The organism is Aquimarina spongiae (assembly GCF_900141785.1).
In the GTDB taxonomy this organism is placed as follows: Bacteria; Bacteroidota; Bacteroidia; order Flavobacteriales; family Flavobacteriaceae; genus Aquimarina; species Aquimarina spongiae.
On record NZ_FQYP01000001.1, the window covers coordinates 576714 to 632943 of the forward strand.

Here is a 56230-nt window from a genome sequence, read left to right on the forward strand (position 1 = left end):
ACTTCATTAGAAGGTTTGGACAAATTTAAAGAAGACCAAAAGAAAGTGTATACCGTCAAAAAAGGAGATACACTCTACGCCATAGCCAATAGACACGGCTTACCACTTTCAGAAATTTGTAAAATGAATGCTATAAGGCGTAATTCTGTGCTTAAAATTGGACAGCAAATTATTTTGGTAAACAGCGAGGTGCAATAAGTTGCATGTTATGAAGGACTGGTATCCTTCAAGTGTTTGTCTATAATTTCTAACAACTGTCCTTTACTGTAAGGTTTCAGAATATAATCATTCAATCCAGCATGTAAGATCTGTCGATTCAACTGGGTAACATCAACGGCAGTAAGCGCAATGATTGGTGTTTTGGGATCGAATTCTCTAATTCGTTTTGTAGTGCCAATCCCATTAAGTTTTGGCATGTTGATATCCATTAGGATTACATCATAGGTATTATTTTTTGCCAGTTCGATAGCGTCAAAACCATTATCTATAGTGGTGCAATTAAAATTCTCTTTGGAAAGCATTTTGTCTGCAACCAGGAGATTAAGTTTATTATCATCTACCACCAAAGCTCTTACTTGTTCTGGTATAGTTGACGTTTCTTCGTCTTTAGAGGCCATACTTGAAGTAGCAGGCTGTTCAGCGGTCTTCTCAGTCTGATGTATAGGTAGGTTAACCACAAAAGCATATTCTGAACCTATCTTCGCGTTATTTTCTTTGATCACTTCACCGTTCAGTAAATTGGCCAATTTATTTACGATTCTTGAATTTAATCCAGTGCCTAGATAAGAGGTTTTGGCCTGATCGATGTTCATAAATTCCTTATAAATAGATTTTTGATCTTCTTTTGAAATTTCAAACCCGTTATGATGTACTTTAAACGATATGGTATAGGTGTTTTCCTGATTTTTAATCAGATCCACCGAAAAGTGAACACTACCGTTTTCTGTAAATCGTAGCGCATTACTTAAAAGATTCATAAGTATTTGAGTTAACACGGTAGGATCACCAACTACCTGATTCTGGATCTCAGGATCAAAATGATATTCTAACTTATTATCACTATTCTCTGTAGCATAACTAAATGAATGAATCAAGTTTTGTGTGATTTCCTTTACATCAAAAATAGTATTCTGAAGTTCAATTTCTTCTGCATCCATATAATTGATATGCAGTACGTTATTAATCAGCATTAGTAAATAGTTACTACTAAATTTTAAAGACTTTATTTTTTTATTGTCCTTTAGTTTGGGGTTTTCCTCTTCTATAAGATGGGTAAGCCCCATGATACCATATAATGGGACTCTTAACTCCTGACTTAGCAATGAAATGTAACTTTGTTGCGCCTCATACTGCTTTTGCGTTTGTTCTTGCAACTGCAGTAATTCTTTGTTTTTATTCCCAAGAGTTCTCTTTACTTTAATACATTGCACAAGTAAATAGGCGATGACAACAAGCAGAATTCCACCGATTACGTAGTAAGTCATTGTTATTTGTTTAGTATAACTAAAATAAGATATATAAGGTTTATCTTACAAATTTGAAATGGGTTTTTTATAAAAAGGCAAGAAAATTGTAAGTTTTGCAACGAATTAACAGACTTAAGGTTTATAATAAGTATATTTACTTTAAAAGGTTGTAATGCATTATGGATATGAAAATGAAATTCTTTTTTCTTTTGCTTCTTGGAATAGGCATTCATGTTAATGCCCAGATAGAGAAGACTTCAGGCTTACGTATTGATCAAGGAGATTTAAATACAGATAAATACCGTTTATCGACAGCCAAACCTAATGCAAATCCCAATAATAGATTCACGCTCTCCAAAAAGCCAGAAGACGGTTCTGATATCAGGCAAAAAAAACAAACCTTTAGCATGAATACCAATAATAACCTGCTAGCACCTCAGGCAGAGGATACTCCCAAATGGTTTGGAAAAGATAAAGATATCAAGGACGAGTATAAAAGTGATCAATATTTAGGAGATTTCAGAAACAATGGAAAATTTGTAAGTCTCGTATATAGAGATCATGAACAAGTAGATGGAGACATCGTTCGGATTTTTGTAAACGACGATGTTATTGCTCCACGAGTATTTTTAACTGCCAATTTCCGAGGAATTAAAATTAATTTAATCAAAGGGTTTAATAAAATAGACATACAAGCTTTAAATCAGGGAGAATCAGGACCTAATACAGCTCAGTTTCAGTTGTACGATGAATTGGGTAATTTAATCACCGGTAATGAATGGAATCTTACTACTGGTGTAAAAGCTTCATTGATTGTAGTGAAAGATCAATAAGAGATAAAATCAATAATATCAAAAGAAAAGAGCATAGTATTATGCTCTTTTTTTATGCCTTCTTTTCAACTTTTCATTATTTTTTTGATGGTATTTGTGATTTTTTAAAAGGATACTGTACTAATAGTATAAATAAGAGCTCAAAATGCAAAAAGAGAGTGAATTTACTCAGATTGTTAAAGAACATGAAGGAGTAATCTATAAGATTACTTCCATATATACCGATACTCATGAGGACAAGAAAGATTTATATCAGGAAATTGTGTATCAATTATGGAAAGCATATGATAGCTACAGAGGAGAGGCCAAAATTAGTACTTGGATGTATCGCGTAGCCTTAAATACAGCAATTACCAGATTCAAAAAAGAAAAAAAACGTGGTATTCAAATACCGATGGATTCCCTGGTCAAACGTAAAACAGAACCTTATGATGAAGTATTTGAAGAACGATTACAAGTAGTATACTCACACATAAAAAGACTTAATGAACTAGAAAAAGGATTAATGCTTTTGTTGTTGGAAGGTAAAAAATATGAAGAAATAGCATTAATTACAGGATTGTCCCTAACCAATGTAGGGACTAGAATTTCCCGAATCAAACAAAAACTGAAAACACAGATCATAAAATAAAGAAGTATGGAACTAGAAGAAATGCAGACTGTTTGGTCTAAACTTAGCGACCAGTTGGAAACGCAAAAAAAATTAACCAATAAAATGATCATTATGATGACTAAAGAAAAATATAGAAGTAAAATCAACAAAATTGCTATTCCGGAAATTTTGGGAACAGTAATTTGTTACGGAACGATTGTGTTGATATTAGCCAATTTCAGCAGACTGGATAATTGGTACAACATGTTATCTGGATTGATATCTATGACGATTCTTTTAATCTTGCCGGTTTTGTCTTTACGATCTATTCATAGAATGAAGCGCATAGATATCGCAAAAAATAGTTATCAACAAACTCTCTTGTCTTATACAAGGGCGAAGAAAAGATTTAAAACCGTGGCTAAATGGGGGTATTATTTGAGTTTTGTTCTAATGTTTGCCATTCTTCCCGTAAGTGCTAAAGTTTTGAATAACAAAGATCTGATAGCCGATTCCAAATCTGTATGGCCATTCGTAGTAGCAATTCCATTAGCAATCGTCTTTGTTATCTTTTTTGCAAAGTGGGTAATGAGATCTTATAACAGCAGTATTAATGCGGCAGAAAACTTGATCAAAGAAATAAGTGAAGTCGATGAATAGTTGTTACACTCTATCTTTTTTGCGTATCTTGTTTCTAGAAAACAAAGTCACGCTGCATGAATAAAGAAAATGCGATTAAAGAATACAATCTTGAAGTTGGAAAAGTGACTTTTTATGACAATTACTTAATCATTGAGGTGGCAGAAGGAGTCTCTTTTGATTATCAAAAAGCCAAAGAACTCTCTAGGCTAACTAATCTACATTTTGAGGGTCGTCCTTTTGGATATATATCGCACAGAATCAATTCGTATTCTATAGAAGCTACGGATTACACCAAAATAAAAGAAGTGTTCCCTAATCTAGAAGCATTTGCTGTAGTGGTTTTTAATCGAGTTCAAGAATCCAGTGTTCGAATAGAAAATATGTTCTTCGAAGATGGAATCATGACATTTGATGATCTTATTACCGCAGAAGCCTGGATTAGAGAACAACTCTCTTAAAAATGGAATCTGTTTTTACTGCTCGTTTTTGGTGTCCAGATAATTACCAAGATCGGTGATGGCATTATCCCAGAACTGTTCATAAAAATGTAACCATTGATTGATTTCTTTCAGCGGATTAGCATTTGCATAACAAAACCGTTCTCTTCCTTGGGTGTCGATATGTACCAACCCCGCTGTTTCTAGAGTTTTGAGATGTTTTGTAACTCCTTGTCGACTCATATCAAACTGACTAGAAATTTGTGTAATCGGTAATGCTGTAGCAGCCACTACCAAAGCATGAAAAATTTCTCGTCGAGTAGGGTCTGAAACCGCTTTCAATATCTTAGTGATCTTATCCTGCATGTACTTCTTGAATTAGATATTTTTCTAGTTCGCTAACACAGTTCGTCCAACCACCGTCAAAACTACTAAACATCTTTACTGCGGTATCTCCTGGATAATTTGATATTCCAGAGTGTTTGAGGTATAATTTGGTTCCGCTATCAGTAGTTTCTAATTGCCATTTTACCAGGGTTTCTACTTCGGTGTCTTGCACTACCCAAGTGTATACCAGGGTATAAGGATCAGCCTCTTTCACAACACCAGAGATTTGAGTACAATCTTCTCCAGAAGAGTAGAAGGTGTATTGATATCCTGCCTCAGCTTTAAAATCTGCTTTAATGAACCAAGTGGATATTTCCTCGGTCTTGGTAATAGCATTCCATACCTTATCTATGGTATGAGTAAAAGTGTGTTCTTTGATGATGAAATCTTTCATTATAATTTGATTTTAATTACAAACGCAACTATACGGTTGCAAATATAAATCAACTTGCATAAAATGCAACTTTTTGGTTGCTTTTTAACATAAAACATGTGATTTTAGAACTATAATGTTGATTAAAGTTTTGTCAAATCCGGAAAAATAGAATATTTTGTGCCTATGGAAGAGATTATAAATTATTTTGAAACTATTCCCTCGTCGCACCGAAGCCTAATATTGGTAGGAGGGATCGCCTTTTTTTGGTTGATAGAATATGCAGCACCATTGTTTAAATTTAATTACAAAAAGTTTAAACATGCCTGGCCCAATATTTTCTTTACGCTAACCACTATTTTGGTCAATTTTTTCTTGGCTTTTATTTTATTAAAGACCAGTGATTGGACTGTAAAAAATCAATTTGGCATATTGCAATGGTTACAATTGCCTTTGTGGGCAACTATTTTGCTGGGTGTAGCATTATTAGATTTGATAGGAGCGTGGTTGGCACATTATGTACAACACATGATCAAACCACTTTGGATGTTTCATTTGATACACCATACTGATAATCATGTAGATACTACCACCGCAAATAGACACCATCCGGGTGAAAGCCTGATCCGTTTTATATTTACCACTTTAGGAGTATTTATCGTTGGTGCACCAGTAGGGATTATTATGTTGTATCAATCCATATCGGTAGTGTTGTCTCAGTTTAATCATGCCAATATATCCTTACCCAAAAAATTGGATGATGTAATAAGTTGGATTATTGTATCACCTGATATGCATAAGGTACATCATCATTACGTACTGCCCTATACAGATACTAATTACGGTAACATTTTCTCAATTTGGGATAGAGTATTCGGTACTTTTGCCAAAATTCGTAATGAAGATTTGGTATACGGTGTAGATACGTATCCTGATGTAGATTCTAATGCTAAAATTGGGAAGTTATTGAAACTTCCTTTTGAAGGATACAGAGCACCTGTAGGGGCAAAGTTTGAAGCAGACAAAACAGAGTAATATTGAAGGTGTTAACTGTCGAGCATAAAAAAAGCTGAATGTTTTTATAGCATTCAGCTTTTTTAATAACTAACTAACTAAACTCAACTTACTTTTATACATATAATTTGATTCGTTTTTGCATCACATATTCGTATGCATACTCATTCGATGTCTGATCTAAAATAGTCTTGGGGTTTCTAACCGCAATACTTATTTTCTTTCTTATATTTCTTAATGTCTTCATGGCAGATTTTTTTGATTGTTGTTGAAATAATTACCTATACCTTCTTTTAGCATTCCAGATGTATCCTTTGGTTGCTGGTAATTTCTTACTGATTTGATTGTTATCTAAAGTTCTCATGATGTATATATTTTGATTGATTGATGAATAATTGTTTTTTGATGATGATTATCTATATCTTCTTTTTGTATTCCAGATATATCCTTTTGTTGTTGGTAATTTCTTACTAATTTGATTGTTGTCTAAAGTTCTCATGATGTATATATTTTGATTGATTGATGAATGATTGTTTTTTGATGATGATTATCTATATCTTCTTTTTGTATTCCAGATATATCCTTTTGTTGTTGGTAATTTCTTGCTGATTTGATTGTTGTCTAAAGTTCTCATGTTATGATGGTTTTTTGATTGATAAATATTTTTGATGATGATTATCTGTATCTTCTTTTCGTATTCCAGATATATCCTCTTGTTGCTGATAATTTCTTGCTAATTTGATTGTTGTCTAAAGTTCTCATGTTGTACTGTTTTATGATTGTTGTTTACCTATAAGACAACGAAACTTAGATTTTGTTACAGTACTATGCATAAAAAGGTACTATTTTAACATTAATTAACAATTTTTGGGTGAAATTCCCCGAAAATAGGGGAGTAAGAGGCTTTTAAAAGTTTGTAGTAAGTGTTGTCCTTTGTATATATTGGAACATAGTTAGCATGATAAACACAAACTTTTCATAAAGTATATACAAGCAAAACGATTAAATGTTACATTTTAGAAAGCAAAACTTTTGTTATAAAATAAGTATATGAAAAATTGGAGATATGGAATACTGCTTTTGTTCTTTATGACTTTAGGAAATTTCTGTTTTGCTCAATATAAAGAGTCTGATTGGGCAAAAAGAGATACTTGGATGAAGGTAAATGAATTGATGAAATTGGCTCAAGTAGATCAGGGAAGTGCTGTAGCAGATATAGGGTGTCATGAAGGATATTTATCCATTCGTCTTGCAAACGAAGTCGGAAATTTGGGTAAAGTATATGCCGTAGATGTTCGACAAGACCGATTAGATCGATTAGATGAACATCTTAAAGACAGAAAATTGACACACGTTCAAACGGTTTTGGGGGATTATAACAACCCAAAATTGCCATTGGGACAACTAGATAGCGTAATCATTATGGATACCTATCATGAAATGGAATCTTATATGACAATCCTAGAGCATGTAAAAAAAGCACTGAAACCAGGAGGACATATTCTTATTCTTGAGAAATTGAAGAAACATATGCGCGATAAGTCTAGAGACGAACAAACAGATGCGCATACCTTATCATCGCAATATGTAAAAGCTGAACTAGAAGAAGCCGGCTTCACGATTTCAGAAGAAATAGCCAATTTTGGGAACTGGAAAAATGAAAAGGATAAACAGATGTGGATTCTTGTCGCTACATTACCAGAGTAGTTAGATGGAGTTATTTATATTTCCATTTTATAACCTACACCATGAATGTTGGTGATTTTGATAGAAGTATCTCCATTCAATTTTTTCCTTAGTTTTGAAATAAACATATCCAAACTACGTCCAACAATGACCCCTTGATCTTCCCACACCAATTTGATCAGTAGTTCTCTTTTGATAATTTGATTAGGGGTATCTGCAAAAATCTTAAGCAGTTCCGCTTCTTTGGTAGTAAGTTTGGTAACCTCATTATTGTATTTGAGTAGTTGTTGATCATAGAAAAAAGAAGTGTTACCTAATTGAAGCTTTCTTTGAGTATCCTTCTTTTTATCTAAAATCGTATACTTTATCCCTAGTAGTATGGCAAATAGTAACCCTATACCAATTAGTATCCATAATACAGGTGTACTATTTGCATCTGCATTATTTGGAGAAACTAGTTGTGCTTTGGGAAAGATAACCCGAATTTCATAACAATTCTTGGGTATTTTACGACCTATACACGGAACTATATTCTGTTCCTGCACGCCACTGATCTGATAACTGTATACAACTTCAGAAGAACGGCATTCGATAACCTCGATGATGTGATCTTTCCAAACTGCTGAATTCGAGATTAACCGTTTTGACTTTTCGGTTAACACATCGGGATCTATAAAAAGATTTTCTTGAAAAGATAAGCGATATTCCTGATCATTGATTTTTGTAATTGGCAGTATTCTGGATACTGAGTCTTGATTTGACAAGAGTAACTCATTACCTAATTGTCGTAAACTAATTTTAATCTTCTCTGGGATATACTGATTTTCTTCTTGTGCATGATTGATCAATATTCCTGCTAAAAAAAACAGGATAAAGATTAATCTTTTGATAATTAGTTTTTTATGAAATGTATAGAGCGTCAATGAATATGTTTTTACAATTTGGTTACACTTTTTTACAATTGATTTGAAAAGTATACACCTTTCCAATTTTATATTGAAAAGGCGTTCAAAATTCTCAATCAAATTATAATAAAAAATGAAACTAAACACAGAAAACATGAAGAATTTAAAAATAGCATTGTATACGATAATTATCGCTGTATTGATATCTGCATGTAAGAAAAGCAGTACTATTAATTCATACATTACTACCACATCTGGTCTTCAATATATGATCCTTAAACAAGGTATAGGAGCTTCTGTATCTTCTGGACAAGAAATTTTGATTCACGAATCTACAAGATATCAGAATGACTCGTTAGTCTTTTCCTCAAGGGATAATGGAGAGCCCTTAAAAATTTTGGTAGGAGGTAATCAGGTAATAAAAGGTCTTGATGAAGGCGTAGTAGGCATGAAAGTAGGAGAGGTTCGTAAACTTATTGTACCTCCAGCTTTAAGCAAAAGGACTGATGAAGTTCGTTTCCCGCATCCAGATTCAACATTGGTGTATGAGGTGGAGTTGATCGATATTGTACAAAAACAATCCATACTTCCCGAAAAAGGCCAAGTTGTACCCGTTGATACCTTGGAAAGTAGTATTAAATGGACAGGCTTTTATGCATTAAAGCTGGATAAACATTTTGGAACGGTAAAACTCAAAAAAGGGAATTGGGTGATGCACGAAGGAATGATCACCGGGGGAGAGTTCCTAATGGATATGGAAACGATTACCAACACCGATGGGAAATACAATGAAATGCTTGTAGATCATTTAAAAAATGAAGATTTCTTTGAGACTTCGGTATACCCGTTATCAAAATTGAAAATCAATCGGATTGATTATTCGTTGCATCCAAAATTTAACATTGAAGCAGAGCTGACCATAAAAGGAATCACACAACCTATAGAATTTACCGGAGAATTTAATGTCATAAAAGGACAAACCGTATTCACTTCCAAAATATCGATTAATCGAACACGCTGGAATATCAAATACGGTTCCGGAAGTTTTTATGATAATCTAGGAGATGATGTGATATCAGACACCATAGAATTTGATGTGATCATCTATGCCATCCCTAGGGGATGTTAATATCTTGATTCACTTCATTTCCTTTTTTGATGGGACTTAGCTGATTCATCTCTGTTTCATCATATATTCTTGATTTAATCACAAAACGAACACCAAGGGGGATTTCCAGAGAGAAACTAGCACCTCGGCCGGGAGCAACATCTACAGTAAGTTGTGTGTGTTTCCAATATTCAAACTGATCACTAGACATGTAAAAATCACAGTCATGGATAGTTCCCAGCCAAATGTCGGTTTCATTGATCAATAATTCACCCTTTTCAAAACACATCGGGGAGGAGCCATCGCAGCAACCTCCGCTTTGATGAAACATCAACTCCCCGTATTGTTTTTTCAGGGTATCTACTATGGCTATAGCAGCATCACTAATAAGAACCCTTTTTATCATTTTTTAATAGTTTAGAAAAAGCCTAATGCTTTTTTATCATAAGAAATCAACATATTCTTGGTTTGACGGTAGTGACTGAGCATCATTTTATGGTTCTCTCGCCCGATTCCAGATTTCTTATATCCTCCAAAAGGAGCATGTGCTGGATAATTATGATAACAATTTACCCAAACTCTACCGGCTTTTACTGCTCTGGATATTTGATAAGCCTGATGCATATCCCGTGTCCAAACACCTGCTCCAAGTCCATACAAAGTATCGTTGGCTATTTCTATGGCTTCAGCCTCGTTTTTAAACGTAGTTACACAAGCTACCGGACCGAATATTTCTTCCTGGAAAACGCGCATTTTATTGTTTCCTTTAAGTAAGGTCGGTTGTACGTAGTATCCTTTTTCAAGTCCTTCAATATATGCTTCCTCACCTCCGGTTAGTACTTCACAACCTTCGTCTTTACCAATATTGATGTAGTTGAGTATTTTTTCGAATTGATCATTAGACGCCTGAGCTCCCATCATGGTCTGAGGATCTAGCGGATGACCAAGTTTGATAGCTTCGGTACGCTCGATAACGCGCTCAATAAACTGATCATAAATATTTTCTTGTATTAGTATTCTGGACGGACAAGTGCATACTTCTCCTTGATTCAATGCGAACATTACTGCTCCTTCGATAGCTTTGTCAAAGAAATCATCATCAGCGTCCATAATGCTCTCAAAGAAAATGTTTGGAGATTTCCCACCCAATTCTAGGGTAACCGGTGTGATGTTCTTAGATGCATATTGCATAATTAATTGCCCAGTAGTGGTTTCTCCTGTAAAAGCAACTTTATTGATTCTAGGACTAGAGGCAAGAGGCTTACCTGCTTCTGGACCAAAACCATTTACCACGTTTAATACACCAGCAGGTAGGATACCTTCTATGAGTTCCATCAATATCATAATACCTACAGGAGTTTGTTCGGCAGGTTTCAAAACGATACAGTTACCCGCTGCGAGTGCAGGAGCAATTTTCCAGGTAGCCATCAGGATTGGAAAATTCCACGGAATGATTTGTCCAACCACACCCAAAGGTTCAGGAATATTAATGGATACAGTTTGATCATCTAATTCGCTGGCAGAACCTTCTTCGGCACGAATTACACCGGCAAAATACCTGAAGTGATCAACTGCTAGTGGCATATCCGCAGCCAGGGTTTCACGTACGGCTTTTCCGTTGTCCCAAGTCTCTGCCCGAGCAAGGGTTTCTAGATTTTCTTCGATTACATCAGCAATCTTTAAGAGACAATTACTTCTAAAGGTTGCAGACGAATTATTCCAGTTGGGTGCCGCTTGCCATGCAGCATCAATGGCAAGTTCGATATCTTCTGAGGTGGATCTGGCAATTTTGGTAAAACTGGTACCGTCTACTGGAGACACATTATCAAAGTATTGTCCTTTTACCGGTGCGGACCATTTACCATTGATGTAGTTGTCGTATTGGTCTTTAAAATTAGGCTTTTCTATCCTGCTTTTGGGGGATGCCTGAGAAATACTCATAGTTTTGATTTTAGAGTTGAAGATGAAGTAAGAAATGTGATATGTGTGATGTTTTGCCAAAAAAAGTGATGCTTCCTGACAAGAAAAGGTCTATGCTTAAATATACATTTTTTTAAATGATTTATGGTTAAGAATGCTGTTAATATTATGTCTTAATTAGGTTATGTAATTGTTTAGTTGAAGTTGATATTAATGAGTATTGTGTTAAAATAATCTTAGAGTAGATGTATTTATTTGATATATCAAATATATTTGTATCAAATAAATATGTATGAGTATTGAAATTCCTACGCAAGTAGTTTTTTATAAAATTGAACGTGCTATAAAAGAGTACAGGAAGTACGCTCAAAAAAGAATATCAGAAACAGTAAGTGACATCACGGTAGATCAAGGTTTGATCTTACTATTTCTAAAACATTACCCAGAGCTATCGCAAAAAGAAATTGCTGCATTGGTATTTAAAGATAATGCCTCTATGACCCGTATGATAGACTTGATGGTGAAGAAACAATACTTAGTTAGATCGACCCATAGTGAAGATAGGAGGAGATATAACATCGAAATTACTACCAAAGGAAAAAAAATATTAGAAAAGTTGCCTCCTGTTATTATGAAGAATCGGACAACCGCCCTGGAAGGAATAACAGAAGAAGAAATTGATCAAGTTGAAAAAATATTAGATAAAATCATTACCAATTGTACAACAAATCAATAGTATTAACCTAAAAAAACAATATTATGCAAAGAATTCTTGCGCTTGCAAAACTAGCTTCACTTTTAATAGCGTTTTTATATCAATCAATCAATTACGGACAGACACCATATCACCAAACAGTAGAGAAAGTTCAAGAGCTACTGGAAGCGAACTATATTTTTTTGGATAAAGCAAAAGAAACCAATGCCCATCTTGATAAATTAATGAAGAATGGTAGTTTTGAGGGAAAGACACCTAGTGATTTTGCCAGCTTTCTTACCCAAGAAATGAGAAGTATAACCAAAGATAAACATCTCCGTTTTGTATGGAATAAAGAACCACGCAAATCACGTAAAAAGGAACCTTCTTTTAAAGATAATTTTAGTCGGTATAGAACTCCTATGTTAAGAGGTTTTAAATTGATGAAAGGAAATATTGGATATATAGATTTGGCCTATTTTGGGGGAGCTCCTTTTCATACTTCTAAAATAGATCAGGTAATGAATGAAATGCAAATTGCTGATGCCATAATTATAGATATGAGAAGAAATGGAGGAGGGAGCCCAGTAACTGTGAACTATTTGTCCAGCTATTTTTTTAATGAAAAATTATTACTGAATACGATATATTCTAGAGCCAACAATCATTCTGAAGAAATGTGGGTAGTGGATACAAAAGGACTAAAACGGCCGAATGTTCCTGTTTATATATTAACAAGTGCAGATACTTTTTCTGGGGCAGAAGACTTTTCTTATACCATGCAAAGTAGAAAAAGAGCCACCATTATTGGTGAAGTGACCGGTGGTGGAGCACACCCTACCAGATATCATGGTATTGATGGGACAGATTTTGGAATACGTATTCCTTTTGCCAGAACCGTAAATACGGTTACCAAAACCAATTGGGAAGGAACGGGAGTGACTCCTGATATCAAAATGAATGCAGATGAAGCATTAAATAAGGCTGAAGAACTTGCCAAACAGGAAGCCATAACGTATAGTAATGCACTTTTTAAACCTTTGGAGAATGCTATGAACTCTCTGAAAAAGGATAATAAAGAATTGATTAAACAATTGGAATATTTAATCACCTCAGGAATTCTGGATGAGTTCGAAATAAATGGGTTAGGATATTCATACTTGCTAAGAGGTCAAAAAGATACTGCTATTGCAATATTTAATGCAAACACCATATTATTTCCAGATTCAGCAAATGTTTATGATAGTTATGCAGAAGCATTAGCAACAAACAATCAAAACGATTTAGCATTAATTAATTATCAAAAGGCAGTAAAAACAGCGGCTAAAAACAATGATGACCAATTGGAGTTGTTTCAAAACAATCTAAAAGCATTTCAAGAAAAAGCGAATTAGACCAAGTACCTTTCCATTGAATTGCGAAGACCAGATTTAAAGTAAAATCTGGTCTTTATTTTTGTAAGGAATTTGCCATTTCATTAGTACATTTATGGGAAATATATTTTATGATACAAATTGATCTCGATCAGAAGGTGATTTTGGTCACTGGTGCATCAGACGGAATTGGTAAGGCTATTGCAGGGTTTTTGATGAAGATGGGAGCTACCGTTGCTGTGCATTATAATACCAATAGGAGTGCTGCAGAAGCTTTGGTAAGTAGCTATAACACTAATTCTAAGGTCTTTCAAGCAGATTTGGCAAATGAAAATGAGGTGATATCCCTTTTTGAGGCCGTAGAAAGCACATTTGGTAACATTGACGTAGTAATTCTGAATGCAGGAGTTTTTCAAGCACATTCTACCAATTTGGATACAGAAGAGTGGTGGAGTATTTGGAAAAAAACTATAGATATTAACTTACATGCTGTTGGATTATTGACCAAGCTTGGGATTGATCATTTTAAAAAGAACAGAGAGGGGAGATTTATATTTATTGGGAGTAGAGCAGTCTTTAGGGGAGAAACCGAAGAATTTTTGGGGTATGCAGCTTCAAAAGGAGGACTCGTTTCTTTAGCCAGGAGCGTGGCCCGATCTTTTGGAAAGGATAATATTAAATCTTTTGTATTGTCTCCTGGTTTTATAAAAACACGAATGGCAGAGGATTTTATAAAAATATACGGAGAAGAGAAAATATTAAATGAAATCTCATTGAATGAACTCACCACACCCGAAGATCTTACCGCCTTGGTTGGATTAATGTGCAGTGGTTTGATGGATCATGCTACAGGCGCCACCATCGATGTTAACGCAGGGAGTCACATACGATAATTCAACAAAAATTTCTTTACCACCAGGTTTTTCTGAAAATAGATTTTCGATTTTCCCATATACTACGATTTTGCATTTTGATAAATGAGGCACTGTAGTCTTCCAGTTTTAATAACTCTATGCCAAACTGCGAAAATCCAGGAATAAGTAGAGGATTAGCCTGAAAATGCCACCACTCTGAACTTAAGTATTTTTTATTACTGGGTCTTGTGTATCCTCTTCGTGGCGGGATTGGATAGAATCCATATTTCTTTGCTGTACTCGTAAAATCAACAAACCGATCCTTAATTTTAACTTTTTTATCCTTACCAGATCCCCAGCTATCCCAATAGGTAGCTTCAATTTCGATAAGATCCCCTCCGCTAGCACGACAATATACCTGCCAATAACTATCAGGATTTGCACCTTTGTTTTTTACCATTACAAAAGGGTCTGTCTTTGGAGAGAAAAAACCAGAGTTAACAGACAAATCAAAAGCAAGTCCTGGGTAATGCATCGATTTGGCAGACCTATGACTACTTACACCTGCGGTTAATGATCTTTTACCCCCACTACTTGTAATTTTACCGCCACGATCTACAATTTCTCGTCTTAATAGGTTGTATTGCCTTGCAGCGTCTTCTCGTAATATAAAATGATCAAAGCCTTCGATACCTCCAATTTTATCAGCATCGCATCGAACCCAATTTAATTTATCGGTATTGGTTACATAAGGATACTGAAGCTCCCAAAGCGTTTCTGGTCCGATGATACCATCGGTATAAATCCCAACCTTATCTTGAAAGTCAATAATATGGTTTTTTAAATTACGGTTTGTTACCGATTCGTCGTCTTCAATGATCTTATGAAATAGTAAATGTTCTTGTACTGCAATAAGAAAAATATCGTCGTAAGCCATAATATATGTGTTTCAAAAGTTGGTTATCAGCATCGCCCTATAAGACATGCAAAAATGTGAGGTAATTTGACTCTTCTAAGATAACTATTTTGATTGGATATTTTTTTGCAAAGGATATGATGTTTAAAGTTATTCTTGGTATTTGTTTTAAAGTCAAACCCTTAAATGATATTTTTTATTCTGAAGAATTCACAGTACCTTTAGTATTAACAATATTTTTACACAATTAAAACCAATTTTTAACTCACTTAATTCACTCTTAAAACCATGAAAAAAAGTGCAATTCTGTTGCTTATGGTAGTATTTACCGTAAGTAGCACACTATTCGGGCAACAAAATGAACAACAACTCGCTGAAACGTATTTAAACACTAAAGGAGAAGTTATTTTTGATTTTGTAATCTCCAACAAATCCGAACTTAATACGATTACCAAAGAACTAGCAATTGTTTATTACGATGATCTTACAAGAACAGTTAAAGTAATGGCTGATGCTGATCAGTTTGCTTCTTTTTTAGCTAAAAAAACCCCTTTCTCGATAAATCCAGAGGATAATGTGATTGGGTATAGAACTATGACTTCTGATCTCACAGTAAAGGCAGCAACATTTCCGCTAACAGCCTATCCAACGTATGCAGATTATGTGAGCATCATGAACGATTTTGCAACAAACAATCCCACCTTATGTAAAGTTGAAAATATAGGAGCTACAACTGAAGGTGATAAATCTTTGTTGTTTGTAAAATTATCGGATAATGTAGATAGTAATGAACAAGAACCCAGGGTCATGTATACCTCTTCAATGCATGGAGACGAAATAGCAGGATATCCAATGATGCTTAATTTAATTGATTTATTATTAACTGCATATAAAGATACTTCTCATCCTCGTCACGCAGAGATCAAAAACCTTTTGGATACAAGTGAAGTATGGATCAATCCTTTGGCGAATCCTGATGGAACATTTCGTAATAGTCCAACCAATACGTCTGTTGCTAATGCTACCAGAGGTAATGCGAATAATGTAGATCTGAATAGAAACTATCCTGATCCCGATGATGGTCCGAACCCCGATGGTAATGCTTACCAAACCGAAACTCTGGCCTTTATGAATTTAGCAGACGCTAAGCATTTTGTCTTGTCCGCTAATTTTCATGGAGGGATAGAGCTGGTAAATTATCCTTGGGATACTTTTGCAGGAGCGCATCCAGATGAGGATTATTTTGTGCATATTTCAGAAGAGTATAGAGATTTATGCCAGGCAAATAGCCCTGCAGGATATTTTGATGCGCTAAATAATGGAATTACCAATGGATATGATTGGTACGAGGTGCAAGGAGGTCGACAGGATTATCAAATTTATTTTAAAAAAGGTAGAGAGGTGACGGTCGAGTTATCCAATGCCAAGACCCCTCCAGCTAGTCAACTGGTGAACTTTTGGAATTATAATGAAGACGCACTTATTGCATACTTAAAACAAGTTACCTATGGAATTCGTGGAGTAGTCACCGATGCGATTACCAACCAACCTGTAGATGCTAAGGTGACGGTAATCGGAAAGGAAGGCTTCGAATCTTGGGTACCTACCGAATTACCCGAAGGAGATTATTATCGACCGATAAAAGCAGGGACTTATGATATTAAATACGAAGCAGATTGTTATGAGCCTCTTACCGTTACTGGGGTTGCTATAGCCGATTTTGCAACTGTAGTGCAAGATGTACAATTGAATCCTATTGCGGGGCAAGCTCCAGATGGCTTGCAAGCAACCAGTATCCAAACTTCTACAGCAACTTTAAACTGGAATTCTAGCACTGGTGCTACCTACGATGTAAGATATCGAGAAGTAGGAACCACAAACTGGACTACAGTAGCTACGGCTACAAATAGTTTGGCTTTAACTAATTTGAATGCAACTACAGCTTATGAGGCTCAGGTACGAAGTAATTGTTCTGGAGGAGTAAGTTCGCCTTATAGTACTTCTGTAACATTTACTACTACCGATGTTCCAACCTGCGCTGGGGTTAGTGTTTTTCCTTATACAGAAAGTTTTGAAACCGATTTAGGGGTGTGGACCAATGACACAGGAGATGATATTAATTGGACCAGAGATTCTGGGGGAACACCTTCTCAAACCACAGGACCGTCTTCTGCTCAGGATGGTAATTTTTATTTATATCTGGAAGCTTCTACTAATGTGTCTCCGCCAGGAAGCCCAAATAAAACAGCAATTTTGAATAGTCCCTGTATAGACTTATCCAGTTTATCTGGAGCCACTTTAGAATTTGGATATCATATGTATGGAGCTACTATGGGGAGCCTTGAAGTATTGATCAGTAATGATGATGGAGCAAATTACACTTCATTATGGTCCCAAAATGGAAATTTAGGAAATTCATGGAACCAGGCTTCATTAGATATTTCATCCTATACGGGATCTGTGGTAAAGGTTCAATTTAAAGGAGTAACAGGATCAAGTTGGCGTAGTGATATGGCTATCGATAATATTCGTGTTATATCTTCTACAGTGGATACCGAAGCACCAACTGCACCAACAAACCTAGTTTCTTCTAATATCACGTCTAACAGTGTTACCTTATCTTGGGAAGCAGCAACAGATAATATTGGTGTTACAGCTTATGATGTATATCAGGGAACAACATTAATCGCTACCGTGAATGGTCTGGTTCATATTGCTAGTGGATTGACCCCAAATACTGCTTATAGCTTTTCTGTTATTGCCAAAGATGGAGCAGGAAATAGTTCTCCTTCAAGTAATGTCATTAACGCGACCACGATCGATGGTGGAATTACATATTGTAACTCACAAGGGAATAATGTGAATTATGAGTATATAGATTTGGTAGCCTTAAATCAAATTAATAATCCTACTGGCGCAAATGGAGGATATGCAGATTTTACTTCTCAAATAGCAGATGTACCCTATGGTTCTAATTCGATTACTTTGAGTGTTGGTTTTGTGAATACTGCCTATACTGAGTTTTGGAGTGTTTGGATCGACTACAATAAAGATGGCACCTTTGATGCTGCAGAACAAGTAGTATCAGAATCTACTAATAGTAGCGCAAATCAAACCTATACGTTCTCAGTACCAACAACGGCATTATCGGGTAATACCAGAATGCGTGTGTCTATGAAATACAATTCGGCACAAGGACCGTGCGAAACCTTTACTTATGGAGAAGTAGAGGATTACACCGTAAACATTGGTGGTGTAGTGTCTAAAGGAAATGACATCGCGCAAATACCTTTGTCAAATAAGGTTAATCTTTACCCAAACCCAATCTATGGTAACACCCTACATATCGGAGGTTTAAAGCAGTTAAACGATGCGAATTATCAAATATTTAATTATGTGGGACAAAATGTACTACAAGGTCGAATGATGGAAGTGAAACAGATAGACGTATCCACATTGCCTAATGGAGTATACGTTATCGAAATCAGTAAGGAAAAAAATAAATGGACGAATCGATTTATTAAAATGTAACGAGCAATATAATCATTTAGAAAACGGGCTTTGATAATTCTTCAAAGCTCGTTTTTTATTGAACCTTAAAATTCAACGAATATTCGCTAACTACTGAAGAAGATAATTCTCCTACTTTTCGATCAAATAATCGATCCAAATTATTTCCTGCAAGATCCTCTAGTTTAGGATTAAAAAAAACAGTATAACTTTCTTTATTCCATTTTTTTAAAGGATTAAAAGATAATGTGGATTCTTTGTTTGAAAATTGCCAATTTCCTTCGATTAGGTTATTGTTGCTATCCACAATTTGCATGCTTTCTATGGTGCTCCCATAATCAAGAGATTCTTTACAATCAATGATTAATTGCAACTGCGTGTTGCGCTTTGGAGGAGTAATTTTCCAGCTATGGATATCAGGTTGTTGACGATCCGCTTTAGCAACTTGAAATTGTTTAGTAAAATGATCTTTCATTTGTACTCCAGCTTGATCTTTTATTCCGGAAATGACTAGTGTGTACGTTTTGCCCTCTTCAAAGACAGGACCCAATTCTTGATTAGGGATTAGATCTCGTTTTTGCCTTCCTGGTTCTATCCAAACGGTAAGAAGTTTACTATCTTCACTTATCAACGCATTGGTAAAATCTAGTACCGCTCTCGGTATGGTATCTCCAGATCTATTTAGAAAATGAATATGATCGTAGATGGCGGTTTCATTAATGGGTTTTGAAAACTGAACATACCACTTCAAAAGATTCGCGGGTACTTCATCGGCTGATGGATAAACACCTTTTACAGATATAAATTGATAGTCATCCGGGATTTTCAGATGAAAATATGTATAGGTTCTATTATATACAATCGTGTAATCTTGTTCCCAATTGAATGGCACAAAAGGAGTAAAGCGAATTCGACCCTTTTCTTGTATAGTTTTGCCTAAAATAGCTGTCCTAGTCTTCGTTATCTCTTCTTCTAGAAGATGACCGCGGTATATTTTGGGAACTTTATTGGAGTCATCAATTCCTTTTATAATCACATGATTTCTGCTAAAACTAAATTCCGGAGATGCTTGAGAAAACATCTCCGGAATAGAACAGATTATAAATAACAATAGAAGTAATGCTTTTTTAAAATGAGTTCTCATTGGCGTTTTTATTTTGATAACCACCAAGAACTCCCGTGTTTTAGAGCTAAGTTGCCCGAGGACTCTCTTTGTATCATAACAAATCCTTTATCATAGGCATCTAATTGTTGTACATTCACAAACGGCATATTTACATAATCTACACCTACTGCAGCTCCTTTTATGGTTACGGGCTCTGTCAAAGAAGCCTTAAAAGATTCTAAATCATCAAAATCTAATCGCATTAAAGGCCTATTCGAATTAGAGATCAATAGATAATGGGCATTGTCACTTTTTACTTCAACAATATCTAAAGGAGAGTTTCCGCTACCTAATTCGGCAATTGTTCTTCCTTTGGTATGTTCTCCTGGCTTAACATCGCTCATAGGGAAAACTACAAGCGGAGTACAAGTATAAGCTGCAACAATATGTGTAACCCCAGAGATATCAGCAGTCAAAAATGTTTTGATAGGAGCGTGGGTTTCATACTTTCCATGTGCTGCGTGATAAATTTCTAAAGAACCATAGTTCTGTTTTTTATTAAAAGGAAAATCAATAGAACGAAAAGTAGAAGCAAATTCCTTATTGCTTAGTCCGGATAACAATACTTTTCCGTTGGTGTACTTGATATCGGCTACTGCCCATCTGCGAAGTTGTCGTCCGCGACGATCTTTTGCTTCATTAGATACAGGATCTGTAATTTCAGATTTGGTAAAAGACACATTGTCCAAAGCAACCGTTTTTAATGCATTGTTTTCAACTCTTAGAAGTAGAGGATTTCCTGATCCATGCATTACGGAGATGTAAATGTTGTTGTTTTCTGGATTAACCACCATATCGGTGATTTGTATCTGATCTATAGCCGCACCCAGCATGTCTGCTATTTGCTGATCAAGCTTGTCTATTCTTACTTTAGAATTGTCTGTCTTTGCGTGTGCGCTAAGGTCTATAGCAACCACCTGAGCAGATTTACTATCTCCAATAAATAAAATTCCTTCAGGACCAAAAGTTATGGCGTTGATAGAAGTTACTTCCGGATTGCCCGCTGTAAAACCAACTTTTAAAGGAGAGGTTTCATTTGCAGAAATCGAAGTAATAGAAAGTAATAAGGAGATAATAATGACGAGTAATGTTTTCATGATATAGTAATTAGAGAGTGACGAATTTCTCTAAAAGTATATAAAATGAATTGTGGCTAGAGTTAAAGAAATACCAAAAAACGCTTTGCAGTAGTATTAAATATATCTTAAAACCACCAGGTTACTGTATGAATAGGAGTAGGGTACAGTAAAATATAGATCAAATTATAGAAGAAATACCGAAGAGATCTATTGCTCTTTAAAATCTATAATGTCTTTAATATCTACTTCCATATAATCAGCAATTCTTTTAAGACGAGCAAAATCTTTGGCTAGGTCTTTTCGCTTTACAACATAGTCTCCAGCTTGAGGACTTACACCTAGTGCCTTCGAAATTCCGTAAACAGTTTTTGAACCTTTACTTCTTTTAAGCAGTTTATTTAATTTTTTGTTAGCCATTATTATATATGATAAAAGGAATCAAATATACAAACAAATTTTTATTAAAAAAATATTTGATTATTCAAATAATGTTTGTATATTTGAAACATAGAAATTCAAATCATCACAACTATGAAACTTGTACTAACTATTGCGCTATTTTGCTTGACTTTTGGAAATATATTTGCATCAAATACTGAAAATGAGAAAGAGAAGACGGAACGTAAAAAGAATGAAGGAGAAGATAGCTACAGAAAGAAAAATGCACACTCTGTTAAGAAGTGGAAAATAAGTATTGAATATACTAATGGAGGAGTGATCTCAAAAACAATTTCTGTGGATGCAAACTCTGAATTAAGTGCTTTGGAAGCTGCATTTGAAGAGGCTGATAAGTATTTGAAAAAAGAAAGAAAAGTAAAAGACTACACCATCACACCAGTAACCGATTCCTATGTGCTATTAGCTGGAAACTAACAATATAATTAATACCCTGAACTTACCTATATTCTAAGGAAAATGACTCCCCGTTGTTTTCCTTTTTTTTATGCTAATTAATTTGCTGAAGCATTAATGAATTGATACTTTTAGATAACTAAGAAATGATGTATATAAGTTCACACATATTATTTATTAACCATGGATAGCGTAGAAAAAGGAGTAAAAGAGGTTATTGCTCAAAATAGCCGATATGCTTTTGATGAGATAGAATTAACGGATCCAATCGATAAGTTTATTTCCTCATTTATGGCAGATCGTTTAGCCCGAGAGTTAAAACGAAAGTTTTCTCAGGTAAAAACTACAGAACTCACCAATGATTTATTTACCGTTCTGAAAAGAATACAGGATATAGTAACCAGAATTAACGCATACTCTAATTAGTTATGAAAATCTTAAAATCGATTTTGTTATTGTTTGCACTTGGATGTATTGCGAGCACCTATGGACAAGAACGCTTGTTTTCTTTAGGGTATGGTAAAACTTTTGTATCCAATGATTCAACTACAGTGAGTTTGACTTTGGACTTAAATAGAATTCCTGGTCAAAGCGAAAGGGCAGGAGGGTATTATTTTGTGAACGAAGTATTGGGGGAAAAAGGTTGGGGATATTATATCAAACCCTCTATAGATGTAAATATCGGTAGTGGTATCTCTAGTGCTCCGAATAATGTTTCTTTGGGAATCCCGGTAGGTTTGGTATATGATTTCAAAAAAACTGCAATTGGTTTGTTTTCATTATATCTAGAGGGAGCGCCAGAAATGATAGCCGACAAGAGCTTTAAAAACAATTTGCATTATCTTTCTTTAAATGCGTATATCAAATATGAATTTCTAAATGATGCTATTTTGATCAATTTCCTGGCTGGAGTTACCAATGCAAATGGATTTAGAAATCAAATAGAAGTTGACAGCGAACAGTATGGCAGGATAACTTTACCCTTATTTTTGAGAGCTAATTTTTGGAATGCAGTTTCTCCAAAGGATCGGAAATACAAAAGGATCAGCTGGATCAGTACTTTTAAGTTTAATCATGTGTATGCTGATGACTTACTGGCTTCAGAGGATGATACGTATTTCTATTTTAGTAGTAAATTTGATGTGTATGTAACTCCCAATATAGGGTTTAATGTTACCTACTTTAATGGTCAGGAAGAACCATTATTTAGGCGTAACAACGCAATAAGTTTTGGGATTACACTGGCTCGATAATTATATTTTTTCATCTTCATTCATGAATTCACTCCACATAGTGTTTTCCAAAGCAATTATATTTTCGACTCTGGTGACTAATAGATGAAAAGGATCTTTCTCATCACGGTAATTTCCGGATGAAGTCATAAACATATATTTTTCACGGTTCAGTGCTTCAGCTGTAGATCGGTATTTGACCCACTTTTCCTGATACTTCATCAAAGCAGATACTCCCGCAATAATAGCCACCAACATTCCTAATACTCCAATCAGATAATTCAAATACAGATGATCCGGATGTGTTTCAGAAAAACCTGCCGCAAAAGGAATAAATGCAGAAAAAATGATAACCAATCCACGAGTTCCTAAATGCATTTTTTTATTAATCATGCTTTTTGCGCTATACCAATGCAATTGATTATCAACTCGTTGTTTAATATATTCTTCTTGGTTCATATCTAGGTTTTAAGAGGTTTGTTTTTAAGAAAAATTAAAATATAAATATAAGGTTATTATCGATGATTTGTTTTGTTTTATTTTAACAGAAATCTAGTTACTTTTAGCTACTCATATCGTCAGTCATTGTAATAACTTTTAAATATTTATGGATACTATATGGTGTCCAAATTATTAACCATACAAAATCATAATGAGCAATAGGCAAGGTGTTTTTATTAGTTACAGCAAAAAAGATGCAAAATGGCTCGACCTGCTGAGGGTACATCTTAGTTATCTGGAACGAGAGTATCAATTTACGATTTGGGAAGATTCCAAAATTGAAGTTGGCGCGGATTGGCGAGATGAAATATACAAAGCGCTTAGCAATACCAAAATAGCCATACTTATGGTAAGTGCGAATTTTATTGCTTCCGATTTTATAAATAATGAGGAGCTTCCTGCATTACTGACAGCAGCAGAGCAGGAGGGGGCTTATATATTTCCTATCATTATTAGTCATTGTATGTTTTCTGATATTGATGCCATATCAAAATTTCAGACCGTTAATCCTCCAACAGAACCTTTGGTTGCCATGGATGATGGCCAAAGAGATGCGCTTTTTGTAAAGGTAACTCAAGAAGTAAAAAGAGTATTATCGCTTCCTGCAAATGATTCTTCTTCTCCGATCGTTGATAACCTTCCTTCATTAGAAGAGTATCAAGCAGCACTAGTAAGAGCCAGTGTTATTTCTGTATTTAGAACACATACTGAAAAACTAGGATTAACTATTAAACAAGTATACGAACTCTCTAAAATAGAGCGAAGAAAAAATGTTGTACGTGTCATCCACGAATTGGAAGCCCTAGGTATCCTTACCAAAACTAAGGTAGAACAACTCTCGTATTATAAAATAACCGATTTTGGCACTACTTTTATAAAAGAATACTATACTATTTGAGTCTTGTTTACAATACTTGGTTGGCTCGCCTTAATTACTCCTGTTTTACGTCCTGAGCGAGACGGAACATAAAGCAAACCAACTCAAATACAAACTTACGTGGCCACCAATGGTCATTAAATTTCTCTTTACCAAATCTGTAAACTTCTCTGTTATAAGGGTATTAATAATCCTTTGCCAGACGGTACGGTAAATTGAAACAGTCAATGACTGATGTACTGCCAACGTCCCAGGATCATCACCTAGTTTAGTATGTAAGATTGGTTTGTACATGATTAAACATTTAAAAATTAATATTCCTTTTTTTTAGAGCAAATCTTGTGCCGAAAATCACAATTCATTTAGAGGTATAAATTGTTAATTTCTTAACTTTGAATAGTTTATCTAATGTCAACTTGTGAATCGTACTTTTTTGCTCACTATAGAGCATAAAAAACAATTGGTTTTATTAGACAATTTATAGCAATGAATTTTGATCGTACCCTTCTAAAAATGGGCACTTTGGACTAGGCCCTGAAGAAAGGATGGAACAAAATAGAATCAAGAAATAATGGATACATTTGTTCTAAATTTTATGTTGCAAATTTACGATTTTAACGGAAAAAATAAAAGAGTAGAAACCGCCAATCTTTTGTGGATTTACAGTATAAAAATTTGAAAATCAAATGGCTTACATTTTGGAAAAATGGTCTTATAAAAGAATTTGATTGGTTTTTTGATCGGTTATTGTAAGTTCCTTTATTGATCCCGCACCTAAAAAACGATATCGGATACCCACAAATTTACCTATAGCCTCATGATAGTTATTACTATATACTTCCTGGTCTTCAATATATACCGTTACTTTATTATTTTCAATTTTTATTTTCAGTTTTTTGAAATCCGACATATCTGTTCCTAACGCAGATAAATCATGTTCTTTACCTCTTATGTAAACATCGTTGAGCATAAGATTAATATCAGACACACAACCAGGTATCGAAAAGGGAATTATCATAGCGCCAGAACTTCCTAAGACTACAATTCGAAGGGTTTGACAGACAGCCCACTTTTCGTTGTAAATATTTTTTACTGTAGTTTCAATAGTCATATCATCTCCTGACATATTAAAATCTTTAACCAGGTGGAAGGTAGAGACGACAGGATCTTTATTTTCCCTTATTTCATTAATAAAAGTATCTGAAAATGATAAAGGATCATTCATCGTATCGTTAACATCTATATATTTAGGAATGGGTTCGTAATCTATCGTCCCCATCCATTCATCCGAAGCGATGAACAAATCATGTTCTTTAATAATTTTTCCATCGACTAGTAATTTCGCTCTAAAATACCCTGGATAATAATAAATCCCGGTGGCTTGTTTTTGTTTAGGTTTTATTTTTACAGTTTTGGTTCTATCCCAAAACTGTTGAATATAAATACTATCCGATGTGATTTCATCCAAATTCAAGTCAAATACAACAGAATTAGGAAGTCCTTTGGAAATAGGTCTGCTTTTGAAATCTATTTTTGATAGATCCAAAGGGGGGATAATATCATTTTTGGTACTTACCATGGAGAAGAAAGAAATGAATGCAAAGGTCATAATCCCCGCAGCTGCAACTATAATTCCCATATTTTGAAACACCTTATCTTTTATCAAGGAGGATTTCTTCTTTGGCTCTTTCTTGTTTTTAAAGGCTCTCCAGTTTTCATATCCTGCAAACTTGGATAAAGTATTAAGTGTACTTATACTAGGGGCATTTTGATATTTTACTTTACCCCAAACCCGTTTTAAGGTGGTTGTACTGAGGTTAACCTGAGTCTCTTTTTGAATATGCTCGCTCAATTCAATAAATACATCATTATGCCAAGAATCTGAAGACCCCCAATCAAGACGGTTCTCAATTTCTAGTAGACATTGCTGTACTAAATGATATTCTGGATACCTATTCATAGACACTAACAAAATTGATCAAAATTTATGACTTGAACAACATTGAACGGACTTGTACGAACTTGTTTTCGAGGTCTACATCAAATCTTCGAATTTTGAGATCAACAAACAACAAAAAATGATGATACGAGCAATTTCAATTTTGATTTTAAGTACTTTCCTTTCTTTCAACATATATGCACAGCAGAAATTTCCTTTGGATACTGTACAATGGGAAATTAATGCTCAATCTTATGTGCTAGAAAATTATAAAGGGAAAGATGCATTATATATGCAGCGAGGTATGGCTTCACTGAAGGATGTTACTTTTTTGAATGGTACAATAGAATTTGACGTGTTTCTTACCGAACGCCAAGGATTTCCGGGAGTTCGATTTCGAGCGGTGGATGCCAATAATATGGAGTCTTTTTATATACGAGCGCATCTCCCGGGTAAACCAGATGCTAATCAGGGAACTCCTGTAATAAATGGACTTTCTCCTTGGCAATTGTATTTTGGTCCGAGTTATTCTGTACCCTACGATTATAATTATGACGATTGGACTCATGTAAAATTGGTAGTTAATGGAAAAAGAGCACAAGTGTTTTTTGATTATTCAGAAAAACCCCATTTATGCTGGAATTTGGTCAGAGAACCCAAAGAAGGAAGGATTGCTATAAGTGGAGGTGGGCCGAATCCTATGCATTATGCCAATTTTACTATTGATAAGACTGCTACTCAATTGGTAGATTTCAAAGTGCATGAAAGAAAACCTATAGATGGATTGGTTCCCGCATGGGAAATTTCAGATAAGTTTGAAGAAACACAGTTGGACAATTTAGCTAACATAAAGGGATTGATTACTTCTCGAAAGTGGTTAGGAAAAGTACAAATAGAAGAAGGTACAGCGGCCAACATCGCAAGAAAAGTATTGCTGAGAGATGGTACCAAAAAGAATACAGTTTTTGCAAAACTTGAGATCAACTCAGATAAAGAGCAAACCAAACTATTCGAATTTGGATATAGTGATAGGGCAGTGGCTATACTCAACGATCAACCTATTTATAAGGGAAACAACAGATGGCGTTCAAGAGATTACCGATATCTAGGGACTATTGGTCTTTTTGATGCAGTATATCTAAACCTAAAAAAAGGAAAAAATATTCTTCTACTGGCAGTTTCCGAAGATTTTGGAGGTTGGCTGGTAACGGGTAAGTTTACCGATCCTTCTGGTGTTGTCGTGAATTAATTTTCTCAACCTCAGATAGAATAGAAAACCTCCGCAGAATATTAAAAACTAAAGCCTCGACATTGTCAAGGCTTTATGGTTTAGTACGGATATTTAAGATCACTAGCACATATCCGTACAGGTAAAGGGGCAAACAAGCCCTTACTTCTAGGATCTCCCAAATATATCTTTTGGTGGAGCTACAGCCATCTTTTGATGGTAATCAAACCAGTACAATTCTGTATTCGATACAGCACATAGTTCGTTGTTCGAATTAAAAAAGCGACTCCTTACATAAATTTTTGATAGATCTTCAGCAGTACTCAAGAATTCCATATTTAGAAAAAAATCCTGAGTAAACATGAGATGTTTTTGATAGGTAAATTCTTCCTTGCATTTTTGAAGTCTAACTTTCAAATGATCTAGTTTTCTTTTAGAATATCCTTTTTCGAATAGAAAGCTATCCAAAATAGCATATATATAAGCCTGGTAAGCACCACCATGCATGATCATAAAGTCGTCTACATCTTTTCCCGTTACTTTGTATTTTTTTCTGATCATAATAGGCGGCTTTACTCATTAGACTCTTGAATGGCTTTTAGTTTCTTTTTCTTGTTTTTTCCGAACTGAAATGCTCTGGAAATATTAAAACCTAAATGCACATCTCCCTCAAAAAAATCATCTGTAGATTCGGTAATAAAACTTTTCTCGATCATGGTAATAGAATTGGAAAGAATGATTTGAAATACGTGTCCGCCAGTTTCTATATCTATACCAAATGCCAATGAGTTAGTAGTATCTATAGACTCTAAAGGATTAACGGTATAGTGATATTCACCATTTAGTGAAATTCTTTTGGTTAATTTGACACGTCCGCCAATTCCGACTGCAAAAATACCATGAGGATCTTCTTGTATAGCTACTGAGTTTCTATAGATGAAGCTTGGCATAATTTGTAAAGAAAATGCAGGACTGAATTTTCTTGCCAAAAGAAGCTGAGAGGTATAAAACAAACGATCAGTCTCGCTAGGTTCGTTTCCTGGTTCAAAATCGTCTACACTTCTGTATACGACACTCCCAAATGCAGATACCGAAATCGGGAAAGCGTTTTTACCAATGCCTTGCTTAAGGAGTTTGTATTTGAAAAATGCATCATAAGCCTTTTCAAAACTACTTCTACCAACTCCTATCATTAAATCGTCTGTAAGACCGTACTCAAAGCCAAAGCGTATATTGGATTGATCCAAACCAAACAATTCATCTACCCCCGAATTTACTCTTCCAAAACGGTGAGATATGATAAACTCGAGAACACCTTTCTTTCTATTTTCGACAGAATGCCCATTAAGTATTCTTGTCCCTTTAAAAGTAGCGGTAGCATACTCTTTGGTTTGCGGAGTCTCTTCATCAAGTATGTCAAAGAGGTCTTCTTGCGCATGCATCATATTACCAATACTAAGAATGGTAAAAAGAATAATTAGTTTTTTCATATTACTTGGTATACGGTTGATGATCTAAGTTGAAAGTTACTTTTATGGTTTTTGCAATGTTGTTGACTACCACCGATGGAATTTCAATGTTGAAATCCTCCACCTTTACAGGAAAATTTCCCTCTAGAGAAATATTTCCCTCTGTCTTTTTGATTTTCGCTTTGATGACTGTTGGTTTGGTAACACCATGAATGGTTAAATTTCCTTTGATGGTAACTTCTGCATTATTCTCCAATGTGCTGAAATTGATTAGCTCCCCTTTGAAGGTGGCTTTTGGGTACTTATCTGATTCTACATAATTTTCATTAAAATGTTCTTGCATTAATGCCTTCTCGAACAAGAAGGATTTCATTAATATGGAGATAGCAATTGCTCCGTTGTTGGTGTCAATAATACTAAGTACCTGGTCATTTTCTGCCTCGATATCTTCTATAGGAGAATGGGAGAAAAAAGAAACGTGTCCACTTTTTGTAAGAAACTTTTCTTGCCCGTAACTCATTACTGAAAGGATAAGGCATGCTATGGTTGTTATAATTGATTTCATTTGTTGTGAATGTTGGTTTTAATTAATAATGACACTTTTTACAAGAATGACGTCCATTAAAAATCCGGTACAAACACCTTTGATTTGTATGGATTGTCCTTTTTGTAATTGTGCAATTTTGTGATCTTTATCAGCGTCCAAATGACAAAGGACACTACCAAAAGTATCTTCACTGGTTAGTGCTATTATACTTTTGTCTTTTACGATGTTTATATCTTCTATAGTACCGGTTACCTGAATGACTTGCTCCAAATATTTGGTATTGGCTTCGGTTTCATTGGTCAAATAATCTTTGAACAAATCATTAGAGTCGATTACAATTTGTGCATCCACATTACTAATATCCAAGTGTGGTTTGGAAAACATAGAGATGCTAACAACAATTCCAATCGCGGTTATAAAAAGAGTTACACCTAAAAGAACTTTTCCCTTACTTATCATATTGATTTCTTTTAATTGTTTAATGCACCGCTATCAATCCAGCATCTAATAATTTCTATTTCTTCATTACTTAAAGAACCGCCAATGGGCATTCGTCTGCTCACCACCTGTGCTCTTACTCGTGCCGCATTATTTCTAATACCTTCAAAATTGCGTAGATCAGGAAATTGATTTCCGTTATGGCATTCGGTGCAATTGTTATCTATTATTGGTTTTACCTGTGTGGCAAATGATGTATCTGGATTACACTCAACTATTATTTCTGTAATTTCCTCTTCTACATTATTATCACAGGAAACTAGGATAAGACTAGTGAGTACTGCAAACAGCAGTTTATTTATTTGTAAATAATATTTCATGATTAAGATTTAAGAAAAAGAGGAAGAAAAAAACTCGTTCTTCCTCTTTCTAATCAACTAACTAACTACTAAACTAAATATGAACTCTTCTTAATTTGCTGGTGCGGTAGGAGTATCCGCGTTTGCGATTGGCCATACCCCTGGTGCAGGAAAATTGATTCCAAAATTATCCCCCCTGGTCACATCCTGCCCAAAGTAGTATAATGGCCATCCTTTATATGTTATTTGCTGAGAACCGTGAACATCTATGGTTCCAAAATCGTCAGCATTTAGAATACTTGGTAATCTATCAATGTCGATGTTAATGATCGGCCACACAGCATTGTTTGAAAAATCTTGGGCCGTGAAGTTATTAACACCATTAGTGTCATTCATAAAGGTATATATTGTTCTTCCTGTGAAATTGGTCATGTAAAAGGTAAGTCCATCACCAGGTGTATAATCACTTGTGAAGTTGATCAAATTTCCATCACTGTCTCTCCCTACCAATTGAGCTTCGGCGTACATTAGAGAATAATCAGGCTTTGCGATGTACCAATTGTTACCTACTTGATCTCCGTTGGTATCTCCGGCGGCATTATCATTTGCAAAATAATATAATGGCCACCCTTTGAATGTAGTTTGCTTTTCTCCATCTGCTCTGGTGATTTCTCCAAAGTCTGAAGCCTCCAGACCATCATCAAGAGTTAAATCGGCTGCATAAAAAATTGGCCATGCTGCCAAACAACCATCCAAACATCTAGAATCTCCTTTTACATCTCTGGAGAAAAAGTATAATGACATACCTTCAGAATCGGTAAGGATATTACCAAAAGTTGTATCGGTTGCAAGTCGAACTGTATTTTGTTGTGCAGGTGGGTTTGGTTGCTCATCAGAGTCATCACTACTACAACTAAACAGTACAGAAATTGAAGTGAACAATACTAAAATACGATTTTTCATTTTTATTCGAGTTTTAAAGATTTTGTTCAGCAAAGTACCGTAAACACTGGCCCTATATTCAAAATAATATATGCGAAAGGGAAAAAACGGCGTTGAAAAAGGAAAAAAAAAGGTTGAATAAAAGGCTATTTTTTCCTTTTGGTAATAAATGAATGGAAATGATTAAAATTGAAATGAAGAAAAAGAGAATCCGTAAAGAAATTTGGTTATATGCTTAACCATTGTCTAAATTCTGCTGCTTTGTTTTTGCTAATCACAATTTCTACATCTGCATCTCGAATCAAAATTTTGAGTTGACTATTGCCGTATTTAATAATCTTTTCGATGGCAGCAATGCTGATAATAAATTGTCGATTAGCTCTAAAAAATAAAGAGGCATCAAGACTAGAAAACATATCATCCAGGCTGGTATTGCTGGTGGATTTTTTCCCATCAAAACAAATTACGTAGGTAATGGTGTTTTCGGTATAGATATAAGAGATTTCGTTGATAGCTGTCGGGATCAACTCATTTCTTAAATAGGTTAAAATTCTCTTTTTACCAGTTTCTAATGTAATATCAGGTGATTCTTGAGAATCGTCTTCGTCGGTTTCTTCTATTTTACGTTGGTAGGCTACCAAATCACTATTCAGTTTAGAAAGGTTTACCAACTCACTTTCTAAATTGGTGTTTTTCTCCTCCAACTGCTTTTCATAATAACTACCGATCATACGAACAGCAAAAAAGGAAGACAAGATGATCAACCCTCCCATAATAGCAAATATGGTATAGAAACTGGTTTTGAGTTTTTTTATTTGTGTAGAGATTTCATTAAGGTTTACATGAGCAGCAACAATCAAATCCGAATCTTTTACCGGAGAAATATATACGATTTCAGAATTAAAGCTATTCCCAATTTCTTTATTGTCGTTTTTAATATTGGTAAGTAACTCATATAATTTATCAGAGCTATTTTCTTCATTCAATGAATTCAAAAGTGATTGATCAGAGCTTACTTTTTGTCCAACTTTAGTTTTATCTGGGTTACATACTTCTTTACCAGACCAATTAAAGACACATATAAATGAAGCTTCGGTATGTGTGTTTTCTATAGTGTTTTGAATATTATTTATTACAACATTTCTATCAATACCCCCTGCAAGTTGATAGTTAATCAATTTAGAAATTTCATTTGCTTCTCGTTTGCTAGACTCTAATTGAACTTCTATTAATTGATTTGCGCTTACTTTTATAAAGTATTTGATACTTAGAGAAGCAATGATCAAGAAAATGACCGATATAGATATAAAGGTTAAAAAATATAATTTGTCTTTTCTCATTTATCAGGTTTACAAATCAGGGGTAATATCCTGGCGGTCTGGTTTAGTTTTTTATTGAGGTAACTAAAATAGTATAATTTTTCAGGTGTTTTTTCTAAACGTCAAATAATTGTATTTGGCTTAATGACCTTTTTTCCTTTTTTAAAAGGATTTTTTCTACTTGACAAAAGTTTATAACAACACTATATGATCTGGGTTGTTCTTTTGTACTCAAAGCAGATTTTTTAATTATAAGCTAATCCTAATGAAATCCATACTTCCTTGTGAGCCTTCCCTAATTTATATGCTGCTAAATTATATTTTGGTAGTACATTATCGTAATTTTACTGGTAGAATTGACCTTATATCCTTCGATGAATAGAAAGCTAAGTATTATTGGTTTTGTTTCAGTGCTCTTCTTGTTACTGATATTGTATCTGGTTTTTCCAAACTCGAAAGACTCTTATATGGAGATGAATGCCGTTTCTGCAGATATAACAATAAGCTCAGAAGAATTAGTTTCATCTTTTATGGTTGATGAACGTTCGGCAAATTCAATGTATAGAGGAAAAGTAATAGAAGTAGAGGGGATTGTAAAAGATGTTACGTTTCTAAATAATCGAAATACAGTTTTTTTGTACGGTGACAACAAGTATTCTAGTGTTATTTGTGATATGTTTCCGAATCAAGAAAATGAAATTAAAAATTTAAAAAAAGGTCAAAAAATAAAAATAAAGGGAGTTTGCAAAGGATTTTTGAAAGATGCTATTTTACTTAATTGTATGCTGATTAACACAACAAATCAATGAATAAACTGATCATTCTGATATTCTTATTGATCAACTTTACAGACGATGATACCAAGTCTGATCAATTTATAACAAGACAGGGACAGGTTTCTTTTTTCTCCTATACCTCCGTAGAAGATATAGAAGCAAAGAACAACCAGGTACTGAGTATAATTGATATTTCTAAAAATGAAATAGCAGTTAGTATGCTGATGAATGCATTCGTATTTAAAAAATCACTGATGCATGAACATTTTAACGAGAGCTATATCGAATCAGATTTGTATCCTAAGGCTACTTTTGAGGGAAATATCATAGATTTTGATCCTTCTGAAACTGATACACAAACGAGAATGGTTAAAGGGAAATTAACCATTCATGGTATTACTAAAGAGGTAGAAATTAAAACTACTATCGAACAAGTTAACGGTTCGTTTGTTTTGAATGGAGATTTTGAAGTTACGGTCAAGGATTTTGATATCAAGATTCCTCCAATCTTAGCACCAAATATAGCAAAAGTTATATCCATTAAATTCAAATTTGAATATCAACATTATGAGAAATAAAGTTCTTTTTTTCACCAATATATGTTTACTGTTCTGTTTGAATGTATCCATCCAGGCGCAAGATTTATTGGATAAACTAGAACAGGAATATCCGGATACTCCTCAATATCAGTTAGCCACGTTTAAAGCGAGTCGTATTTCTATTGGACATTCTGTAGAAACCAGAAAAAAGGGCGTGCTAGAGCTGCAGGCTTTTACGAGATACTGGAATATTCCGAACTCTAGCGGCCAAAGTTTTGTAGCAGACAAAATGGGAGCTCGAATAGGGGTAGAGTACGGTATTTCGGATAAACTGACTTTTGGTGGTGGTTGGAGTACGCTGGATGGTATTTTTGATAGTTTTTTGAAATACAAACTGATTAGACAACGTAATGATGGAAAAGGTGCGCCAGTAAGTCTCTCTTTGTTTCAGAATATAGCTTACAGAAGTGAACGTAATCCTCCACTTATTGATATCAATCGCTTTGATAATTTTCAGGACCAATTAAGTTTTACAACGCAATTATTATTGGCAAGAAAATTTACACCTCAATTTTCTGCACAAATATCTCCAACATACATCCATAGAAACTCTTCGGCGTTTACAGATGATCCAAATAATCAATTTGCCATTGGGGTAGGAGGGCGATACAAAATAGGAGGCCATGTATCCATTGTTTCAGAATATTACTATCTGATTAATCCATTAGAATCTATTACTACCTACGATGCTTTTGCTCTAGGTGTGAATTGGGAGCTAAGTGATGTAATGCTACAATTTAAATTGACCAATACCTGGTTCTTTTCTGAGGAAGCATTTATTACTCAAACCCCTAATAATTTCAATTTTAACGATGGAAATTTGACTTTTGGGTTTAATGCTATTTTTGTTTTACATCTCAATCAAAAGGACAAAATAAATACTGACTAAATCTCTGAAATCATCAATTTTCATTCAACCCATTTCTTCCAAAAGATAAAGGGCGATAAAAAACAAAACAAAAATTACGGTGGTAATAATTTTTAAAACGTCTCCATTATTTTTTTTCATAGCTTATAGTGTGTGAATTAAAAAAATGTGACGTTGCGTTTACGTTCCGAAATATATTAGTTTATAGTCAAATAGCCAATTATTTAGGATTAATAAATGGTTGCTATACCTAAGGATATTAATATTGAAGTAAAATTATGGTTTTAGTTGAGATGCTTTTAGTTCAAGAAACACCTCTATAGCATGTAATTGTTCTCTGGTGATAGGACTTTTGTTTTCGATTCTATTTTCAATTCCCTCGATATGATCATGAATTAATGTAGCATGCCAATACTTTCCTTTATCCAAATCAAAAATGGCAATTGCTGCTGGTTTATGAGTTTCTAATGAACTTTGATGACAACTACCACAAAAGGTAATCAAAACCTTACGAGTAGTTTCTGAATGTGTTTTGAAAGAATCTTCGTTGACTGTGGTTGTTATAGTTTCCGAGGGAATGGTAACCAAAACAGGATCGACTTTTGATACATGGGTGTCTCGAATACATCCTTTTATAACTAAAAAAAAGGAAGCACTAAAAAAGACTACTATTTTGGTATACTGAAACATAAATTAAACTGCTGATACAAAGTACAATATACTTTCTTAAACTCTTCATAACGAATCCGGTTATTTCACTAAAATCATCATAATATTAGATAAAAAAAAGAAGGTTTTTTGTTAGAAATCAAGGGTTTATTGTACCATTTAAGCTGGATTAAGGAATAATTTATTACTTTTAGTACATATTGAATGGAAGAAATAGCAATTATGCCCCGCTATTTTTGACTTTAATTTCTACATGTCGTCAGCTCAAATTACCCCAATCGAGTTCATTAAAATTTTAAACCTACGCTTTTTATGAAGAAAATTTTAGCTATTGACGATCAGCAACTTATTTTATTATCTCTTGAGAAACATTTGACCGATTTAGGATTTACCATTCAATGCGCTGATGATGGTCCCAAAGGCCTTAAGCTTTTTGATGAATTTCAACCAGATATGGTCATTGTAGACATTAATATGGATGGAATGTCTGGCCTCGAAGTCATCAAAAAAATACGACATGAGAAAAACTCTGACGTTAAAGTATTAGTCTTGTCTGGTAATACCAATGAAGACACTATTATAGACGGATTTGATTTGGGTATTGATGATTACATGAAAAAACCATTATCTCTCAATGAAATGTCGGCCAGAATTTCTAGAATACTGGGTATAAAACTTCAGAAAAAATCAGAATCAGATTCTAAAGGGAAAATGCTACAAAGACGATGTGTTGGAGTAGTAATTCCTTGTTATAATGAAGAAACTCGTATTTTAAGTAAGGAGTTTACCGATTTTGTCCATAGTAATCTGGGATATCACCTTTGCTTTGTAAACGATGGAAGTACTGATAATACTCTAGAAGTACTTCAAAATCTAGCAAAAGGTAGAGAGGATCATATCAGTGTATACGATTGTGAAAAGAATGGAGGTAAGGGAGAAGCGGTAAGACAAGGTGTATTGCACCTTTCCCGAGATACGCAATTAGATTATATAGGATATCTGGATGCTGATTTATCCACTGATTTTCAGGATTTTGATGATTTGGTAAAAACTATAGAAACTTCAGACTTTAAAATTGTAAGCGGTTCTCGGATGAGTAGGATGGGAGCAAACATTACCAAAGAATCGGCAAGGAAAATCATAAGTAAAACCATTAATTTGATCATTCGCAACATTTTAGGAATGTCCTTTAATGATACGCAATGCGGTGCTAAAATCATGGATCGTGAAATTGCAAACGAAATGTTTAAAGATAAATTTATTACCAAATGGCTTTTTGATGTGGAGATTTTCATGAAAATGAGGAAATACTACGGTAAGGACAAAGCCATTTCATATATCTGTGAGCAACCCTTAAAAAGATGGATTCATGCGGATGGATCAAAATTATCAATGAAAGATTCAATTAAGATTGTAGGGCAGTTAGGCCAAATCGCTTACTATTACAATTTTAAAACGAAATCTACAGTCATTCCTGTTACTTGATAAAGTGCTCTTATATAGTTTTTAGATAATCGGTAATCACTTTCAGTATACTTTCAAAATCCTCTTGGAGTTCATAACTGTTTTCTTTTAAATGATTTTCGTAATCAGTTGCTATATTGTACCCTTTTTCTAAACCCAAGAAACCAATTTTATGCTTCAGTTTATGCACATCTTCTGCAGCTTTTGTAGTGTTTCCTGCTGCTAAGTTGAGAAAATATTGTTCTTTTTCTACAGGGAATTCTCTTTTTATAACACTGAAAATTTTTTCTTCAAAAACAGGATCTCCACCAGATAATTTTTGGATTTCAGAAAGGTTGGGTTGTTCCATGGATAGGTTTTTAGATACATTTAAAAATACAATTAAAATTGAAAAGGAACCATCAAAATAAATGGGTATTTAAGCAGATCGCTACTATTGGATTATTTTATGTCATTTTCAGGATACCGTTTGATTTTTTAGTCTGACGGAATGATCATTTCGACATGAATCCCCTTGTTTTTTAACGTATTTCGTTGAATAATCATAAAACGAAGTACGATGAAAAAAGTGTATAAAATATTAAAGTGGGTAGGAGTTACTATCCTAGGTCTAGTTATTATATTAGTTAGTTTTGGTTTCTGGTTCAAAGGATTGATTCCTCCCAGAGATCAAAATTTGAAAACCACCAATGTTAGTGACTTAACATATCTTTCAGAAAATGTAATCCCCAAAAGAGGGAAGATTTTGGCAGTGGTTACTAGTATAGACAAGATGGGAACTACCGAGAAAGAAACCGGATATGAATTAAGCGAACTTTCTAGAGCTTATTATGTATTTACTGCAAATGGTTTTGAAGTGGACATTGCTAGTACATTAGGTGGGAAGCCTCCGGTAATTATAGACGATGAAGATATGGGAGCATATGATTATGCTTTTCTAAACGATTCTATCGCACAGTACAAAACAAGTAATACAATCCCTATAGAAAAGGTTATACCAGAAGATTATGAAGCCATCTTTTTTGCAGGAGGAAAGGGGGCTATGTATGATTTTCCTGATAATCCCTATATCCAATCTATAGTTAGTGAATATTATCAATCAGACAAAGTGGTTGGAGCTGTGTGCCACGGACCAGCAGCATTGGTAAATGTTACCCTGGATAATGGTGAATCCTTATTGAAAGATAAGGAGGTAAGTGGGTTTACCAATGATGAAGAATTACTATTGATTTCTGATGCAAAAACTATTTTCCCATTTCTTCTACAAGATAAAATTGAGGAGCAAGGAGCAAATTTTGAAGAAGGAGTTATGTATTTGGATAACGTTAGTCATTCAGGTAATTTGATTACAGGACAGAATCCATGGTCTACCTGGACACTTGCAGAAACTATGATTCAACAAATGGGATATACCCCAAAGCACAGACAAATTACAGACGAAGAATATGCGGTCCAGGTATTATTAGCTTATCATACAGATGGAAAACAAAAGGCTAAGGAAAAAATAAACACACTTATAGTATCAAAACAAAAGCCGGTAAATCGAGTTTTGATTGCTAAGCATAGCATTTTGGCAGCTATGAAAGGAGAAGTAGGGAATTTTTATAACCTATTGAATTTGGCATCGTATGCTAAAAAATGTGAAGCAAAAACTAACAAAATATAAGTACATTTGATAAAAACGATCTATTGGATTTCTTAGATATTCTCCTTATCATCATTAGCAGTGCAGGACTTTTGCATGGTCTGTCCTTTGCCGTATACTTATCTTTTTTCAAGAAAAAGAAGACAACAGCCAATATATTACTTGGGCTGTTGTTGGTTTTTATGGCCTTCAGGATCGGAAAATCAGTGTTGTTGCATTTTGGAGATGATCTGGAACCCATATTTATTTTTATCGGTTTGGCTTTTTTATTGTTGATTGGTCCTTTGCTGCGTTGGTATGTAATTGCAATGACTCGTCCCAATTTTTTGCTTCCCAAAACCTATTTGCTAGAACTGATTCCGTTTGTATTGGTATTTGTTTCTAGCTTTATGGTGACCAATAGTTGGTTTGATGAAAATAACAGAACTGCAGTTATCGTATTTGGAAGTGTGCTTATAAGTATCTATCTGCACTTTGCTTTTTATATTATTGCTTCGGCTATATTGATAAGGCAAATGAAGAAAAAACATCAGCATACTTTACTCACTAAATTTCAAAAATCAATACTTCAATGGTTATCCTTATTGATTGTTGGTTTTGTTATTATCTGGATTTCTTATGTTCTAAATATCATAGAGAATACGGTTCCTTATATTGTTGGACCTATTATGTATTCTTTGGTTATCTATTTTTTAAGTTATAAAGCTTTTCAGTTAAAAACAACCGATGTAGACGGAAATGTGTTTAAAGAAAACAAGGATATTCAGTTGTTTGATCAACTATCACAATTTGTAGTGAAAGAAAAAAGGTATCTCGAACCAGATTTTTCTTTATCCATTTTAAGTAAGTTGATAGGGAAGAGTACTCAAAAGACTTCAGAAATTATTAACCAGTATGGGAATCAGAATTTTAATGATTTTATTAATTATTATCGTGTACAAGACGCTAAAAGCTTGTTGAAGCAGGATAGCAGTCAACTGTTAAAAATAGCTTCAATTGCTTTTGATGTAGGGTTTAGCAGTCTGTCTTCATTCAATGCTGCTTTCAAAAAATTCGAAGGTGTGACGCCCTCAGCATATAGGAAAGAAAATATTTGAAATGAGTAGAATATAAGAGAGCTTACATAACAAAAGAAGGGGATTGATTGCCTGACTAATCTTAATTTTATAAATTTGCGTATATGATACGCCAAAATATAAAAGTAGCTGTAGATGCTGTGGTCTTTGGATACAAAGATAAAACGCTTAATGTATTATTGATTAAAAGAGATATAGCTCCTTTTAGAGATTCCTGGGCCTTACCCGGAGGATTGGTGTTAGAAAATGAAAGTTTGGAGGAAGCAGTAGAACGAGAGCTAAAAGAAGAAACCAACGTAAAAGTAGATTATCTTGAGCAACTATATTCGTTTGGTACACCGGGTAGAGATCCTAGAAATAGGGTGGTAAGCATTACTTATTTTGCCTTGGTAAAACCAGAACATCACGAGATCAAAGCAGATACAGATGCCCAGGACGTGGCTTGGTTTGATATCCAGAAACTGCCGGATTTGGCATTTGATCATCAGCATATTCTAGAAAAAGCCAAACAACGCTTGCAGAACAAACTCACCTACGAACCGATTGGTTTTGATTTGTTGGATGATAAATTCTTGTTTTCGGATCTGGAAAAGTTATATATGACCATACTCGAGAAACAAATCGACAGACGTAACTTCAGAAAGAAAATATTGAGTTTTGATATTTTGGAAGAACTGGACGAAAAAGTATCTGAGGGTAGAGGTAGACCCGCTAACTTATTTCAATTCAATAAAAAACAGTACTTCAAACATCAAAAAGAAGGGTTCCTCTTCGATATTAAGTAGCAATTGAATACTTCAAATACTTTTTAATGTAATTTTTACGCAAAATATTTGGTGGATTCGTTACGGTGTTTTAAATTTGCGTAAAAACAACACAATAATGAAGTATTTACATCTAGACCCTTCGTTCACACCTTATGGAAATTCTATCGAATTTGATGCTTTTGTTTTCAATGGAGGAGAACCTCACATCAAAATAAAAGAACAACAAATAGGGAATACTGTTACTATTACGCATCGTATTTCTTCGTTTAACGATATGGGATTGTTGCTCATTGCCACAGATGCGCTTCGTAGAATGGGAGTAAGGCATATCAATGCTTTTATTCCTTATTTCCCGGCAGCTAGACAGGATAGAGTGATGGTGGCAGGAGAGTCCTTGAGTGTAAAAGTATATGCAGATATGATTAATGCTCAACAATACAATCAAGTCACCGTATTTGATCCACATTCTGAAGTAACACCCGCATTATTGAATAATGTAAAAGTGATCCACAATTATGAATTTGTGAAGACATGTATAGGGAAGATCAATGAAGAAGTTCTATTGATTTCTCCAGATGGTGGAGCGTTGAAGAAAATCTATAAAGTTGCAGAATACCTGGGTGGAGTAGAAGTTATCGAGTGTTCCAAAAAAAGAGATGTAACAACAGGGCAGTTATCCGGCTTTAGAGTGTATGAAGATGATTTAAAAGGAAAGCACTGTATGATAATCGATGACATTTGCGACGGAGGAGGAACTTTTTTAGGCCTTGCCGAAGAACTTAAAGCAAAGAATGCAGGGGAATTAAGTCTGGCAGTAAGCCATGGTATTTTTAGTAAAGGAATAGAGGTATTGACAGATCAATTTAATTATGTATTTACCACGAATTCATTCAAGGATTTTGATCATGACAAACTGTATCAATTTTCACTTTAAAAAACTAGGATTATGATCATAGAAGCAGCAATAGGAGACGCATATGGAGCTGGTTTTGAGTTCCGAAAAGATGCGTTTATAAAAGCAAACAATACACTTACCACATATCATTCTCATGGTTTATATACCGAGATTTATAAAAAGTATACCGATGATACGCAAATGGCCATTGCCATTGCAGAGTTATTAGTAGAAGAAGATGATTGGACTCAAGAAAAGGTAGCGGATAAGTTTGTGGAAGTATTTCATCGTGATATACGCAGAGGATATTCTAATCGTGTATATGATGCGCTGTACAGCAGCAAAACAGGAAAGGATTTTTTAAAAACCATCAATAATGAGAGTTCTGGTAACGGAGCTGCGATGCGAGCGTATACCTTGGGATATATTCGGGATATTGATCAATTGAAAGCTTTTGTTGAAATTCAAGCCAGAACTTCTCATGATACGCAAGAAGGAATTACCGGTGCACTGCGTATTGCCTTGGCCGTTCATTACTATTTATATGTAAATGAAGGTTCTTTGATCGACTTTTTGGATGAAACCATACAGGAAAAAGGAAATTATCAAATCGTTAGTCCTATCGACATGCACTCATATCCAACCACTAATGCTGTGATTCCATTGGTAATTGAAGCGACTAGTATGCAATCCTGTTTGCAAAAAGGAATTGATTATGGAGGCGATACCGATACCGTTGCCGAAATGTCTATGGCTATTTTGAGTGTAAAAAAGGGAGTGATCAATGATTTACCATCTTTTTTATACGATGAGTTAGAAAATGGCAAGTATGGTAGAGATTATTTGGTAACACTAGATAGGAAGCTACAACAAAAGTTTGGTTTTTGAATATAAAGGATACAGGAATACACTATGGGAATACAAAATAAAGTGCGTGTCATTACAGCGCCAGAGGATGTAACGAATATCAAAGATTATTCTGTTTTTCTGGCCGGTAGTATCGAAGGGGATACAGCCCAAAAATGGCAGGATAAAGTGATTCAGGCATTAGAAGGAGATCAGGTTACCTTGCTTAATCCACGAAGGTTGAATTGGGACGCTAGTTGGAAGCAAGAAATTACAAATCCTCAGTTTAATGAGCAGGTTACCTGGGAATTGGACGCTTTGGAGCAATGTGATTTGATCGTTATGTATTTTGATAAAGGGACCAAATCCCCAATTTCATTGCTAGAACTGGGATTGTTTGCCAAAAGTGGGAAACTAATTGTATGTTGCCCAGAGGGTTTTTGGAGAAAAGGAAATGTAGATATCGTCTGTAAACGGTACGGAGTACAACAAGTAGATCGATTAGAAGAATTGATTGAAGTGATTAAAAAGAGAAAGAAATGAAATCGATGTTAGATCGTTTAAAAGGAGGGATACTAGGAGTAGCAATAGGGGATGCACTTGGCGTTCCGGTTGAATTTAAATCCAGAGAATATTTAAAAAATGAACCAGTAACCGATTATATGGGATACATGTGCTGGAATCAACCTCCAGGAACATGGTCTGATGACTCATCGCTAACACTATGTCTCGTTGATAGTTTGATTAAAGGGTATGATATAGAAGATATCGGACAAACTTTTGCCAAGTGGTATAGCACTGGATATTGGGGTGCTCATTACGAAGTTTTTGATGTTGGCGGTAGCACTAGACATTCTTTGGATAGAGTGTTATCCGGTTTATCTGCTAAGTTTTCTGGTAATATGTTCGAACACGATAATGGTAATGGATCCCTGATGAGAACTTTGCCTTTGGTCTATTTTCTTCACAGAGAAACATCAATATCAAAACGTTATGAAATCATAAAAGAAGTATCTTCTGTGACGCATGCGCATCTTAGATCTGTATTCTCTTGTTTTATCTATGTAGAATATGGGTTGTTATTATTAAAAGGGCAAGAGAAACATGAAGCATATAAAAATATAAAACAACCGATTTTGGAGTTTTCAAAAACCATGGATTTCAATACGAATGAAATTGATCTCTTTGCACGAATTTTAGAAGGGGATATTTCTAAGGAAAAGGAAAATACCATACAGAGTACAGGTTATGTGCTCCATTCTTTAGAAGCTTCTTTATGGTGTTTTTTGAATAGTGACACCTATGCTGAAGCCGTCTTGAAAGCTGTAAATCTAGGAGGAGATACTGATACTACCGCTGCAATTACAGGAGGATTAGCAGGATTATATGTTAGAGATGGAGGTATCCCAGAGACATGGAAATCTCGATTAGCTAGACTTGAAGATATTGAAGAGCTGATCGATAGATTTAATACAAGTATACAATGAAATTAGAATTAAAAAAATATACAGAACAATTAGATAAATGGCCAGAAAGTGGTTATCACATTATGGCTCAATATAATGAAGAAAAAATAATAGTATATCAATCTTACAGACCTGATATAGGAAGTTTTGCCGCCGAAAATCAATATTTTGGAGGTAATTTTAGTTTAGATCGCATGACTTGGATCAAACCCAATTTTCTTTGGATGATGTTTCGAAACGGTTGGGGTACAAAAGAAGGACAAGAAGTCGTACTAGCAATACATCTTAAAAGAACAGCTTTTGAAAATTACTTAGAAAATGCCGTGTATTCTTCATTCAAACCAGAGTTTTATGAGTCTTATGAAACTTGGCAAAAGGATGTACAACGATCGAATGTACGATTGCAATGGGATCCAGATCATGATCCCTATGGGGCCAAATTAGAGCGTAGAGCAATACAAATCGGTCTTCGGAAAGAGTATATACAATCTTATTCAAAAGATGATATCTTAGAAATTGAAGATATTTCAGATTTTGTAAAAGAGCAATATGAGTTTGTGAAATCTAAAAATTTGAACGAGTTAGTGATCCCTAATGAGAAACCATTAGTTTTTGAAAATGAAGAATTGAATAAATATTTGATGCTGAAATGAAAGAAATAACCTATTTAAAAGGAGATGCTACTGTTCCACAAGCTAAAGAAACAAAGATCATTGTACATATATGTAACAATATTGGTGGTTGGGGAAAAGGATTTGTTCTTGCGATTTCAAAAAGATGGTCAGAGCCTGAAAAATCGTATAGAGAATGGCATCGAAATAGAGCAAAAAACGATTTTGAATTGGGAGCTATTCAGGTAATTCAGGTTGCAGATTATATTTATGTAGGGAATATGATAGCGCAGCTGGGAATAAAAACTAGAAGTAAAGGTGTACCTATTCGATATGAAGCTGTGAAAGAATGTTTAGAAAAGATTGCAAAAGAAGCTCAACTACTTTCAGCCAGTATTCACATGCCAAGAATAGGGTGCGGACTTGCCGGAGGTAAATGGGAAAAAATAGAACCGATAATACAAAAAACATTAATTCAAAAAGAGTTAGATGTTTATGTATATGATTTTGAATAGAAGATATGTTTAATAGGAAAAAGGGAAAAGAGAATTTGAGGCCGGATCTAGTATACAAATATAGAGGTGGAAATGATACGATATTTGAAAGAGATTTAAGTTCATTAGAAAGAAATTACTTTTGGTCATCATCCATTAAGGCTCTTAATGATCCTTGTGAAGGGATAATTAATTGGGATAGGTTTAATAAACAGTCAAGTATAGTTGCTGACTTATTAGACAGCGAACAAAAAAAAGAAAAATTGTTAGGAGTTAATAAGGCCATTGAAGGACTTGATTCCACTTGTCAAAAAGCTGGGGTCTATTCGCTTTCCACAACTTCAAATGACGAACTTTTATGGGCACATTATTCTGATTCTCACAAAGGATTTTGTATAGAATATGACTTAAATATACTGCTAAAAAGTTATCAGACGAATAGAGTATTTCCTTTTCCTGTGGATTACACTAATCGACCTCCATCTCCTGAATTTTTTGAAACCCGGATCAAATCTAATGGGATGATTAAAGAAATATTGGGTTTTAAATCCAAGAGATGGGAGTATGAAAAGGAATATAGGTTAGTGACTGATTCTCCTGGAATTCATTCTTATAATTCAAAAGCGCTAAAATCGATTTACTTCGGAATACGGATGGTAGAAGAACACAAACAAGAGTTAATGAAAAGACTTAAGGGGCGTGGAGTTAAATATTTTCAAATGAGTTTATCTCCAAAGTCTTATACTCTTTGTCATAAAAGATTAGTTGATCCCAATGGTGATCGATTGACCTACATGAATTATTTACCACAAATCATAACCAAAGGAAAACAAGTAGGATTTGAAATTAAAGAAAAGCAATATTGGCGATTGAAAAAACGAGGTGATATTACGCTAGAAATTGAACACCCAATTTCAGAATCTGAATTAAAACAATTTGCGGAATTTATAAAAAATCATCTTTTCTCTGAAGCGGATAGTGTTTCAATGCTCCATTACCTAAAAAATCAAGAAGATTTAGGAATTGCTTGGGCTACTTCTCATTTTAGAAATGGAGAAATAAATGTAAAAATTAATAATTTCATATAAATACTATTAAACCAAACCATAAACAAATAAGTAAATTTTTAAGTTTGATTCTAAGGCATGATCCAGGAAAAATTGGATTAGCATTGGATGATCAGGGTTGGGCGGATGTGCAAACCTTACTGACTAAATTACAAAAGCAGTTTTCTGGCCTGGATCTCAATCTTTTGCAAGAAATAGTATCATCAAATGATAAGCAACGATTTGCTTTTAATGAGGATCATACAAAAATAAGAGCCAGTCAAGGGCATTCTGTTACTATCGATTTAAACTATACACCAAAACGACCACCAGAGTTGTTATATCATGGTACTGTGGCTAGATTTATAGAAGCTATCAAAGAAAAAGGATTGCTTAAAATGAGTAGACATCATGTGCATCTTAGTGAAGAGTTGGATACTGCTTTAACTGTAGGAGCTCGTAGGGGAAAACCTGTTATTTTAACAGTGAGAGCAGAAGAAATGTATAGTGATGGTATTCCATTTTTTCAATCGGATAATCAGGTGTGGTTAACGGATCATGTTCCTGTAAACTATTTAGAATTTAAAGATGAAGAAGAATGAAAGAGCAAATAGAATTACACCCTGAAATTTTTATGGTAAAGAACTTTTTATCTTTTGAAGAATGTAATGAATTTATTGAGAGGGGAGAAAAAGTGTCATTTGAAGAAGCAAAAGTGAGTATTGATGGTAAACAAGTTATGTTTAAAGGAATACGAAACAATAAACGTATTTTGTTTAAAGATGAAGTTTTAGCAAAAAAGATCTGGTTACAGATAAAACCGTTTACCACAGAAACCTTTGGGAAGTATAAAGCCATTGGACTCAATGAAATGTTTCGAATTTATAAATATGAAGAAGGTGAACGGTTTAAAATGCATAGAGATGGAAGTTATGAACGAAACGAAACCGAATGTAGTTTCTTTTCATTTTTAATATATCTAAATGATGATTTTAAAGGAGGAGAAACTTATTTTGAAGAAGGAGTTCTAGTACAACCCCAAAAAGGTGATGCTTTGTTGTTTCACCATCCGCTTAGACATGAAGGTAAAGCTATCATTTCTGGAACCAAATATGTGTTACGGACAGATATAATGTACAAAATGTAATGAGAACTCTTGCCGTAGGAGATATACATGGAGGTTATAAAGCGCTGCTTCAAGTTTTGGAGAGAGCAGCAGTAACTCCAAAAGATATGTTGATATTTCTAGGAGATTATGTGGATGGTTGGAGTGAATCGGCTCAAACTATCCAGTCTTTTATAGACTTACAGCAAGAGCAAGAATGTATATTTTTAAAAGGTAATCACGATTTAAAATTAGAAAATTGGTTACAGCATGGTGCTATTTATCCTCTTGAAGATACTGATAAAAGCAATAGTCCTTTCTGGTTAGCGCAAGGTGGAGAATCCACCATATTTAGCTACATTAAAACGGGGCATCACAAAAACAAAGAGCACTTACGGTTTCTGCAAAGTCTAAAGTATTACTATATCGATTCACAAAATAGACTCTTCTTGCATGCTGGTTTTACCTCAGTTTTAGGTATTGGTAATGAAAACAGGGTGAATTATTGTTATGATCGTACACTATGGGAGGACGCTATCGCCATACATGAGATTAGAGCAAAAGGAGGAGGAGATGAGTTGTTTTATGATCCTTTGCGCTATAAATTCTATAAGGAAATTTTTATTGGCCATACACCTACACTTCATGAAAATGAGAATATCCCCATGAATCGATTAAATGTTTGGAATTTGGATACGGGAGCGGCATTTACGGGGAAACTGAGTATAATGGATGTAGATACGAAAGAGTTTTGGCAAAGTGATCCGTTAACTGAGTTGTATCCCAAAGAGCAAGGCAGAAATTAGTTGTATTCTATTTTTCTACAGAAAAGAGGCAAAATGTTTTGTAGAATCAAACTTCTATTTTATATTTGCGTATAAATAACGCAAAATAATAAATTATGAACCCACTACTTTTGACAGACGGATATAAACTAGGCCACAGAGAACAATATCCACAAGGAACGACCCTTGTATATTCTAATTGGACGCCAAGAAAGAGTAGAGTAGAAGGCGTAAATAATGTGGTGTTTTTCGGATTGCAATACTTTATCAAGGAGTATTTGATCAAGGGGTTTAATGAAGATTTCTTTAATCAGCCAAAAGAAACTGTAGTTTCAGAATATAAAAAATATGTGGATCACTATTTGGGTGTGGACTATGATATCCAGCATATTGAATCCTTACACGATCTGGGATATCTACCTATAGAGATAAAAGCCATACCTGAGGGTACAGAAGTGCCAATTAGAGTACCGATGTTTACTTTGGTAAACACCAAACCTGAGTTTTTCTGGTTAACAAACTATCTGGAAACCCTATTATCTAGTATCATTTGGCAGCCTTGTACCTCGGCTACGATTGCTAAACAGTACCGAAGAATATTGAATCAGTATGCTATGGATACCGACAAGGGTAACTTAGAATTTGTTACCTGGCAAGGTCACGACTTTTCGATGCGTGGTATGTCTGGTACAGAATCGGCTATTTTGAGTGGGATGGGGCACGCTTTGGCTTTTTCGGGTAGTGATACCTTACCAGTAGCTAAGGCATATGAAACGTATTATAATACCGACGTAACCAAAGAACTGGTAATTGGTAGTGTAAATGCAACAGAACACAGTGTGATGTGTGCAGGTAGTAAAGATGATGAGATCGGTACCTTTAGAAGATTGTTAGAAACCTATCCAACAGGAATATTGTCTGTAGTGTCGGATACCTGGGATTTATGGAAAGTATTGACCGAATATCTTCCAGAGCTAAAGCAAGAAGTGCTGGATCGCGAAGGGAAACTAGTGATTCGCCCTGATTCTGGAGATCCGGTAGATATCATCTGCGGATGTGAACACGAAAACCCTGTTGTTGCCAAAGGTGTGATAGAACTACTTTGGGACGAATTTGGTGGAACCATCAATGATCAAGGTTATAAAGTGCTAAATCCAAAAATAGGTGCTATATATGGAGATAGTATCACTATAGAAAGAGCAACTCAAATTTGTGAACGCCTAAAACAAAAAGGATTTGCATCTACCAATGTGGTATTAGGTATCGGAAGCTTTACTTATCAATACAATACCAGAGATACTTTTGGATTCGCCATGAAAGCTACTTATGTAGAAGTAAATGGAGAAGGAAGAGAAATCTTTAAGGATCCTGTAACCGATGATGGTACCAAAAAATCTGCAAAAGGTTTAATCCAATTATATCAACAAAATGGGAGTATAAACTTCAAAGATCAGGTTTCAAAAGAGGAAGAAAAAGAAGGTGTATTGCAAACCGTTTTTATCAACGGAGAACTAAAAGTGGATGATACTTTGGATCAAATTAGAAAAAGAATTATGAAGTAAGAATTAAAAATATAAAAAACTGATTTAAAAATATTTATGATTATTTAATTAACCTTTAAGTTTAAGTGACTTAGAGGTTAATTTGTTTGTAGCATTAGATAGAATCTACATGCGGAAATCTAATATCATAGTCTGCTTTAAGATGAGTAAGTTTATCAAAAAATGACTTGTTTTCTTTATGTGTTCTATTATTTTTGAAGTGTACAAATTTACCCTGGGCATGTATACTTACTCCGTTGGTTTTATACATATAAAACTGATAGTAAGGAATAATCCAGGTAAAGTTTCGTAATCCTTTGTTGATTGCCAATAGAATACCATTAGGGCGCAGTTCAATGCTGCCGTAGCTCAAATCTGATACCGAATTTAGATACTTACTAAGATTTGGGCTCACATCATCAATAATCATGCGTTTAGAGCCAATGCCTTTCATTTTAAATGATTGAATCAATGAAAAGGGTTTCCCTACCAAATCATTAATGATCTTTTTGTTCTCCTTGCTACTGTAGGTGGTTTCTAAAATCATAACTATTTCATTTTAAAAAAGAATACCCTGTTAAGAATCATAAAATACAGGGTATTCCTCGATTCAAACCAACATCTAAACGCATTCATCATTCCTCATTGTTGGTATTGATAAAATCACTAAACACAATAAATATCTGCTGGGTTACACAGGTAATCCTTTTAATCGTTTTTCGATTTTTCGTTTTTTGGCGGTAAGACGTTTCATCAAATCCATAAGATCAGCATCCCTGGTTTTCTTATAAATCTCATTTATACTTAATATTAGCGACTTGGCTTCTCTGGAAGCAGCTACTCTGTCGCTAGTTGACATATTTGACATCTTACGATTTTCAAATTCCAATGCATCTTGTATCAATTCCATTCGTAATGTTTTTATAATTGTTAGAAAAAATTTTAAAAATATTGTTGTTTCAGAAAAAATTGAAATCAACAACTATCTTACTTCAAATTTCATACCATAAATATACATGTTGTTTAATTAATTACAATGAACATTAAACAAAAATTAACTATTGTTTGAATAGTTTTATGATTCGGTCAAAATTCTAACCTTACTACGGATTTAAGAACTTTGCAGGGATCAAAAAAATTAATACTTTGTCTGTACTATTAAACGGTAAAATATACAATGGAAGAAAATAAATCACCCTCATTTCAAAACACCTTAGGCATGGTTCCCGGATCTGTGGTCTATGTGGGTAAAAAGCATAGTGGAGACTTATATGTAGATGTATTTGATTATGACAAAAACTTCTTTGACGAAAAAGAGTTGGATCAAATAGAAGAGGCTTATCCGTACATAGATTCTAAACCTATTACATGGATCAATATCAATGGATTGAACCATACTGAGGCTATAGAAAAATTAGGGACCCATTGTAATTTACATCCGCTCATCCTAGAAGATATTGCCAATACTGAGCAAAGGCCTAAAATAGAAGAATATCAGGAATATCTGTTCGTCGTCCTCAAAATGCTATACTTTGATGAAAACAATAAACTCTCTATTGAGCATATTAGTTTTGTATTAGGGGATGGGTATGTCATCTCATTTCAGGAAGCCGATGGAGATGTTTTTGAATCCATACGTAATCGTATTCGCTACAGTAAAGGAAGAATACGGTCTATGGGGGCTGATTATTTGCTATACGTATTAATGGATGCCGTAGTAGATAATTATTTCAATATTATCGAAGTGATGGGCGATAAAATAGAAGAGTTAGAAGATGATTTGTTTGAAGAACAATCTAACGACGATATTACTCACGAAATCCAACGTTTAAAAAAAGAAATTCTAAAAATACGCCGTGCTATATTCCCCTTGCGAGAAGTAGTTAACAAACTAGATAAAAGTGAACATCAATTGATAGACAAAAAGACTAGGTTGTATTTGAGAGACTTGTACGATCATATCCTACAGGTTCACGAAAATGTAGAAATCTACAGGGAGATGATTTGGGGGTTGATGGATATGTATATGACTACGATTAGCAATAAAATGAATGAAGTCATGAAAGTGCTTACCATTATTGCTACTATTTTTATTCCACTTACCTTTATTGCAGGTGTATATGGGATGAATTTTGAGAATATTCCCGAACTTCATTATGAATACGGATATTATATCTTGTGGGTAGTTATGTTTGTCATTTTCTTCGGTTTGTTATTCTATTTTAAACGAAAGAAGTGGTTGTAATAAGATTTGAGTAGTACCTTTGTGTAGTTGTAAACCCTATTATATATGTTAGCATACAAGCTAGAGATATTTTATAGCATCATTTTATTTGCCGTTATGGCAGTGATTCTTTTTCTAACCAAAAGGGCGATTAGGCGATTTGGTTTTATCAAAGCTATAGAGATTAATCGTAGAAAGGTGATCTTTAATTTAAGTTACCTGGTGATCTACATCATTAGTTTTTCGGTACTGGCTATTATCTGGGGGGTAGATCACAAGCAATTTGCCGTTTTTATCTCATCGGTGCTGGCTGTACTGGGAGTTGGTTTTTTTGCCCAATGGTCTATCTTGTCAAGTCTAACGGCCAGCGTTATTCTATTTTTTAGTCATCCGGTGAGAATAGGAGATCGCATACGTATTTTGGACAAGGATTTTGATTGGACCGGAGAACTTATTGATATTACAGGTTTTTATCTTTTCCTAAAAACTGATGATGGTAAAAATGTAACAATTCCCAACTCTTTGGTGATGCAAAAAGGAATTGAAATATTAGGAAAAAAACCGATTATCATCGAAGAAGAAACATAATATTGTTACTAAAGAATGTAATATTTTTTAGTCGTCAAGGGTTCAGGAATTTCCTGTTCTTGTAATAATTCTTTTAGATTAATTTCGATGGTTCTGCCTATTGAGGTCATAGCAGTATCTGTAGGCTTGTTTTCAAAAGGATCTTGCATATTGAAAGCAATTTTTTCCAACATAAAAAAAGGAAGCGATATGGCTACTAGGAGAGGAACCTCGATAAATCCCGCCAAGTCTGTTAATGACAAAGATAAAAGCACCAAGAACAGATAAATGAAAAACTTCAGTGTCAATCGATAAGATTTAGGAAAAACGGTATTTTTAATCCTTTCTGCCATGCCCATAGCAGCGGTTAAACGGCTCATGGTTTGATCAATTTGTATTTGCTGGTAGCTGTTGATATGGTTTTGATCCAGTAAAAATTTGACATCCATTGCATGTAGGTTGATCAAATGAAGAGGAACATTTTTTAATGTCTTCACTCTTAATAATTCGTCTTCTGAAATAAAAGGTTCTAAATTTTCTGTAGGATCTTGTTTTCTTAAAGATTGGCCAAGACTATAACACCAAGCGATCTGTCTCAAGCCTATTTTTCGATGTATACTATGATCTGCCTTGGAGAAATTAAGTATTTGTATGATTAGGGTTCTAGAATCATTGACAATACTACCCCATATTTTTCTTGCTTCCCACCAACGATCATAGGATTGTGCTAATTTGAACGATAACAAAAGTGTAATAGATGTTCCCAAAAAAGCACCTAATGCAATAGGTAAATTAATTGGTATGATATGAACTGAAAAAAAATGAATAATGGTAGCGAATAATGCAGTTATAACAACATCCCATTTAATTTTTTTTAAAGTATAGCTAAGAGGAATTCTTTTATTTAAAATCATTTCAAGTTCATATTTATCCTAAAAATAGAACTTTATTCTGAGATTACTTTTCCTTCGGTAGTAAATGCAAAACCTTGTTGGCCAGAAACCCCAACCATTACTCCTTGAAAAATAGGTCTCAAGTTTTTTTGCGCTCCCCAGGTTATCAAGAAGTTAGCGCCGCTTCCCCCAGAGGTGTCTTCTTCTTCTATAACATATTCTATAGACTCAAGAGGTTTCAAGTAGATAGGAGATTGAATATATGAACGAACAAAATGCCCTGAAGTATTGTAATAATCTACATTTTTGATGAATAATGAATCTTTGATGCTGGTATTTCTAATGCTCAAAGTTGCAGTTAGTTGAAACCTAAAATCCTTTGTCTTGTTATATATGTCAGAATAGATAGGAACATAAACCTCTTTTCGGACAGGGTATGAAAAACCATCATCTGAAGGAGGTAATTTATTTTCTTTCAATATTCCTTGTTCTACTTCTTTGTTGGGATTTTGTTTTACACAAGCGTAACAAAGGAGTAAAGTCAATAAAAGAATAATCGGTCGTACGGATAAAGAATTCATGGATGTTTTGTTGATTATAAGTTGATCAAAGTATACAAAAAATGGATCAATTCATTAGCAATTTTTTCGTTTTTAAATCTTTATTAAGACTTGTGACACTCTCAAAATATCTGTGGCATTATGAACGTTATTGACATCTATTTTATGAAATTTTGTCGTTTTAGAAAAAATAAAAAATCACTCATTTTTGGTAAAAAATGAACTTTTTTACAATAAAATGACTTGTTTTTAAGTGTTTTTTAGGAAAAACTGCCTTGTTTTTAATATTGATCATTATACTATGTTTAACATTTATCTCTTATGTTTAACAGTTCTTATGTTAAAGATTCTTAATAGAGGTTAAAGCCCGTTAAATGCCTTGACAAAATTCCCTATGCCTTTATATTGAAAGTGTATTGATGTTAGAACAACAGAGCTCTTTAAAAAAACAATTTCTTTTCTATTGCGTACCTGCAATTAGTTTTTAGCTGTTGAGATTCAATACATCTTTTTACTAATCTTTAAAATCATAGCAAATGAATTATTTGAAAATGAATGATGAAAAACTATTACCTGTTGTCATGGAATTAAACACCTTGTTGGCAGATTATCATATGTATTATCAAAAATTAAGAAACTTTCACTGGAATATTTTAGGAAAGAACTTTTTTGAATTACACCAAAAATTTGAAGAGTTATACATAGACGCCAGAGCCAAAATAGATGAAATTGCCGAGCGTGTTTTGACCTTACGATATCATCCCATCTCCAAGTATAGTGATTATTTGCAAATAGCTACGGTAAAAGAGGTATCTCCCTTAAAAACAGATCAAGAAATGGTAAGCGAATTGATAAGAGACCATTCCAAAATATTAACCCAAATGCGAGTTGTAATTTCTCATGCGCAAAATGCCGGAGACGAAGGTACTTTGGACATGATGGGAGGATATATCCGAGAACTAGAAAAATATAGTTGGATGCTATCTGCTTGGAATAAAGAACCCAAAGAGCACTTGGATACCAGTATGATTCAATCCTAATATTAATGCAAATACCAATACCAAAAACCAATACTTATGAATTCAGAAATAAATTCCTCAGTAGGAATTGTAACCAACAAACTACAAACATGGGCAGATAGTTTTATTAGTAATCTTCCAAACATTTTGGTAGCCATTATAGCACTATTAGTCTCCTATATCATATCCAGGTTTGTTTATCGAGTAACCTTGAAACTTACTCAGAAAAGAATAAAGCAAACGTCAATTTCAAAATTAGTTGCCCGATGCACTGCGGTATTTGTGGTATTGGGAGGTTTAGTACTAGCGTTGTCTGCACTGAACTTAGGAAAGGCATTGACCAGTATTTTGGCGGGTGCTGGAGTATCAGGATTAGTAGTTGGATTAGCACTTCAAGGAACTTTATCAAATACGATATCAGGAATAGTATTGTCGTTTAGAAATAATATACAAGTAGGGAATTGGATAGAAACTAATGGGTTTGCTGGAGAAGTAATTGACATTAATCTCAACTACTTTGTGTTAAAGGAAGCAGATAATAATGTAGTGGTAATTCCTAATAAACAAATACTTGAAAATCCCTTTAAGAATTATTCCCTAACTACCAAAATGAGAGTATCGATAATTTGTGGTGTTGGTTACGAATCTGATCTAGAAGAGGTACAAAAGCTCACAACGAAAACGATTCATACGTTTTTTGACCAGGAGCCTATTGATAAACAGATAGAATTCTATTATACAGGATTTGAGGACAGTTCTATCAATTACCTCTGTAGGTTCTGGATTGAGGGTACAAGTGGATTAGATCGATTGAAGGCAAAAAGTAAGGCGATTATTGAACTTAAGAAAGCTTATGATGCAGCAGGAATTACTATTCCTTTTCCAATTAGGACATTACATTTTAGTCCGCAGCACTCTATAAAAAACTTAAACCAATTGGAAGCATTCGCTACAAACTGAAAGTAATACGAAAACCGTATTCAATAATAACATTATAAAAACAACAACAAATGAAATTTAATATAGATTATAAGAACACAGTATTCACTTATATATTAATTACAATACTATCAATCCCCTTTAGTTTTTTACAGGCTCAACAGCAGCATACAAGCACTTCGTTGGAAACTGAGAAAAAAAAGGAGAAGGTGGTTAAGGATGGTGACGAATTTATTTATAAGCAATTTGAAGTAGAGTCTTCTGTACAACCACTGATATTAACTAGCGATAGCAGCACTTCTAATAAAATGAATCAAGAGTACGCCGAAGAGACGGTAACTAAAGTGGTTATGTTGGATAACGATCAGGATAAACAATATGATCAAATAATTACACTGAATTATGATCGCCCAGAGAACAATTTCTACGATTTTCAATTTACTGCAAAAGGACTTGAAGTTTCTTTACAACATAGAAATACTACAATTGAAAAAATAGATCGCATAACTGCTAATAAAATGGAAAACAAACAACTAATAGATCAAAAAGGAGTCTATCAACTTACATTTAGCAACGGTCAAAAAGAAAAGATTTTTGTGAAGGCTTATCAAATTCTATAATAATAAAACATCAATATTGGGGGCGTGTAATCGACCCCAATATTTCATTAAACAAACTACTTCCAAAAACCTAAATACAAAACATTATGAAAAATTTT

The 56230-nt window shown here is 34.4% G+C and carries 66 protein-coding genes (1 of these 66 running past the window's edge); 40 read left to right on the forward strand and 26 right to left on the reverse strand.

Features of this window, described 5'->3' with window-relative positions:
- Positions 1-198: the end of a peptidoglycan DD-metalloendopeptidase family protein gene (locus BUE24_RS02535; protein ID WP_084549365.1), read on the forward strand. It extends 783 nt beyond the left edge of the window; the window shows 198 of its 981 coding nt (coding positions 784-981); the start codon falls outside the window, past its left edge; the stop codon is at positions 196-198.
- An 8-nt stretch (positions 199-206) separates the two neighbouring features.
- Here BUE24_RS02535 and BUE24_RS02540 read toward each other — a convergent pair whose 3' ends face one another.
- On the reverse strand, positions 207-1484 hold the full coding sequence (locus BUE24_RS02540; protein WP_073313476.1) for a response regulator: 1278 nt from the start codon (positions 1482-1484) through the stop codon (positions 207-209).
- A gap of 173 nt (positions 1485-1657) precedes the next feature.
- Here BUE24_RS02540 and BUE24_RS02545 point away from each other — a divergent pair, with 173 nt between their 5' ends.
- From BUE24_RS02545 to BUE24_RS02560, 4 genes are all read left to right on the forward strand, one after another.
- Positions 1658-2299 (forward strand): hypothetical protein, encoded by a 642-nt coding sequence (locus BUE24_RS02545; RefSeq protein WP_073314422.1) that lies wholly within the window; start codon positions 1658-1660, stop codon positions 2297-2299.
- Between the two features lie 145 nt (positions 2300-2444).
- Positions 2445-2930: an RNA polymerase sigma factor gene (locus BUE24_RS02550; protein ID WP_073313478.1), complete on the forward strand. Its 486-nt coding sequence runs from the start codon at positions 2445-2447 to the stop codon at positions 2928-2930.
- Between the two features lie 6 nt (positions 2931-2936).
- Positions 2937-3551: a hypothetical protein gene (locus BUE24_RS02555; RefSeq protein ID WP_073313481.1), complete on the forward strand. Its 615-nt coding sequence runs from the start codon at positions 2937-2939 to the stop codon at positions 3549-3551.
- 56 nt (positions 3552-3607) lie between these two features.
- A complete protein-coding gene (locus tag BUE24_RS02560) occupies positions 3608-3991 on the forward strand; it encodes a hypothetical protein (protein WP_073313484.1) in 384 nt (127 codons plus the stop codon).
- 15 nt (positions 3992-4006) lie between these two features.
- On the opposite strand, the gene BUE24_RS02565 is transcribed toward BUE24_RS02560, so the two are convergent.
- Positions 4007-4336: an ArsR/SmtB family transcription factor gene (locus tag BUE24_RS02565; RefSeq protein WP_073313506.1), complete on the reverse strand. Its 330-nt coding sequence runs from the start codon at positions 4334-4336 to the stop codon at positions 4007-4009.
- Positions 4326-4751, reverse strand: a complete 426-nt coding sequence (locus BUE24_RS02570) for an SRPBCC family protein (protein WP_073313508.1) — start codon at positions 4749-4751, stop codon at positions 4326-4328. Before BUE24_RS02570 ends, BUE24_RS02565 begins: the two co-directional genes overlap by 11 nt.
- A 165-nt stretch (positions 4752-4916) precedes the next feature.
- On the opposite strand from BUE24_RS02570, the gene BUE24_RS02575 reads away from it, so the two are divergent.
- Positions 4917-5765: a sterol desaturase family protein gene (locus BUE24_RS02575; RefSeq protein WP_073313510.1), complete on the forward strand. Its 849-nt coding sequence runs from the start codon at positions 4917-4919 to the stop codon at positions 5763-5765.
- 94 nt (positions 5766-5859) lie between these two features.
- Here the strand turns inward: BUE24_RS02575 and BUE24_RS24335 are convergent, their stop codons facing one another.
- On the reverse strand, positions 5860-5991 hold the full coding sequence (locus BUE24_RS24335; protein WP_280174012.1) for a hypothetical protein: 132 nt from the start codon (positions 5989-5991) through the stop codon (positions 5860-5862).
- 803 nt (positions 5992-6794) lie between these two features.
- On the opposite strand from BUE24_RS24335, the gene BUE24_RS02580 reads away from it, so the two are divergent.
- Positions 6795-7451, forward strand: a complete 657-nt coding sequence (locus BUE24_RS02580) for a class I SAM-dependent methyltransferase (protein WP_073313511.1) — start codon at positions 6795-6797, stop codon at positions 7449-7451.
- 14 nt (positions 7452-7465) lie between these two features.
- On the opposite strand, the gene BUE24_RS02585 is transcribed toward BUE24_RS02580, so the two are convergent.
- A complete protein-coding gene (locus tag BUE24_RS02585) occupies positions 7466-8353 on the reverse strand; it encodes a winged helix-turn-helix domain-containing protein (protein WP_170864533.1) in 888 nt (295 codons plus the stop codon).
- Between the two features lie 136 nt (positions 8354-8489).
- Here BUE24_RS02585 and BUE24_RS02590 point away from each other — a divergent pair, with 136 nt between their 5' ends.
- Positions 8490-9464 carry a YceI family protein gene (locus BUE24_RS02590; protein ID WP_170864534.1) on the forward strand — a complete coding sequence of 325 codons (975 nt, stop codon included), beginning with the start codon at positions 8490-8492 and terminating at the stop codon, positions 9462-9464.
- On the opposite strand, the gene BUE24_RS02595 is transcribed toward BUE24_RS02590, so the two are convergent.
- Together BUE24_RS02595 and BUE24_RS02600 are read right to left on the reverse strand one after the other, a co-directional pair.
- Entirely contained in the window at positions 9451-9849 is a 399-nt protein-coding gene (locus tag BUE24_RS02595) for a DUF779 domain-containing protein (RefSeq protein WP_073313516.1), read from the reverse strand. The two genes, BUE24_RS02590 and BUE24_RS02595, sit on opposite strands and share 14 nt — an antisense overlap.
- 11 nt (positions 9850-9860) lie before the next feature.
- Positions 9861-11384: an aldehyde dehydrogenase family protein gene (locus BUE24_RS02600; protein WP_073313519.1), complete on the reverse strand. Its 1524-nt coding sequence runs from the start codon at positions 11382-11384 to the stop codon at positions 9861-9863.
- Between the two features lie 271 nt (positions 11385-11655).
- Between BUE24_RS02600 and BUE24_RS02605 the strand changes: the two genes are divergently transcribed.
- From BUE24_RS02605 to BUE24_RS02615, 3 genes are all read left to right on the forward strand, one after another.
- Positions 11656-12099: a MarR family winged helix-turn-helix transcriptional regulator gene (locus BUE24_RS02605; protein ID WP_073313521.1), complete on the forward strand. Its 444-nt coding sequence runs from the start codon at positions 11656-11658 to the stop codon at positions 12097-12099.
- Between the two features lie 23 nt (positions 12100-12122).
- Entirely contained in the window at positions 12123-13451 is a 1329-nt protein-coding gene (locus BUE24_RS02610) for a S41 family peptidase (RefSeq protein ID WP_073313524.1), read from the forward strand.
- A gap of 110 nt (positions 13452-13561) precedes the next feature.
- Positions 13562-14323: an SDR family NAD(P)-dependent oxidoreductase gene (locus tag BUE24_RS02615; RefSeq protein ID WP_073313527.1), complete on the forward strand. Its 762-nt coding sequence runs from the start codon at positions 13562-13564 to the stop codon at positions 14321-14323.
- A 16-nt stretch (positions 14324-14339) separates the two neighbouring features.
- Here BUE24_RS02615 and BUE24_RS02620 read toward each other — a convergent pair whose 3' ends face one another.
- Positions 14340-15221: a hypothetical protein gene (locus BUE24_RS02620; protein ID WP_073313530.1), complete on the reverse strand. Its 882-nt coding sequence runs from the start codon at positions 15219-15221 to the stop codon at positions 14340-14342.
- Between the two features lie 267 nt (positions 15222-15488).
- Here BUE24_RS02620 and BUE24_RS02625 point away from each other — a divergent pair, with 267 nt between their 5' ends.
- The gene (locus tag BUE24_RS02625) at positions 15489-18731 is read left to right on the forward strand and encodes a M14 family zinc carboxypeptidase (RefSeq protein ID WP_073313532.1); all 3243 of its coding nucleotides are present in this window, start codon (positions 15489-15491) and stop codon (positions 18729-18731) included.
- A 55-nt stretch (positions 18732-18786) separates the two neighbouring features.
- Here the strand turns inward: BUE24_RS02625 and BUE24_RS02630 are convergent, their stop codons facing one another.
- The 3 genes from BUE24_RS02630 to BUE24_RS02640 form a co-directional block, all read right to left on the reverse strand.
- On the reverse strand, positions 18787-19854 hold the full coding sequence (locus tag BUE24_RS02630; RefSeq protein WP_073313534.1) for a hypothetical protein: 1068 nt from the start codon (positions 19852-19854) through the stop codon (positions 18787-18789).
- Between the two features lie 8 nt (positions 19855-19862).
- A complete protein-coding gene (locus BUE24_RS02635; RefSeq protein ID WP_084549368.1) occupies positions 19863-20972 on the reverse strand; it encodes a hypothetical protein in 1110 nt (369 codons plus the stop codon).
- 189 nt (positions 20973-21161) lie between these two features.
- The gene (locus BUE24_RS02640; RefSeq protein ID WP_073313560.1) at positions 21162-21371 is read right to left on the reverse strand and encodes a hypothetical protein; all 210 of its coding nucleotides are present in this window, start codon (positions 21369-21371) and stop codon (positions 21162-21164) included.
- 114 nt (positions 21372-21485) lie between these two features.
- Between BUE24_RS02640 and BUE24_RS02645 the strand changes: the two genes are divergently transcribed.
- From BUE24_RS02645 to BUE24_RS02655, 3 genes are all read left to right on the forward strand, one after another.
- The gene (locus BUE24_RS02645) at positions 21486-21827 is read left to right on the forward strand and encodes a hypothetical protein (RefSeq protein WP_073313563.1); all 342 of its coding nucleotides are present in this window, start codon (positions 21486-21488) and stop codon (positions 21825-21827) included.
- A 162-nt stretch (positions 21828-21989) separates the two neighbouring features.
- Positions 21990-22232, forward strand: a complete 243-nt coding sequence (locus BUE24_RS02650; RefSeq protein ID WP_073313565.1) for a hypothetical protein — start codon at positions 21990-21992, stop codon at positions 22230-22232.
- Between the two features lie 2 nt (positions 22233-22234).
- Complete coding sequence (locus BUE24_RS02655) at positions 22235-23059, forward strand: hypothetical protein (RefSeq protein ID WP_073313568.1); 825 nt, start codon at positions 22235-22237, stop codon at positions 23057-23059.
- Here BUE24_RS02655 and BUE24_RS02660 read toward each other — a convergent pair whose 3' ends face one another.
- A complete protein-coding gene (locus BUE24_RS02660) occupies positions 23060-23497 on the reverse strand; it encodes a DUF4231 domain-containing protein (protein ID WP_073313571.1) in 438 nt (145 codons plus the stop codon). It abuts the gene before it with no gap.
- A gap of 193 nt (positions 23498-23690) precedes the next feature.
- Between BUE24_RS02660 and BUE24_RS02665 the strand changes: the two genes are divergently transcribed.
- Entirely contained in the window at positions 23691-24437 is a 747-nt protein-coding gene (locus BUE24_RS02665; RefSeq protein WP_073313574.1) for a toll/interleukin-1 receptor domain-containing protein, read from the forward strand.
- A 691-nt stretch (positions 24438-25128) separates the two neighbouring features.
- Here BUE24_RS02665 and BUE24_RS02670 read toward each other — a convergent pair.
- The gene (locus tag BUE24_RS02670; RefSeq protein WP_073313576.1) at positions 25129-26376 is read right to left on the reverse strand and encodes a hypothetical protein; all 1248 of its coding nucleotides are present in this window, start codon (positions 26374-26376) and stop codon (positions 25129-25131) included.
- A gap of 118 nt (positions 26377-26494) precedes the next feature.
- Between BUE24_RS02670 and BUE24_RS02675 the strand changes: the two genes are divergently transcribed.
- The gene (locus BUE24_RS02675; protein WP_139241897.1) at positions 26495-27604 is read left to right on the forward strand and encodes a LamG domain-containing protein; all 1110 of its coding nucleotides are present in this window, start codon (positions 26495-26497) and stop codon (positions 27602-27604) included.
- Between the two features lie 147 nt (positions 27605-27751).
- Here BUE24_RS02675 and BUE24_RS02680 read toward each other — a convergent pair whose 3' ends face one another.
- The 7 genes from BUE24_RS02680 to BUE24_RS02710 form a co-directional block, all read right to left on the reverse strand.
- Positions 27752-28144 carry a thioesterase family protein gene (locus BUE24_RS02680; protein ID WP_073313581.1) on the reverse strand — a complete coding sequence of 131 codons (393 nt, stop codon included), beginning with the start codon at positions 28142-28144 and terminating at the stop codon, positions 27752-27754.
- An 11-nt stretch (positions 28145-28155) separates the two neighbouring features.
- Positions 28156-29073 (reverse strand): DUF5777 family beta-barrel protein, encoded by a 918-nt coding sequence (locus BUE24_RS02685; protein WP_073313584.1) that lies wholly within the window; start codon positions 29071-29073, stop codon positions 28156-28158.
- A gap of 1 nt (position 29074) precedes the next feature.
- Positions 29075-29617, reverse strand: a complete 543-nt coding sequence (locus tag BUE24_RS02690) for a YceI family protein (protein WP_073313587.1) — start codon at positions 29615-29617, stop codon at positions 29075-29077.
- Between the two features lie 18 nt (positions 29618-29635).
- Complete coding sequence (locus BUE24_RS02695; protein WP_073313589.1) at positions 29636-30058, reverse strand: OB-fold protein; 423 nt, start codon at positions 30056-30058, stop codon at positions 29636-29638.
- Positions 30059-30069: 11 nt separating this feature from the next.
- A complete protein-coding gene (locus tag BUE24_RS02700; protein ID WP_073313592.1) occupies positions 30070-30417 on the reverse strand; it encodes a hypothetical protein in 348 nt (115 codons plus the stop codon).
- A 90-nt stretch (positions 30418-30507) separates the two neighbouring features.
- Complete coding sequence (locus BUE24_RS02705; protein WP_073313593.1) at positions 30508-31359, reverse strand: hypothetical protein; 852 nt, start codon at positions 31357-31359, stop codon at positions 30508-30510.
- Between the two features lie 206 nt (positions 31360-31565).
- Positions 31566-32678: a LytR/AlgR family response regulator transcription factor gene (locus BUE24_RS02710; RefSeq protein WP_073313596.1), complete on the reverse strand. Its 1113-nt coding sequence runs from the start codon at positions 32676-32678 to the stop codon at positions 31566-31568.
- Between the two features lie 353 nt (positions 32679-33031).
- On the opposite strand from BUE24_RS02710, the gene BUE24_RS02715 reads away from it, so the two are divergent.
- The 3 genes from BUE24_RS02715 to BUE24_RS02725 are packed head-to-tail and all read left to right on the forward strand — an operon-like array spanning position 33032 to position 34921.
- Positions 33032-33466 (forward strand): OB-fold protein, encoded by a 435-nt coding sequence (locus BUE24_RS02715; RefSeq protein WP_084549369.1) that lies wholly within the window; start codon positions 33032-33034, stop codon positions 33464-33466.
- Positions 33463-34011, forward strand: a complete 549-nt coding sequence (locus tag BUE24_RS02720) for a YceI family protein (protein WP_073313601.1) — start codon at positions 33463-33465, stop codon at positions 34009-34011. Before BUE24_RS02715 ends, BUE24_RS02720 begins: the two co-directional genes overlap by 4 nt.
- Positions 34001-34921, forward strand: coding sequence for a DUF5777 family beta-barrel protein (locus BUE24_RS02725; protein ID WP_073313604.1), 921 nt, complete (start codon positions 34001-34003; stop codon positions 34919-34921). Before BUE24_RS02720 ends, BUE24_RS02725 begins: the two co-directional genes overlap by 11 nt.
- Before the next feature lie 255 nt (positions 34922-35176).
- Here BUE24_RS02725 and BUE24_RS02730 read toward each other — a convergent pair whose 3' ends face one another.
- On the reverse strand, positions 35177-35590 hold the full coding sequence (locus tag BUE24_RS02730) for a hypothetical protein (protein ID WP_073313606.1): 414 nt from the start codon (positions 35588-35590) through the stop codon (positions 35177-35179).
- 291 nt (positions 35591-35881) lie between these two features.
- Between BUE24_RS02730 and BUE24_RS02735 the strand changes: the two genes are divergently transcribed.
- Positions 35882-37054 (forward strand): response regulator, encoded by a 1173-nt coding sequence (locus BUE24_RS02735; protein ID WP_073313609.1) that lies wholly within the window; start codon positions 35882-35884, stop codon positions 37052-37054.
- Positions 37055-37064: 10 nt separating this feature from the next.
- On the opposite strand, the gene BUE24_RS02740 is transcribed toward BUE24_RS02735, so the two are convergent.
- Positions 37065-37382, reverse strand: a complete 318-nt coding sequence (locus BUE24_RS02740; protein WP_073313612.1) for a histidine kinase — start codon at positions 37380-37382, stop codon at positions 37065-37067.
- Positions 37383-37592: 210 nt separating this feature from the next.
- On the opposite strand from BUE24_RS02740, the gene BUE24_RS02745 reads away from it, so the two are divergent.
- The 14 genes from BUE24_RS02745 to BUE24_RS02810 all read left to right on the forward strand — a co-directional run bounded on the left by BUE24_RS02745 (position 37593) and on the right by BUE24_RS02810 (position 49331).
- A complete protein-coding gene (locus BUE24_RS02745) occupies positions 37593-38699 on the forward strand; it encodes a type 1 glutamine amidotransferase domain-containing protein (protein ID WP_073313615.1) in 1107 nt (368 codons plus the stop codon).
- A 23-nt stretch (positions 38700-38722) separates the two neighbouring features.
- Positions 38723-39775, forward strand: coding sequence for an AraC family transcriptional regulator (locus BUE24_RS02750; RefSeq protein ID WP_073313618.1), 1053 nt, complete (start codon positions 38723-38725; stop codon positions 39773-39775).
- An 83-nt stretch (positions 39776-39858) separates the two neighbouring features.
- Positions 39859-40539, forward strand: a complete 681-nt coding sequence (locus BUE24_RS02755) for an NUDIX hydrolase (RefSeq protein WP_073313621.1) — start codon at positions 39859-39861, stop codon at positions 40537-40539.
- Positions 40540-40636: 97 nt separating this feature from the next.
- Entirely contained in the window at positions 40637-41455 is an 819-nt protein-coding gene (gene prs, locus BUE24_RS02760; protein ID WP_073313624.1) for a ribose-phosphate diphosphokinase, read from the forward strand.
- Positions 41456-41467: 12 nt separating this feature from the next.
- The gene (locus BUE24_RS02765; RefSeq protein ID WP_073313627.1) at positions 41468-42304 is read left to right on the forward strand and encodes an ADP-ribosylglycohydrolase family protein; all 837 of its coding nucleotides are present in this window, start codon (positions 41468-41470) and stop codon (positions 42302-42304) included.
- 24 nt (positions 42305-42328) lie between these two features.
- A complete protein-coding gene (locus BUE24_RS02770; protein ID WP_084549370.1) occupies positions 42329-42805 on the forward strand; it encodes a nucleoside 2-deoxyribosyltransferase domain-containing protein in 477 nt (158 codons plus the stop codon).
- On the forward strand, positions 42802-43749 hold the full coding sequence (locus BUE24_RS02775; protein WP_342039412.1) for an ADP-ribosylglycohydrolase family protein: 948 nt from the start codon (positions 42802-42804) through the stop codon (positions 43747-43749). Before BUE24_RS02770 ends, BUE24_RS02775 begins: the two co-directional genes overlap by 4 nt.
- The gene (locus BUE24_RS02780; protein WP_073313630.1) at positions 43746-44381 is read left to right on the forward strand and encodes a DUF4291 domain-containing protein; all 636 of its coding nucleotides are present in this window, start codon (positions 43746-43748) and stop codon (positions 44379-44381) included. Before BUE24_RS02775 ends, BUE24_RS02780 begins: the two co-directional genes overlap by 4 nt.
- Positions 44378-44854: a macro domain-containing protein gene (locus BUE24_RS02785; RefSeq protein WP_073313633.1), complete on the forward strand. Its 477-nt coding sequence runs from the start codon at positions 44378-44380 to the stop codon at positions 44852-44854. Before BUE24_RS02780 ends, BUE24_RS02785 begins: the two co-directional genes overlap by 4 nt.
- Positions 44855-44859: 5 nt before the next feature.
- Complete coding sequence (locus tag BUE24_RS02790; RefSeq protein ID WP_084549371.1) at positions 44860-45921, forward strand: DUF2971 domain-containing protein; 1062 nt, start codon at positions 44860-44862, stop codon at positions 45919-45921.
- 5 nt (positions 45922-45926) lie between these two features.
- Positions 45927-46481, forward strand: a complete 555-nt coding sequence (locus tag BUE24_RS02795; protein WP_073313639.1) for an RNA 2'-phosphotransferase — start codon at positions 45927-45929, stop codon at positions 46479-46481.
- Positions 46478-47026, forward strand: coding sequence for a prolyl hydroxylase family protein (locus tag BUE24_RS02800; RefSeq protein ID WP_073313642.1), 549 nt, complete (start codon positions 46478-46480; stop codon positions 47024-47026). Before BUE24_RS02795 ends, BUE24_RS02800 begins: the two co-directional genes overlap by 4 nt.
- Positions 47026-47790 carry a metallophosphoesterase family protein gene (locus BUE24_RS02805; RefSeq protein ID WP_073313645.1) on the forward strand — a complete coding sequence of 255 codons (765 nt, stop codon included), beginning with the start codon at positions 47026-47028 and terminating at the stop codon, positions 47788-47790. Before BUE24_RS02800 ends, BUE24_RS02805 begins: the two co-directional genes overlap by 1 nt.
- A gap of 95 nt (positions 47791-47885) precedes the next feature.
- Positions 47886-49331: a nicotinate phosphoribosyltransferase gene (locus BUE24_RS02810; RefSeq protein WP_073313649.1), complete on the forward strand. Its 1446-nt coding sequence runs from the start codon at positions 47886-47888 to the stop codon at positions 49329-49331.
- A 94-nt stretch (positions 49332-49425) separates the two neighbouring features.
- Here the strand turns inward: BUE24_RS02810 and BUE24_RS02815 are convergent, their stop codons facing one another.
- The gene (locus tag BUE24_RS02815; protein ID WP_073313652.1) at positions 49426-49857 is read right to left on the reverse strand and encodes a hypothetical protein; all 432 of its coding nucleotides are present in this window, start codon (positions 49855-49857) and stop codon (positions 49426-49428) included.
- Positions 49858-50001: 144 nt separating this feature from the next.
- Positions 50002-50220: a hypothetical protein gene (locus BUE24_RS02820; RefSeq protein ID WP_073313654.1), complete on the reverse strand. Its 219-nt coding sequence runs from the start codon at positions 50218-50220 to the stop codon at positions 50002-50004.
- A 267-nt stretch (positions 50221-50487) separates the two neighbouring features.
- Between BUE24_RS02820 and corA the strand changes: the two genes are divergently transcribed.
- Complete coding sequence (gene corA / locus BUE24_RS02825) at positions 50488-51555, forward strand: magnesium/cobalt transporter CorA (RefSeq protein ID WP_073313657.1); 1068 nt, start codon at positions 50488-50490, stop codon at positions 51553-51555.
- A gap of 45 nt (positions 51556-51600) precedes the next feature.
- The gene (locus BUE24_RS02830) at positions 51601-52122 is read left to right on the forward strand and encodes a mechanosensitive ion channel domain-containing protein (RefSeq protein WP_073313659.1); all 522 of its coding nucleotides are present in this window, start codon (positions 51601-51603) and stop codon (positions 52120-52122) included.
- 8 nt (positions 52123-52130) lie between these two features.
- Here BUE24_RS02830 and BUE24_RS02835 read toward each other — a convergent pair whose 3' ends face one another.
- Positions 52131-53015: a bestrophin family protein gene (locus tag BUE24_RS02835; RefSeq protein WP_073313662.1), complete on the reverse strand. Its 885-nt coding sequence runs from the start codon at positions 53013-53015 to the stop codon at positions 52131-52133.
- A gap of 32 nt (positions 53016-53047) precedes the next feature.
- Positions 53048-53575 carry a DUF3124 domain-containing protein gene (locus BUE24_RS02840; protein ID WP_073313665.1) on the reverse strand — a complete coding sequence of 176 codons (528 nt, stop codon included), beginning with the start codon at positions 53573-53575 and terminating at the stop codon, positions 53048-53050.
- A 515-nt stretch (positions 53576-54090) separates the two neighbouring features.
- On the opposite strand from BUE24_RS02840, the gene BUE24_RS02845 reads away from it, so the two are divergent.
- Genes BUE24_RS02845 through BUE24_RS02855 form a run of 3 tightly spaced genes read left to right on the forward strand, consistent with a single transcriptional unit; the run spans position 54091 to position 56132 of the window.
- Positions 54091-54594 (forward strand): Dps family protein, encoded by a 504-nt coding sequence (locus BUE24_RS02845; RefSeq protein ID WP_073313668.1) that lies wholly within the window; start codon positions 54091-54093, stop codon positions 54592-54594.
- A gap of 36 nt (positions 54595-54630) precedes the next feature.
- Positions 54631-55533, forward strand: coding sequence for a mechanosensitive ion channel family protein (locus tag BUE24_RS02850; protein ID WP_073313671.1), 903 nt, complete (start codon positions 54631-54633; stop codon positions 55531-55533).
- A 50-nt stretch (positions 55534-55583) separates the two neighbouring features.
- The gene (locus tag BUE24_RS02855) at positions 55584-56132 is read left to right on the forward strand and encodes a hypothetical protein (protein ID WP_073313674.1); all 549 of its coding nucleotides are present in this window, start codon (positions 55584-55586) and stop codon (positions 56130-56132) included.
- Positions 56133-56230: the final 98 nt, after the last annotated feature.

Bases quoted from the DNA above. Each gene is read 5' to 3' on its own strand.
- BUE24_RS02540 (WP_073313476.1), bottom strand. From the start codon at position 1,484: ATGACTTACTACGTAATCGGTGGAATTCTGCTTGTTGTCATCGCCTAT.
- BUE24_RS02545 (WP_073314422.1), top strand. From the start codon at position 1,658: ATGAAATTCTTTTTTCTTTTGCTTCTTGGAATAGGCATTCATGTTAAT.
- BUE24_RS02550 (WP_073313478.1), top strand. From the start codon at position 2,445: ATGCAAAAAGAGAGTGAATTTACTCAGATTGTTAAAGAACATGAAGGA.
- BUE24_RS02555 (WP_073313481.1), top strand. From the start codon at position 2,937: ATGGAACTAGAAGAAATGCAGACTGTTTGGTCTAAACTTAGCGACCAG.
- BUE24_RS02560 (WP_073313484.1), top strand. From the start codon at position 3,608: ATGAATAAAGAAAATGCGATTAAAGAATACAATCTTGAAGTTGGAAAA.
- BUE24_RS02565 (WP_073313506.1), bottom strand. From the start codon at position 4,336: ATGCAGGATAAGATCACTAAGATATTGAAAGCGGTTTCAGACCCTACT.
- BUE24_RS02570 (WP_073313508.1), bottom strand. From the start codon at position 4,751: ATGAAAGATTTCATCATCAAAGAACACACTTTTACTCATACCATAGAT.
- BUE24_RS02575 (WP_073313510.1), top strand. From the start codon at position 4,917: ATGGAAGAGATTATAAATTATTTTGAAACTATTCCCTCGTCGCACCGA.
- BUE24_RS24335 (WP_280174012.1), bottom strand. From the start codon at position 5,991: ATGAAGACATTAAGAAATATAAGAAAGAAAATAAGTATTGCGGTTAGA.
- BUE24_RS02580 (WP_073313511.1), top strand. From the start codon at position 6,795: ATGAAAAATTGGAGATATGGAATACTGCTTTTGTTCTTTATGACTTTA.
- BUE24_RS02590 (WP_170864534.1), top strand. From the start codon at position 8,490: ATGAAGAATTTAAAAATAGCATTGTATACGATAATTATCGCTGTATTG.
- BUE24_RS02595 (WP_073313516.1), bottom strand. From the start codon at position 9,849: ATGATAAAAAGGGTTCTTATTAGTGATGCTGCTATAGCCATAGTAGAT.
- BUE24_RS02600 (WP_073313519.1), bottom strand. From the start codon at position 11,384: ATGAGTATTTCTCAGGCATCCCCCAAAAGCAGGATAGAAAAGCCTAAT.
- BUE24_RS02605 (WP_073313521.1), top strand. From the start codon at position 11,656: ATGAGTATTGAAATTCCTACGCAAGTAGTTTTTTATAAAATTGAACGT.
- BUE24_RS02610 (WP_073313524.1), top strand. From the start codon at position 12,123: ATGCAAAGAATTCTTGCGCTTGCAAAACTAGCTTCACTTTTAATAGCG.
- BUE24_RS02615 (WP_073313527.1), top strand. From the start codon at position 13,562: ATGATACAAATTGATCTCGATCAGAAGGTGATTTTGGTCACTGGTGCA.
- BUE24_RS02620 (WP_073313530.1), bottom strand. From the start codon at position 15,221: ATGGCTTACGACGATATTTTTCTTATTGCAGTACAAGAACATTTACTA.
- BUE24_RS02625 (WP_073313532.1), top strand. From the start codon at position 15,489: ATGAAAAAAAGTGCAATTCTGTTGCTTATGGTAGTATTTACCGTAAGT.
- BUE24_RS02630 (WP_073313534.1), bottom strand. From the start codon at position 19,854: ATGAGAACTCATTTTAAAAAAGCATTACTTCTATTGTTATTTATAATC.
- BUE24_RS02635 (WP_084549368.1), bottom strand. From the start codon at position 20,972: ATGAAAACATTACTCGTCATTATTATCTCCTTATTACTTTCTATTACT.
- BUE24_RS02640 (WP_073313560.1), bottom strand. From the start codon at position 21,371: ATGGCTAACAAAAAATTAAATAAACTGCTTAAAAGAAGTAAAGGTTCA.
- BUE24_RS02645 (WP_073313563.1), top strand. From the start codon at position 21,486: ATGAAACTTGTACTAACTATTGCGCTATTTTGCTTGACTTTTGGAAAT.
- BUE24_RS02650 (WP_073313565.1), top strand. From the start codon at position 21,990: ATGGATAGCGTAGAAAAAGGAGTAAAAGAGGTTATTGCTCAAAATAGC.
- BUE24_RS02655 (WP_073313568.1), top strand. From the start codon at position 22,235: ATGAAAATCTTAAAATCGATTTTGTTATTGTTTGCACTTGGATGTATT.
- BUE24_RS02660 (WP_073313571.1), bottom strand. From the start codon at position 23,497: ATGAACCAAGAAGAATATATTAAACAACGAGTTGATAATCAATTGCAT.
- BUE24_RS02665 (WP_073313574.1), top strand. From the start codon at position 23,691: ATGAGCAATAGGCAAGGTGTTTTTATTAGTTACAGCAAAAAAGATGCA.
- BUE24_RS02670 (WP_073313576.1), bottom strand. From the start codon at position 26,376: ATGAATAGGTATCCAGAATATCATTTAGTACAGCAATGTCTACTAGAA.
- BUE24_RS02675 (WP_139241897.1), top strand. From the start codon at position 26,495: ATGATGATACGAGCAATTTCAATTTTGATTTTAAGTACTTTCCTTTCT.
- BUE24_RS02680 (WP_073313581.1), bottom strand. From the start codon at position 28,144: ATGATCAGAAAAAAATACAAAGTAACGGGAAAAGATGTAGACGACTTT.
- BUE24_RS02685 (WP_073313584.1), bottom strand. From the start codon at position 29,073: ATGAAAAAACTAATTATTCTTTTTACCATTCTTAGTATTGGTAATATG.
- BUE24_RS02690 (WP_073313587.1), bottom strand. From the start codon at position 29,617: ATGAAATCAATTATAACAACCATAGCATGCCTTATCCTTTCAGTAATG.
- BUE24_RS02695 (WP_073313589.1), bottom strand. From the start codon at position 30,058: ATGATAAGTAAGGGAAAAGTTCTTTTAGGTGTAACTCTTTTTATAACC.
- BUE24_RS02700 (WP_073313592.1), bottom strand. From the start codon at position 30,417: ATGAAATATTATTTACAAATAAATAAACTGCTGTTTGCAGTACTCACT.
- BUE24_RS02705 (WP_073313593.1), bottom strand. From the start codon at position 31,359: ATGAAAAATCGTATTTTAGTATTGTTCACTTCAATTTCTGTACTGTTT.
- BUE24_RS02710 (WP_073313596.1), bottom strand. From the start codon at position 32,678: ATGAGAAAAGACAAATTATATTTTTTAACCTTTATATCTATATCGGTC.
- BUE24_RS02715 (WP_084549369.1), top strand. From the start codon at position 33,032: ATGAATAGAAAGCTAAGTATTATTGGTTTTGTTTCAGTGCTCTTCTTG.
- BUE24_RS02720 (WP_073313601.1), top strand. From the start codon at position 33,463: ATGAATAAACTGATCATTCTGATATTCTTATTGATCAACTTTACAGAC.
- BUE24_RS02725 (WP_073313604.1), top strand. From the start codon at position 34,001: ATGAGAAATAAAGTTCTTTTTTTCACCAATATATGTTTACTGTTCTGT.
- BUE24_RS02730 (WP_073313606.1), bottom strand. From the start codon at position 35,590: ATGTTTCAGTATACCAAAATAGTAGTCTTTTTTAGTGCTTCCTTTTTT.
- BUE24_RS02735 (WP_073313609.1), top strand. From the start codon at position 35,882: ATGAAGAAAATTTTAGCTATTGACGATCAGCAACTTATTTTATTATCT.
- BUE24_RS02740 (WP_073313612.1), bottom strand. From the start codon at position 37,382: ATGGAACAACCCAACCTTTCTGAAATCCAAAAATTATCTGGTGGAGAT.
- BUE24_RS02745 (WP_073313615.1), top strand. From the start codon at position 37,593: ATGAAAAAAGTGTATAAAATATTAAAGTGGGTAGGAGTTACTATCCTA.
- BUE24_RS02755 (WP_073313621.1), top strand. From the start codon at position 39,859: ATGATACGCCAAAATATAAAAGTAGCTGTAGATGCTGTGGTCTTTGGA.
- prs (WP_073313624.1), top strand. From the start codon at position 40,637: ATGAAGTATTTACATCTAGACCCTTCGTTCACACCTTATGGAAATTCT.
- BUE24_RS02765 (WP_073313627.1), top strand. From the start codon at position 41,468: ATGATCATAGAAGCAGCAATAGGAGACGCATATGGAGCTGGTTTTGAG.
- BUE24_RS02770 (WP_084549370.1), top strand. From the start codon at position 42,329: ATGGGAATACAAAATAAAGTGCGTGTCATTACAGCGCCAGAGGATGTA.
- BUE24_RS02775 (WP_342039412.1), top strand. From the start codon at position 42,802: ATGAAATCGATGTTAGATCGTTTAAAAGGAGGGATACTAGGAGTAGCA.
- BUE24_RS02780 (WP_073313630.1), top strand. From the start codon at position 43,746: ATGAAATTAGAATTAAAAAAATATACAGAACAATTAGATAAATGGCCA.
- BUE24_RS02785 (WP_073313633.1), top strand. From the start codon at position 44,378: ATGAAAGAAATAACCTATTTAAAAGGAGATGCTACTGTTCCACAAGCT.
- BUE24_RS02790 (WP_084549371.1), top strand. From the start codon at position 44,860: ATGTTTAATAGGAAAAAGGGAAAAGAGAATTTGAGGCCGGATCTAGTA.
- BUE24_RS02800 (WP_073313642.1), top strand. From the start codon at position 46,478: ATGAAAGAGCAAATAGAATTACACCCTGAAATTTTTATGGTAAAGAAC.
- BUE24_RS02805 (WP_073313645.1), top strand. From the start codon at position 47,026: ATGAGAACTCTTGCCGTAGGAGATATACATGGAGGTTATAAAGCGCTG.
- BUE24_RS02810 (WP_073313649.1), top strand. From the start codon at position 47,886: ATGAACCCACTACTTTTGACAGACGGATATAAACTAGGCCACAGAGAA.
- BUE24_RS02815 (WP_073313652.1), bottom strand. From the start codon at position 49,857: ATGATTTTAGAAACCACCTACAGTAGCAAGGAGAACAAAAAGATCATT.
- BUE24_RS02820 (WP_073313654.1), bottom strand. From the start codon at position 50,220: ATGGAATTGATACAAGATGCATTGGAATTTGAAAATCGTAAGATGTCA.
- corA (WP_073313657.1), top strand. From the start codon at position 50,488: ATGGAAGAAAATAAATCACCCTCATTTCAAAACACCTTAGGCATGGTT.
- BUE24_RS02830 (WP_073313659.1), top strand. From the start codon at position 51,601: ATGTTAGCATACAAGCTAGAGATATTTTATAGCATCATTTTATTTGCC.
- BUE24_RS02835 (WP_073313662.1), bottom strand. From the start codon at position 53,015: ATGATTTTAAATAAAAGAATTCCTCTTAGCTATACTTTAAAAAAAATT.
- BUE24_RS02840 (WP_073313665.1), bottom strand. From the start codon at position 53,575: ATGAATTCTTTATCCGTACGACCGATTATTCTTTTATTGACTTTACTC.
- BUE24_RS02845 (WP_073313668.1), top strand. From the start codon at position 54,091: ATGAATTATTTGAAAATGAATGATGAAAAACTATTACCTGTTGTCATG.
- BUE24_RS02850 (WP_073313671.1), top strand. From the start codon at position 54,631: ATGAATTCAGAAATAAATTCCTCAGTAGGAATTGTAACCAACAAACTA.
- BUE24_RS02855 (WP_073313674.1), top strand. From the start codon at position 55,584: ATGAAATTTAATATAGATTATAAGAACACAGTATTCACTTATATATTA.